Genomic DNA, 57,671 nt, shown 5'->3' on the forward strand with positions numbered 1-57,671 from the left:
TGAAATAAAGCGGGATTATGATTTTCCCGTCTATAGGAAATCGTCCATTCCGCCAGAAGCTGTTCACCCTCAATGGCTCGATAAACAACATCCAGATTAAATAAACGCCGGGCTGATTTTGGAATCACTGCAATACCGATCCCTGCTGTGACAAGACCAATGATCATTTGATATTCCGCCGCTTCCTGCACGATATTTGGAGAAAATCCGTACTTTTCACATAGCAGGACAAAGTGCTGATAAAGGGACGGCCACGATTCCTGTGATAAAGAAATAATCGGTTCATGACGGATATCTTCAATCGTGACAGTCTCTTGTTGAGCCAATCGATGATTTTTTGGAATCGCAAAAATACATTCACTTTGCTTCATCAAACGACTGACTAGTTCTTCATGCGGCGCTGTAGGATGTAAAAAACCGATATCAATCTCACCATTTAACAGTGCCTCTAGCTGCTGCGGAACAGAAAGCTGCTGCAATTCAATACTGACAGAGGGATACAGCTCCCTGAATTCACGTACAACGGGCGGCAGAATATCATACGTCGCCGTTCCAACAAAACCTATGATAATTTTCCCCAGCTCTCCTCTTGCTGTGTGACGGGCATGATCAACGGCTTTATCAAGCTGTTGCAGTACTCCCCGAATCTCATGCAAAAAGACCTTTCCAGCTGCTGTTAGCTCCACCACCCGCTTCGACCGGTGAAATAATGGAAAACCCAATTCTTCCTCAAACTGCTTTATTTGCTGACTAAGTGGAGGCTGTGTCATATTCAACCGTGCGGCTGCTCTGCCAAAATGCAGCTCCTCCGCTACTGTGACAAAATACTGCAAATGTCTCAGTTCCATCCTTTCACTCCTCACACACTTATTCGTGAAACATATTAAAACCACGTTAAACATATATTGGAAAATTTATTTTATGAAATGTATAGTAAATCATATCATGAAAATATATTTTCATAAAAAATTTTACTTGCCGAAAGGAGTGCGGGGTAAATGAAATCTCAAGCACAACCCCTAACAAGACGAGGAGCAGAGTTGATTGTCGATACGCTGATTGCTCAAGGTGTGACCCATGTTTTTGCGATTCCAGGAGCAAAAATTGACGCTGTATTTGATGTATTAAAAGACAGAGGTCCAGAGCTTGTCTTATGCAGACACGAACAAAATGCAGCCTTTATGGCAGCTGCTGTCGGACGTTTAACCGGCAAACCAGGTGTTTGTCTCGTCACATCAGGTCCTGGTGCATCTAATTTAGCAACAGGTCTATTAACAGCCAATACAGAAGGTGATCCCGTTGTCGCAATCGCTGGAAACGTCATTCGTGCAGATCGTCTGAAACGAACACATCAATCACTCGACAATGCGGCATTATTCAAACCAGTCACCAAATATAGTGTTGAAGTACAAGACGTTCATAATATACCAGAAGCATTAACAAATGCTTTTCGCGCGGCACAAAAAGGGCAAGCTGGAGCAGCATTTATCAGCTTTCCTCAAGATGTCGTGACAGAACACACCACACAAACAGCAGTGTCTGCTCACCCTTCTCCAGAATTAGGTCCTGCACCGGATGCTCTCATCAGTTCGGCTATCGCCAAAATTCAAAATGCACACTTACCTATTGCGATTGTGGGAATGAAAGCCAGTCGTCCAGCTGCTGCAAATGCCACAAGAGCATTATTAAAAACACTTGGTATCCCATTTGTTGAAACGTACCAAGGAGCCGGCGTTCTCTCAAGAGAGCTCGAGTCTCAATATGTAGGCAGAATCGGCTTATTCCGTAATCAGCCGGGTGACCTTCTCATTGAACAAGCAGATGTCCTTTTGACCATTGGATTTGATCCAATCGAATATGATCCGAAGCATTGGAATCTTCAGCCGCAGCAGCGCCAGATCATCCATGTTGATGACATGCAGGCAGATATTGACCATTTTTATGAGCCAGCGCTTGAACTTGTAGGCAATATTTCTGAAACCGTCAAACATCTAGCGCATGACAGTGTTCCTCTTTCTCTATGCAAAGAGAACATAGAATTAGTCACTGAATTACAGGAGCTATTAAGCGACATTGAAAAGGCACCAGAAAGAGAAAGTCATCGATCTCACCCGCTGGATGTCATTCATACATTGAGACGTCTGATTCCTGATGACACAAAGGTCACGTGTGATATCGGATCTCACGCGATTTGGATGTCCCGTCACTTCCGCGTCTATGAACCGAACTCATTCTTGGTGAGTAACGGCATGCAAACATTAGGCGTCGCATTACCATGGGCTATTGCGGCTTCTATATTGAATCCAGATGAAAAGATTATTTCGGTTTCGGGTGATGGCGGTTTTCTTTTCTCCGCAATGGAGTTAGAAACAGCTGTCCGCAAGAAGACAAACCTCGTTCACCTTGTTTGGAACGACAGCACATACGACATGGTTGCGTTCCAGCAGGAAATGAAATATGACCGTACATCCTGCGTTGAATTCGGTCAGATCGATTTAGTGAAATATGCGGAAAGCTTTGGAGCGACTGGATTACGAGTCAACTCACCTGAGGAGCTTTCAACCGTCCTTCAAAAGGGTATAAACATAGAAGGACCCGTGATCATTGATATTCCGATTGACTATCAAGATAACCCTGACCTCGCCAGTCAAAAATGGCCAGAAGTCTATCGCAAAAAACACACAGCGAACGTCAGATAAGACTTCGATACATTACATTAAAGGAGTGAGCGGATATGGGTATGATGCACCCAATGAATCAACAGAATGACACAAGACAGCATGACAAACAGCAAGAGGTCTATCAAGTATCGACGATGACTTCCTTGCTTGAAGCCGTATATGATGGAGATTTCTCCCTCGCGCATATTCCTGAACACGGTGATTTCGGCATCGGTACATTTAATCAATTAGATGGGGAGCTGATCGGCTTTGACGGTGCATTCTACCGGCTGCGCTCGGATGGAACAGCGACACCAGTCACCGATCAAGATTATTCACCATTCTGCTCTCTAGCTTTCTTTGAAACAGATATCGTTCATCGAATTGATGCACCAATGACGTCCAAAGAGCTGGAAGAAGAAATTGACCGCATTTTACCAAGTAAAAATATCTTTTATGCAGTCCGCATTGATGGATCATTCAAAAAGGTTCAAACACGTACGGTTGAAAAACAGGAAAAACCTTACGTTCCGATGGTAGAAGCAGTCAAGTCTCAGCCTATTTTCGACTTCGAGGATATTCAAGGTACGATCGCAGGCTTCCGTACACCGCAGTACGCACACGGCATTGCTGTAAGTGGATATCACCTTCATTTTATTGATGAAGATCGAAGTGTTGGCGGACACGTATTTGATTACACCGTTGATCAAGTCACCATCCGCATATCTCAAAAACGTCATATGAATTTACACCTGCCGAATACGCAGGAATTCTTCCAAGCAGACATTGATCGAGCTGACCTTGCACAGCAAATTGCCAGTGCAGAAAGCAGCCCGGATCAATAAATGAAGACACCCCGATGAGCTCGGGGTGTTTTTTTATGCATAAAGATGTTTTTTTGCCCGTAACGTTTTCGTTTCGATATCAAATGAGAACTCAACCATTCTATACGTAATGAAATATGATAGAATATCAACAGAAGAAAGGTGGTTATATGGTGTCAAAAGACTATAGCATTCCGAACTTAACATTAGACGAAAGAGATAAACAAATTTTATCCCTATTACACGAGGATGGGCGCATGTCTTATACAGATCTCGGCAAACAGGTCGGTCTGTCACGTGTTGCCGTACAAGCCCGCATTCAGCAGCTCGTTGAAGCAGGGGTCATTGAACGATTCACTGCTGTAATTAACCCTGCGAAGGTTGGCATTCATGTCTCTGTCTTCTTTAATGTAGAGGTAGAGCCGAAATTTTTAGAAGCGGTTGCCCTTCAGCTTGAACAGGAAACAGCTGTCACGAGTCTTTATCATATGACAGGACCAAGCAAGCTGCATATGCATGGCATTTTTCAAGATGAACAGGAAATGGAGACATTTCTGACAAAAAAACTATACCCGCTAGAAGGTGTCGTCAGTGTGGACTGCCAAATGCTCATTAAACGATACAAAAGCCGTATGGGTATGAAATTGTAGACAGGAGTTGAACCACTTGCAATCATATATCGAACTCATTATCGCTATGGTGCGAACCGGGATTCTCGGTTTTGGCGGAGGCCCTTCCGTGATACCGCTTATTCGCCATGAAGCGGTGGTGAAATATCAATGGGTCAACGATGACGAATTCGGAGAAACACTCGCCATCGCCAATGCATTACCAGGCCCGATCGCAACCAAAATGTCAGCATACCTCGGCTATCGATTAAAGGGCGTATCTGGCGCAATTGTCGCAACAGCTGCACATATTTTACCGACATGTCTCGCTATGGTAGCCCTTGTCACACTTGTCAGCGTCTTAAGCTCCTCACAAATCATTCAAAATATGATTGGTGCTGTGACCCCTGTCATTGCCGTTCTGTTAGGCATCATGGCATATGAGTTTGGACAAAAAACGCTGAAAGGCTTCGGCATGATCTTCGGGATCACTCTATTCCTTCTTGCCTTTGTCGGGCTGCAAGTGCTCTCCATTCATCCAGGAATCATTGTGATGATCTTTTTATTTTATGGCGCTTTCCATTTTAAACTGAAAAATCGCTGGCATCGGCCAAATAAAGAGAAAGGAGTGTCTTCATGATACTGATTCTCTTTTTATTCTGGGCATTCTTTTTATCTAATCTATTAGGATATGGCGGAGGCCCTGCATCCATTCCGCTCAATTATGAAGAAATCGTCAATCATTTTCATTGGATGACGAACGAAGAATTTTCCAATATGCTGGCTTTAGCCAATGCACTGCCGGGGCCAATCGCTACGAAGATTGCAGCATATGTCGGCTATGACGTCATGGGCTGGCCAGGTTTTATCGTGGCATTGCTTGCAACTGTCCTGCCTTCCGCCGCCGGACTCATTTTATTGCTCAAGCTCATTGACCGTTTTCGCCAATCTCCCGTCGTAAAAGGCATGACCTTATCCGTACAGCCTGTCATTGCGATGATGATGCTTTTACTAACATGGGAAATCGGCGGAGATGCAGTGAAAGCCATCGGCTGGACACAATCTCTCGCCATTGCCGCGATCTCCTTTTTCTTGATGACCAAATTCAAGCTGCACCCTGCCTTTCTTATTGTGGCTGCATTTTTATATGGTGGATTCATTCTGCCGCATTCATAAAAACCGATAACATTCACTGTTATCGGTTTTCTTTTACATATAAATTGGAGAAACTGATCTACGCCCAATCGAATGATACTCGATCCCTGCTTCTTCTGCCGCTTCAAGTGTATGACAGTTTCGTCCATCGAAAATAAGCGGCTGCTTCATCCATTTCTTGTAGGACGCGAGCGGAAATGACTGAATATCCGCCCACTCTGTTAATAGACAGACCGCATCGGCATCCTTGATCGCTTCTTCAATCGTTTGAGCAAATAAGACTTGATCCGGCAGTTCACGAGCTGCACGCCGGGCAGCAACAGGATCATATGCCACAAGCTCCGCACCTAATTGATGGAGCTCATGAGCGATCGGAATAGACGGTGCCTCCCTCATATCGTCTGTATTCGGTTTAAAGGACAGACCAAGAAGCGCAATTCGCTTCCCTTCAAGCGCTGCTCCCAGCCGCTCCTGGATATTTCGGATAAAACCTGCCCGCTGCTCATTATTTACTTTGATGACAGCCTTTAACAGCTCAAAATCATGGGACACATGCCCTGCAATTTGAACAAGTGCATTTGTATCCTTTGGAAAACAAGAACCCCCGTAGCCAATACCCGCTCTGAGAAAGGAAGAACCAATCCGCTGATCAAGCCCCATTCCCTGCGCCACCCATTCAACATCAGCTCCTGTTTTTTCACAAATGGAGGCAATCTCATTCATAAAGCTGATTTTTGTCGCAAGAAATGCATTTGATGCATACTTGATCATTTCAGCACTTTTACGGTCTGTTTTCACCAATGGAAGGTGGAAATCAGCATACATCCCCTCTAACTGGTCTAATACGGCTTTTGTTTCAGCTCCAATCACAAGCCGGTCCGCCCTCAATGTATCTGAAATGGCAGAGCCTTCCCGTAAAAATTCTGGGTTAGATGCAATAGCTAATGGCTCCTTCCGTCCTAATTCTTGATGGATGAGCTGATCGATTTGATCACCCGTTCCGACAGGCACCGTACTTTTCACCACAAGAATTGCCCCTGACTTTGCTTTTAAGCCCATCTCTTTAGCAGCCTGAAACACAAATTGTATATCAGCTTGGCCATCTGCCTGCTGCGGGGTGCCGACCGCGATCATTAATACATCTGCCTTCGTGTAGGCTTCTGCTCCATTTATGTGAAAATGAATTCGTCCCTGCTCAAGATTGCGTTTCAATAGCTCTTTTAACCCCGGCTCATACATTGGTGGAGTTCCCTGTTTCAGTTGCATGACCTTTCGGCGGTCAATATCAATACACGCCACATCATGACCTGCCTCCGCTAAACACACACCTGTCACAAGCCCCACATACCCACAGCCTGCAATCGCAATATTCATGACACCATCAGCTCCCCATACACCTTATGCTTGTAATGACATCGTATGCCGGGAGCTTTCATTCCATTCTTAAAAGCATACAAAAACCCCCTGCCATCACTAGCAGGGGGTCACTTTTATGAAACAAGACCATTTCGAATATGAGCAATCAGATTTTCAAGCATTTCTTTTGTTGTGACATCATTTGAATTTTCACCAATATCATGAGCGTACATCAAAATCTTTAAAAATTCCTCTTGATTTAAACCCTTATTATCCATGTCTGTATCCTTTCAATTCCACTAATTTCATTATTATATGCTGTAAGGTTGGTTTATGCAATACTCTATTACATCATTCGACAGCTTTTGAAATTTATGACCATTTTCATGAAAAACTTTTTTATAAATCCCCATTGAGCTATAATAAAAGAATTGGAATCTTTTACTTGGTTAGGAGCGGATCAAATGCTTCAGCACAACATCAACGAAGAAGAAATCAAACAAACAGCCGAACAGATCAAAGAACTTCTTCCTGCAACAGATGAAAACAAACAACTCATCAAAAAAGCATTGATTACTTATAGACAGGACAGCGTATATCGGCTCAAGCAAGAGTCTGATACTGAATGGTCAGCTTATGTACATGATGTCGTGGCAGCAAGAGTCCACCTTCATGTGCTGTTTCCTGTGAGAAGCAGCTGCTCATGTCCAGCAGATGGACTTTGTAAACACATTCTCGCTGTCTTCTTTTCGCTATACGCTCAAGTAGAGAGTGTGACCGGATTTACAGAAAATTGGTCAGAAAAGGATGAATTACAGCGCAGCAAAGAACTGATTCGCCAGCACTTCCAAGTGAAGCGCCCAGACGAACAATCACTCCAAAGCTGGCTGACTTTTTTCCAAGAGGAATTTAACCTCTGGCTGAAACGGACACCGAAGCACCAGCAAACACCGCAGCATTTGTATTACGGCTATTTATCGATCCTAAAAAAACACGCACCTGCTTCACCTGAATTCAAGAGCTTGTATGCGATTCATACGTCAATCGATGTATGGCTTAGGCTTCATGAACTCGTCGACCTCGGCCGCCTTGATGCCGAAAAAGACTTTTATTCCATGAATCCATATGTAGAACAGCTCATGAACACTATTTTCGATTCAGTGGATCATTTGAAGACATACGCCCTTTCCTTTTCCCTCGATCCGTTTCTTGAAAACACACCAACTGCCGTTCGCACACTTCTTCAAATCAATGGACCTTTCCAGCATGAACGAGTAGCGGTCTTTATGGAGATTTGGGGCACCATATTAAATAGAGGGAAATGGGTCAAAAAAGAAACAGAATTACTAAAGAACGCCCAGAAGAAGGAACAAACGGTTGAACGTACCATCGGGCTGATGCACATGGATTATTTACTGAAAGAAGATGAAAGCCTCTTTCAGCAATTACAGCTGCTCAATGCGGATATGCTGCCAAATGTGCTCAATTGGCTGAAGGATCTCACAAACCGAAAAGACTGGAAGCGGCTCAAGCTCTGGTATCAAGAAATCACCTATATATTAGAGGAATATTGCCAGCTCGACCTTTCCTACAGAGAACTGCGGGGGGCTGTCAGTGATTTCTTCTTTTATTTAGATGCATATTTTAAGCAGACGAAGGATCATCATTTATATGAACGCTATCTCCAAATCTGTATGCCCTATGCGTTTACAGAATACAGTCAGCTATTGTATGCACAGCAGCGTTATGCGGAATGGATTGAGATTCACAGCCTTGTTGGTTTCACCATTAGTGAACTGGAGAAGGATCTGATCAAACAGATTGCAAAAGAGGAGCCAGAAGCCCTCATTCCATCGTACCACCGTGAAATCTCACTGCTTCTCGATCAAAAGAATCGAAGTGCTTATCGAGAGTCTGTAAAAATGCTGAAGAAACTGCGCACGCTTTATCATAAAACGAAAAAAAACGCGATTTGGGAAAGGTATGTAAAGCAGCTGCAAGATTCAACAAAACGGCTGCGTGCGTTCCAAGAGGAAATGAAGAAAGGAAAATTGATTGATGACACGCCATAAACAAATTGTCATTCATGCAGAACAAACAGAAGATTTCTCTTTCACCATTTCAGCGCAAGCAGAGGACGGACACCCTGTTCCGCTTAATGAAATGAAGAGGCAGCTTTTCCAATGGCACGAATCTTCTTTCTATGGAACATTCTTAGAAGATGTCAGCTTTATTGGAACACCTGCCTACCTGTTAAGCCCTTGGATGACCGTTGAATTGCTAGGAAAAAATTCATTTAATACGTTTAGTCATGTGACATTAACGGATGAAACGGAGCCCCTGATGAAAACAGCCTCCACTATTTATGAATTTATCGAGGACGAAGATTTCGTTCCCGATTACGAGGCATGGACAAAAGGCGAGCTTCGGTTTAAAGACAAAGAAGGCCTATTAGATGGTTATACGGCTGATTGGTTCTCCTTTGCTGTACAGGATTATATTCAGTATGATGATGCGTTGCAGCACAAATGGGAACGCATGAACGCACAATCGCCTGCGCTCTCAACCTTCCAAGGACATTTTCTAGATGAGCAGGATTTCTTGGAGACGATTGGCTGGATAGATGATGAGACGCCGTTCACTGTCGGCTTGCGGTTAAATGAGCCGGATTTTGACGGAGATGATTGGAAAATCGAATTGTTTTTGCGAGATAAGAAAAACAGTGACCTTCACTTTTTTGAAGGCATCCGTTCATTGAAAAGGTCTTGGCATCCGTATCAAGATAAAATTTCAAGAGAGATGGAACGATTCAGTCAAATTGTCCCTTGGCTTTCTTTCACATCTGGCACCACACTCATGTCAGAAGAAGAGGCGTGGCTCTTCCTATCTGAAGCGAGTGAAACCCTTGTTAATATGGGTATTGAGATTCTGCTCCCATCGTGGTGGCAAATTGTTAAAGACAGCACGATGATGTTAAAAGCAAGGATCTCTTCTACACCGCGAGGCGAATCGCATGTCGGAATGGACGCATTAATGGACTTTAATTGGCGCTTTGCTACAAACGGCATTGAACTGACAGAAGATGAGTTCAACGAGCTTGTCCAAAGCAAACGACGCCTTGTCAACATTCGAGGACAATGGATCAAAATAGACCCGACCTTCATCCAGCAAATGAAAAAGTGGATGGAGCGTGCCGAAAACGAAGGACTTCACATGTCTGATATTTTGTCACGCGAACTGGCAGATCAAGAAGCCTCCTCTGAATCGATTCCAGAGCTATTGGACAGTTCAGCATTTGCCCATATTCAATTTGAACTTTCATCGCAATTAAGAGGGCTTGTCCACCAATTAAATGATACGCACGAGCTGCCTTCCTACGAAATGAGTGAGTCCTTTAAAGGCACACTGCGTCCGTATCAGCAGCACGGCGTGAACTGGCTTTTATTTTTAAGATCGCATGGATTTGGGGCTTGTTTAGCAGATGATATGGGTCTTGGAAAAACGATTCAAATGATCGCATATTTCACGTATTTGAAGGAGCAGGAGCAAAATGTCGCCCCCTCTCTCATCATTGCGCCGACCTCTGTTTTAGGAAACTGGCAGCGAGAGCTCGAAACATTCGCACCACATTTGAAGGTTGCCCTGCATTATGGCCCATCGCGTCCACAGGGAGAGGACTTCACAAAAGCATACGCGTCAACAGATATTGTTCTGACGTCTTATGGACTCTCACATTCTGATCGTGATGAATTAACAGCAGCAAAGTGGAATACCATTTGCTTAGACGAAGCCCAAAACATCAAGAACGCCCATACGAAACAATCGAGAGCAATTAGACAGCTTAAAGGGCAACATCACATTGCCCTCAGCGGGACACCAATGGAAAACCGTTTGACAGAGCTTTGGTCCATATTCGACTTCGTCAACAAAGGATATCTCGGCAGCCTGACCGGCTTCCATAAGAAGTTCGTCCTTCCGATTGAAAAAGACCGTGAAGAAAAAAGAATTGAACAGCTGCAGCAGCTGATCAAACCATTTTTATTAAGACGAACAAAACAAGATGAAGAGGTTGCCCTGAACCTTCCTGAAAAACTCGAAGAAAAAGAATTCATTCCGCTATCCGCTGAGCAGGCGTCTTTATATGAACAGCTCGTGAAGGATACATTTGAACATATGGCATCATTAACAGGGATGCAGCGAAAAGCCATTATTTTAAGTATGCTTGGCAGACTCAAACAGATTTGTGATCACCCTGCTCTCTATTTAAAAGAGAGTGGAACAGATGTGAAACTGCTGAAACGTTCGTTAAAAATGGATAAACTCGCAGAGCTGTTAAAAGCGATACATGAGCAAGGAGAAAGCTGCCTCATCTTTACGCAGTATATTGAAATGGGCAACATGATCAAGCAGCTGGCAGAAAAGATGTTTGGAGAACCGGTCCAATTTTTAAATGGCAGCCTCTCAAAACAGGAGCGGGACAAAATGGTGGACCGCTTCCAAAAGAAAGAATTCAACATTTTAATTCTTTCTTTAAAGGCAGGAGGAACAGGACTCAACCTAACCGCCGCAAACCATGTCATTCACTACGATAGATGGTGGAATCCTGCTGTGGAAAACCAAGCGACAGACCGAGCTTATCGGATTGGACAAAAACGATTTGTTCACGTCCATAAGATGATCACAACTGGCACAATCGAGGAAAAAATCGATCAAATGCTCGAAACAAAACAAACGTTAAATGATCAAATTATCCAAAGCGAAAGCTGGATTACAGAGCTATCGACAAACGAACTAGAAGATTTATTTACCTTAAGTGCCGCCGCTCAATCATCTTAATCACAGCAAAAAGAGGACTTTTCTCAAGTTTCATGAAAAGTCCTCTTTTTTATTTGATATAAACGTAAGCTAAATGTTCAGTTTTTTCAATGCAGATTTCACATTCATATACGTATTTAATTCACGGAAGTCCTCTCTCATTTCTCCCATTTTCATTGCAAGATTCGGTTTAATTCCTGTCACAATGAGTTCAGTACCCGTCATTAAAATCAAATCGTTCAGCTTAAAAATCGCATCTGCCACAAATGAATCCACTTCTAATAATCCGGACAGATCGACAATAAAATAATCATCCTTGGATTGAGAGATATAGGTGGAAACCGTTGAAATAATCTTATCAAATCTTGGCGCTGTTAATGTACCAATGATCGGTAACACAGAGATACCATCTTTCACCGGAACGATTGGGACAGAAATATTCAGCACTTCATCAATTGATTGCTCAAGAAGCTCTTGCTGTTCCTTCTCTTTCGTGACATCCTTTTGCAGACCAACGAAATAAAGACGTTTCCCTTCATTTTCGTCAATCCAAAGAGGAGCAACACTTAACTCGTTCCAAAACATTTGTCCAGATTTTTTATAATTTTTCAGCTGAACAGTGACAGCCTCTTTGTTCTCAATGGCTGTTCTAATTTGTTTGAGAGCGATTTGTTCAGTTTCATCTCCCTGAAGGAAACGACAATTCCTCCCCAATACTTCGGTTTCTTGATAGCCTGTCATATCTAAAAAGCCCTTGTTCACATATATTAAAGGATTATCAGGTAAAGACGGGTCCGTCACCGTCAGGCCAACCTGAGTATAGTCCAAGGCTTCCTTGATTAAATGCAGATTTTCGGACTTATAAGATTCCAGCGCCATTCGTTTACTCTCCTTAGTTTCCTTACAAGCGGGTTATATTCTTAATTAAATTATATGATGTTCCACATCATGTGTAAATAGAAGTGGTTCTGAATTCCTCTTTTGTAGAATGCGCTTCATCCTATGTGATTTATACCGCGACATCTGATTCATCTATTTCAAAAGGTGCCGAATCATATGCGCCACACCATGTTCATCGTTTGATAACGTGACGTGATCAGCGATTTCTTTTATATCCTGCCTCGCATTCCCCATCGCAACCCCAACACCAGCAGCTTGAAGCATCGATTCATCATTTAAACTGTCTCCTACAGCCGCTGCCCTACTTAAAGGAATACCTAGTCTTTCTGCCAGCCTTGTTAATGCCTGCCCTTTAGACGCGTGCTTTGAACCAATTTCAAAGTTATGATCAGCCGAACTAACCAATGTTAAATCTGAATCATCACCAAACATATCCCATCCGGCTTTCAATCTGTCCTGAAAAAAAGAAAAACCTAAGATGTTGTAAAATGAAAGCTTTCGATCCTCACGAAACAATTCTTTATATGTATCAATATAAGAAAAACCTGACTGGCTGTATTGAACTTCTGCCGCTTGCTTTAAGACATTTTGATCCGTTTCTGGATTTGCACTTTTTAAACGGTCCATTTCAATCGCAAGAAGCTCTCTGCCGCGATTTGGTGTGAAAATGGCTTCGTTTGTAAAGACTTCATAATAATAATCACGTTCTTCCAGCCATGACAATATGTTTTTAGCCTTTTCTTCTAGTAAAGTAGCTGAATGGAACACTTGTCCAGTTGGATCATGAATCACAGCTCCATTGGCACTAATCACCCATGTATTCATACCAAGCTGGTCAAAAATAGACCTCACATCAAAATACGCTCTCCCTGTTGAAACGACAACCTCAATTCCATTCGCAGCTGCTTCCTTTAATGCCTGCTCGTTTTCCTGACTTACTTTGTGTTCACTATTCAATAAAGTGCCATCTAAATCCGTTGCGATTAATTGAATGTTTGTCATCGTTCTCTCCTTTTTGTCTTTATTTTCAACCGATATCCCGTTAACAAAATCCATCATCATTATGTAATGAGTATCCACTATTTGCAAGAGCTGATCGGTTAAACAGTGAATAAAAGGGTATCCGGCCACGCATTATGACCGGATACACACAAAGGGGATTCATAAGGGGACACATGACCTATACAAAGAAGCATTGGTTCTATTACGCAGTGTTCATATGCACAAGGCAGCATCTATCAGCTTTAGCTAGAGGGGGGCTGTCAGATGATAGACGTTACCTTTTGATCAGGACTTGCCTCCTTTCCTTTCAGCTACCCCTAGTCTACGGAGAAAGGCCTGATGTGACAAAACTTGAAAATAGCAAAATAGGCCTTCAAATTCTTTATATCCTCATTAATTTCTGTTTTTTACCGCTTGCGTATAAAACATCATCTTGTTTTGTTTGATGAAATACTTATTTTTCATAAATTGATAAAAAATATCTGAATGAATCCAATTACTAGAAGGCATGTGAATATAATCAGACCCGTCCCACGCAAACCAATAAAAACAAAGCCGTCCATCATGAACCGACAGCTGAAACTCAAAGCAGTCCATTTGATCCTCAGTGACATATTGAAACGTGAGTGACTCTCCTTCTTCCATATAGACATCACAAAATGAAAGAATGTCTCCCCACGAATAAACACGTATATCACTCTTTGCCTTCTCCTCGCCAATATGAATATTTCTCAATTGATAGGACTCCATAAAACATCTCCTTTCACTCATGTGCAGCTAGTTCTAAGCAGGCAGCGGTTTCATTTATACAGATGTTGTATGCTATAATAATACTTACGAATATTGAACGCTTGTGAGGTGATAAATATGAAAACCTTTAGGCTGATTGATTTAAAAATTGAACTTGATCCACAGCAAGATAAAATGTCCAGCATTCCCCTTTGTGACGGTTTAATCATCAATAAAGAAGACGGTGAAAATCACTGGATGATCGAGGCACTCATTCCAAAGAAACATAGACAGGTGTTTGAGGTACTCTTTCAGCAGCACACAGAAGTGAAGATTCTTGTAACGATCACTAAAGAAAACAACCGCCCTGTTCACCTATCTGTCCAAGTCAAAAACATCGTTGCCTTAGAAGAAAACATTTCTGTATTACTCGATGGTAAAATGATTACAAATCGTTACAGAACAGAAACTGAAGAAGTATTAAAAGACCTCGTCAAAGAGGGGCTTTCAGGAGAAAAACTACTAGATGCTTTTAAACAAAACACATAAAAAAGAGCGGGATCAGCCGCTCTTAGATTGTTGACAAAGGGCTAAAATGAACTTGATTTTAGCCCTTTGTCTTCTTTTCAGCGTGTTTGAAAACCTTTGAAGTCTAGGAAGGGCGAGCACTGGAACGGAGCGAATTTAACATTCGTGAGTACCGGAGCGCAGACCTGACACCGAATGCAAGGGTTTGTCTACACGCTGAGAGCGGGATCAGCCGCTCTTTTTTATTGCACATCTTTAGACTGGCTTTGATTTTTCAATAGATCTCTAATTTCAGTTAGCAAAACTTCCGTTTGATCCGGCGTTTCCACAACCTCTTCTTCCTCGACCTTTTTCCGTTTTAACTTATTCAAATAACGAATAAAGATAAAAATGGAAAACGAGATAATTAAGAAATCAACCACTGTTTGAATAAAGTTTCCATATAAAATTTGAGCAGCTCCGATTTTAATGGATAAACCGCTAAAATCATGCCCTCCAATAATAATACCGACAAGCGGCATGATTAAATCATTCACAAGAGAAGTGACAATTTTGCCAAATGCTCCCCCAATGATGACACCTACAGCCAAGTCAATGACATTGCCCTTGACGGCAAACTCTCTAAATTCTTTCAGCATCCTTTATCACCTTCATCTTTTTTTGTCTAATATGACGTTTTTTTGTCTAAATTGCAAGTCCTTATCCGTTCTAACTGAACGTTTCTAAATAAAAAAGCGATTCATACTTGATGAACCGCCAGGAAAATCATGATACTTTAGGACCGATAGAAAATGTCAGTTCTGCTTCACATGCAACTTCGCCATCTACTGTCGCTACTGCTTTTCCTTTTGCAACCGGTCCGCGAAGGCGCGTCACTTCAACCTCTAAACGAAGCTGGTCTCCAGGCTTGACCTGTCTTTTAAAGCGGCAGGCGTCAATCCCTGCAAACAAACCAATTTTCCCTTTGTTTTCTTCCTTGCCTAACATAATCACACCAAAAACCTGTGCGAGTGCTTCTACAATAAGCACACCCGGCATGACTGGGTATCCTGGGAAATGGCCATTAAAAAATTCTTCATTTACTGTGACATTTTTAATCCCAACCGCTCTTTTTTCTCCATCAACCTCTAAAATACGGTCGACCAATAAGAATGGATAACGGTGTGGAATAATGTCTTGAATTTGCTGAGCATCAAGCATATCTTGATCTCTCCTTCTTTTCTATATCGATGATCTTCATTTGATTCCTATAGAAGTATATTATGAATGCTGGCATTTTTCAATATTCGCCTTACGTATATGGTAAAAAATAGAATCTACCATTACCAATTGTCATCAAATATAATCCACACTACACTCATTGTTTTTTCACAAATATGGTAATATATATTACATCATTGAATAAACAAGAGGGTAAAAATGAACTTTATAAGCGATAAATCCATAAAAAAACTTCTCCATTCCTGGTATACAATGCTGAAGCATCGACATTTTTCGAAGGCTGAAGAAATCAAAAAAACACTACTAAAATATAAACGTAAATTATCAAAAAAACAGGAGCTCTATTTCCATTATCAGCTGATGCTTTTTCGTCATCAGCTCTGGATGAATCAGACAGAGGACTTAGAAAAACTCAAACACGAACTGCTGCCACACAAAGATGAAATGAACGAAGAACTGCAATATTATTTTTACTTCTTTCTCGGATTATATGAATCTTTAAAAAGTGATCAAAATGATGCGATTCATTATCTCGAAAAGGCAGAGGAACGACTGCCATTACTTAACGATGAACTAGAGGAAGCAGAATTCCATTTCCGTACAAGCGGTGTTTATTATAACAACCGTTACTCGTTGTTATCGATTCGCCATGTTCAAAAAGCCATGGATATTTTTGCAAAGCACGAAGACATCCACAGCATCTATCGGTGTAAAATTGTACTCGCTCTTAACTATAGCGACCAAAAAAAATATGAGGAAGCAGAAGCTATTTTCATCGAGATCATTGATTACGTGAAAAAGATTGATGATCAAGAGCTGCTCGGTATCGTTTATTATGACGCTGGCTTTATTCAATCGAGACAAAACCGTCACAAGGAAGCGCTGGACTACTTTAAAAAGGCGCTTCGTCTCCCAGCATACCGAAAGTCAGCACACTCCTATGTATCGTGCCTATACGAAACTGTGCGTTCCTGTTTTAAAGAAAATTTAACCGATGAAGGGATGAAGTATATTCAAAAAGGGCTGAAAGAAGCCGTTGCTTCCCAGTTTGATATATTAAGAATGAAATTTCAAATCTTATCTCTTCTCTACAGCCAAACGCCAAAGGCAGATGAGCAGATCGCCACGCTCGTCACATGTCTTGAACGAAAAGAAGCCTGGATTGATCTTGAGGATCTGCTTGCTGATGTCTCAGATTTTTATAAAAAAAAGGGCGACTTTGAGCGAGCCGCCTTTTTTATCATGAGAGGCTGATACCAGCCTGCTGATTATCGAATTGTATTAATTAATCCCAGCATCTGATCGCCCATCGTAATAGATCTTGAGTTCAACTGATAGGAACGCTGCGTTGTCATGAGATCTGTTAATTCTTTCGACATGTCCACATTTGACGTTTCCAGTGCACCTTGCTGAAGCTGAATCGCCTCTCGGTTTGCACCATTTAGTGCTGTTAGTGCGCCTTGATAGGTTCCGTCGACTGAGAACAAATTATCTCCTTCAGAGACAAGTGCTGATGAATTATTGACTTGTACAACGCCTAGATTCACTTGCTGATTCGGTTGATTATCTCTTGAAATCGCCGTAAGCCGTCCATTTTTATCGATTGAAATATCACGGAAATTCGCATTTAAGACGATCGCATTCCCATTTTCATCAAGAATTGGATAGCCTTCGCTCGTGACAAGCTGTACTTGGTTACGGTTATTGCCCGGCTGTAAGTAAAGTGAACCATCTCTTGTATAACGGATATTACCGCCGGCGTTGACCTGCAAATACTGCGACGGCGCTCCGAATGCAACATCAAGATCACGTCCAGTTTCTTTAATTGAGCCTTGCAGCGAGTTAATGGACGCATTGACCATTGTCCCCGTACCAAGCCTTAACCCAGCAGGTGTCAGACGACTGTTTGCCACCTGCTCATTTTTTTCATCTACCTGGTTAAACTGCTGTCTGATCAGCTCTGAGAAACGGGTGTTTTTCGCGCGGTACCCTGTTGTCTCACTGTTCGCGATGTTGTTGCTGATGATGTCAAGCTGCTTTTGCACTTCATTCATCGAGACAGCTGCGTTTATCATCGTTCTAAGCATAAGTATCCTCCTTTCTTTTTATTTCTTGATTAGTACACTCTTCCAATTTCATTCACTGCTTTTTCTAAGCTTTTATCATATGCCTGAACCACTTTTTGGTTTGTTTCAAATGCTCGATAGGCTGTTGTCATATCTGTATATGATTTTGTCACATCGACGTTTGACAGCTCCGATACGCCTTGGCTTAACGTATAGGACATTTGACCGTTATTGACTGCACTTGGAAGGGGCTGATTATCAGCTGTACGGTATAAATCATTTCCTTCACGCGCTAGGTTTCTTGTATCCATCGCAACTCGTACATCGATTTGACCAAGATTTTGGCCATTTTCAGTGACAGTACCATCTGCATTCACTTTGAAATTCTCACTCTGAACCGTAATCGGCTGGCCGGTCACGGAAAGAAGAGCACGTCCATTAATGGTCAACTGATTTTGTGCGTTCAATGTAATGGAGCTGCTTTTTGTATAACGAACGCCTTCTGGTGTGTTGACCGCATAAAATAGCGCTGATTTCTGATTGGTCTCCGGATTGATCGGCACATTATTTTCAACTAGTGCTACGTCTGTTGTTTGATCTGTTGTTTTTAAAGTTCCCTGTGTAAATTGAGGGATTAATTCCTGCATATATGTCCCAGTATTGATTCCACCAATCGGCGATTGCAGTGGAACACTAAAGCCTTTGCCTGAGGATGTTTGGAAACGTCCTGATTCCATTCGGCTCAGCAGCATTTCTGGAAATGCACGCATTGCCCCTTCATCTGCTTTATAACCTGGCGTATTCGCATTTGCGATATTATTTGAAAGCATTTCTGTCCGCCGCTCTTGAGCAATCATGGCAGATGTTGCGGTGTATAGTCCTTTTAACACGTGCTCACCTCATTCAAATTCTTTCACATGACCTAAACACAATCTTCTATGAAATATATCGGCTAATTAGCAGGGTTCTTTAATAAAAATCCCCCATTCTTTCTAAAAAGAATGAGGGAAATCATTAGCTGAGTTTACGCTTTGGCAGCTTGTCCATATTATCAAGCATCACGCCAGTACCAACTGCTACACAGTCCATTGGATTTTCAGCAACGAAAACCGGTACTTTCAGCTCTTCTGCAAGCAATTGATCAAGCCCATTTAGAAGAGCTCCGCCACCTGTAATGATGACGCCGCGATCGATAATATCAGCTGATAATTCAGGCGGTGTTCTCTCAAGAACTTGTTTCGCAGCCTGAACAATCGCAGATACAGATTCACGCAATGCTTCTTCTACCTCTTTGCTTGTGACGGTAATCGTTCTTGGTAATCCTGTCACCATGTCTCGTCCACGAATTGAAATCTCTTCGTGACGTGCGTCTGGGAATACCGTTGCAACTTGGATCTTAATATCCTCAGCCGTGCGCTCACCGATCAACAGCTTGTACTCTTTTTTAATGTAGTTTAGAATTTCCAGATCAAATTTGTCTCCAGCCATTTTAATAGAAGAGGCGGTTACAATGTCACCCATTGAGATGACAGCGATATCTGTCGTTCCGCCTCCAATATCTACGACCATGTTTCCACTTGGCTGAAAAATATCCATACCAGCACCAATGGCTGCTACTTTTGGCTCTTCTTCAAGAAATACATGCTTACCACCGCTTTTTTCAGCAGCTTCTTTGATCGCCTTCTGCTCAACAGATGTAATGTTTGTCGGGCAGCAGATGAGCATACGCGGCTTAGAGAATAGCCCTTTCACATTTAATTTGTTAATAAAATGCTTGAGCATCGCTTCAGTTACTTCAAAATCAGCAATTACGCCATCTTTTAATGGACGAATCGCAACAATATTCCCAGGCGTACGTCCAACCATACGTCTAGCCTCTTCTCCAACAGCCAAAACTTTCCCGCTGTTTTTGTCAAGAGCTACCACAGATGGTTCATTTAACACAATTCCTTTTCCTTTGACATGAATCAGTACATTGGCAGTACCAAGATCAATTCCAATATCCCTAGCAAACATCTATATATATCCTCCTTGAAAATCTGTTTCCATAGCAAATACCACATTCTGCCCTAATTATATATTCTATCATAATTTGCAGAAAAAAAGATATTTCTTTACAAAAGTCTTTACAAAATTTGTGGTTAGAAACTACCGATATGAGGAAGATATATATATCATGTTTATGAACAAAGAACTAAGCTTACTGTTTCACAGGCTCGCCTTCTAAAATTTCTTCTTTTTTATACTTTAACTTGGTGGCTTCTCCTCCTCGCAAGTGGCGGATTGATTTATGATAATCCAGTATCTCCTTCACTTCATTAGCCAGATCTGGATTAATTTCTGGCAGCCTTTCTGTTAGATCCTTGTGTACAGTACTTTTAGAGACTCCAAATTCTTTCGCAATAACACGAACGGTTTTCTTTGTCTCCACGATATACTTTCCTATCTTGATTGTTCGCTCTTTGATGTAATCGTGCACACCACTCGACCTCCCTAAAATGGATGTGAGAAGTGTGAAATGAGATCCGTATGAAGATTATCCATTTTCAGCGGCGCTTGTTCGTCGTAATTTCTCATCCAATAGGTAGTAAATGCCAAACACGATCCCTCACCTCAAACACTCTCTTTGTCAGGTTTGTAACAGTGTATTAGCATTGAATAGGGAATATGCTAAAAATGAAGATGGGACAAGGGATTTATCAGAAAAGGCAAAACAAAAAATCATTTCGGGGCGCGAAAATTTTCACTTTACAAGAAAGGATTCAGCACGTAAAATAGAAAAGGTGAATTTATTTACCTAGCTAAATATTTAAAAAAGGTGAGCATATGGATACGTTAAATAGAGAGTGTTTACATCAAATACATCAAGGCGCACGACTGCTGTCTAAAAAGGCGAACGAAGCGCTTGCTGCTTATGACTTGTACATGTCCCAGTGGACTGTGCTTTTTTGTTTGGATACATTCGGCCCGAAAACCCAAAAAGATATCTGGACATATTTGAACGTCGAAGCACCGACGATCACCAGAACCGTCACCCGTTTAGAAGCAAACGGCTGGGTGAAACGTGTACAAGGAAAAGACAAACGTGAGAATCTGATCGTGATGACAGATGATGCAAAAGCCCGATTTGAAGAAATCAAACGCACGATGGAACAATTTGAAGAAGAATGTCTTTCAGATTTTACCTACGAAGAAAAACAACTCCTCCATACACTTTTACACAAATTATCAACTGAATAGGAAGTGACATACATCATGAACGAACGTATTTGGACAAAAGACTTTATTATGATTGTCCTGGTGAATTTATTTACGTTCACCTCTTTTTATGCCCTTTTGACATTACTGCCCATTTACACAATGGATGAACTAAATGGAACAGAATCACAGGGCGGCCTCCTTGTGACGGTCTTCTTATTGTCTGCAATTGTGACAAGACCTTTCTCGGGCGCCATTATTGAGAAATTCGGCAAAAAACAGATGGCGATTTTCTCTTCTACGGCCTTTGCCTTACTCACTTATTTATACATCCCGATTGATCAATTCCAAACGCTTCTTATACTGCGTTTCGTACAAGGGATCTTTTTTAGTATTTTGACGACAGTAGCCAGTGCCATTGCGGCTGATATGATCCCGAAACATAAACGCGGGGAAGGACTCGGATACTTTGTGATGTCCATGAACCTCGCTGTTGTCATCGGTCCATTTATCGCACTGAATCAAGTAGGAAAAATAGGATTTCATTCCTTATTTCTTCTCTTTTCCATTATCGTAACGATCGGAGCCGCTTTTACGATGCTGATTAGACAGCCAGAGCCGGAAAACGGAGGAAGCATCGTCTTCCGATTCACGTTTTCTCACCTGTTTGAAAAAGGCGCATTAAAAACAGCGGCCGTCGGCATCATTATTTCCTTCTGTTATTCGCCGATTATTTCATTTATTTCAGTTTATGCAAATTCACTCCATTTGATGGGTGCAAGCAGTTATTTCTTTATTGTGTTTGCGGCTGCAATGCTTGGATCACGTCCATTTACAGGCAGACTTTTTGACCGAGTTGGAGCTCACGTTGTGATCTATCCTTCGATTGCCCTTTTTGCCATTGGTTTATGGATGCTGACAGCGACACATTCAGCCACAATGCTTCTTCTATCAGGCGCTGTGATTGGGCTTGGCTACGGATCACTCGTGCCATGTTTACAAACACTTGCGATTCAGCACTCACCAGCCCACCGTACAGGATATGCGACGGCCACTTTCTTCACCCTGTATGATACGGGCATTGCTGCTGGCTCATTTGTCTTTGGACTCCTTGTCAGCTTCACAGACTTTTCAAATGTTTACCTCATTGCGGGTATTGTGGTCTTACTGAGTATGGGCGTTTTTTATTGGAGCGAACGAAAACCCCAGGAAGCAAAAGCACAAAAGGTCTCCCTTTCAGAATAAAAGGATACTATTTTAAACTTCACCGGAAACATGCTAAAATATAGGATATTTCAAATAGAGCATACAGGCTTTTTTGAAAAATAGTTGGTATTAAGCGAAAGTATAGGTGATGTTTTGAATTACGAATTGTTTAAAGTCATACACGGGATGGCTCACCATTCTGAGTTTTTAGATCAGGCCATGATTTTCATTACAAAAAAGGCCATACTTGTGTATGCCCTTGTCTTATTGATTTGCTGGTTTTTAGGGAATCATAAATTTAAGAAGCATGTCTTCTTTTCCGGTGTAACAGGCATTGCAGCACTTATCGTCAACTTTGCCATTACATTGTTTCATTATGAAGAGCGGCCGTTTGTGGCGCATAAAGTCGACACACTCATCCCGCACTCAGCAGACGCTTCCTTCCCAAGTGACCATACAACAGGTGCACTGGCTCTTTCATTAGCCATTCGATCCCGTAATAAAAAGCTCGGCAACATCTTGCTCGTCTTTGGATTACTCACAGGATTCTCCCGCATCTGGGTTGGTCACCATTATCCATTTGATGTTTTAGGCAGCTTAGTCGTATCGATTGTGGTTGTCTTTATCATGAATAAATTATGGAAGTTCTTTGACTCACCTATTGATCGTATCGTGACATTTTACGAGACAATTGTGGGGAAAATTTTCAGAAGGAAGACAAAGGATCAGGGCTCAGACCTGTCCAATTCTTAAGCGGTTTTGCGATAACGTGATGAAGATTCTTCTCTCACTTATCGTGCCGCTTTTTTTATTGACTGTCTCCCTCTAACCATACTGGAAAAATAAAGACTGACACCAATGCCAATAAGAGAAATGATGATAAGCGTCCAGCCTAATTGCGCAAAATGAGAACCAGCAATTTCATCCCCAAAGAGCATGCCAAGCACAGCAGATGATAGAATGGAACCAAGGTAGCGGCATGTTTGAAAAAGTCCAGAGGACGTGCCAATCATTTGCTGAGGACTTGCTTTGAGCATCGCAGCTTGAAGCGCAACATTCCCAATTCCATAACTGAGTCCAAGCAGCGCTAGAACCAATCCTTTCCCCCATAATGGCGCAGGAATAAAAAAGAAAGTCATTGCAGACGCTCCAGCCAGCATCAATACTGCACTCGCTAAAACTGGATGGCGTTCATCCCCGCGATCTACCCACTTTCCTGTCAGAGGCGACACAATAATGCTCACCCCTGACATACACAGCATAAAAAGACCCGTCATCTCCACACGCCAGCCTAACTCATCTTGAAAATAACTGGGCAAACCAAAAAAGAGACAATAGAAAAAGATATTTAAGATGATAAATTGCACATACACAAGTGACAGCCGCTGCTCTTCTCTGAACATCCGAATTTGAATAAACGGTTCATCCACCTGATACTCCCACCAAATAAAAGCGCCTGCACTCAGGAGACAAAGAATGCCTTGAACATATTGAATGCCATCACCGAGTGATAATAAAAATGAAAGCAGGAGAACAATGCAGACAGTAAAAAGAAGCATCCCTGGCAAATCGAGTGTTCGCACGGTTTCGCCTATGCTCAGCTTTCTCTTCTTCTGCTCCTTCGGAAACAAAAATAGACCGAGAAAGAAACTGATCAAAATAAACGGCAGATTCACTAAAAAGATAGCCGGCCAGCCGCCAATGGTCATTAGAAATCCGCCAAGCGTCGGCCCAAGTGCCGTCATCGCTGAAGCAAAAATGGATAATACCGCTAACGCAGAAGCCTGTCTTTCTTGAATATGATCCCGAATGAGTCCGACCCCAGAGGGATAAATGGCACTGCTTCCAATCGCCTGTAACAGACGGATCACAATCAGCACCACAAACGTTGGGGCAAACGGCGCACAGATGGCAGAGACTGCGACAAGAACGAGACCGAATAAAAATAAGGTTCTCCGGCTCATGACATGATCCCCAATCCGGCCGCTCACCGGCTGCGTCACTGCACTAGCTAAATAAAAAGAAGAAATAAGCCAAGATACTGTCGTAAACGACAAACCGAATTCATGCTGAATTTGATGCAAGGCCAAAGAAATCATTGATGAATTCAGTGGATTCAACATCGTTCCAAAGGCAATAGCGGTTAAAAAAACTTTTCGATTGTCTTTCCACTTGTGCATACACTACTCCTCTTTCTGGCATGTTCTTTGCCCATCCTCCCGTTATTATGAGATTCAATTCCCTTTTTTACCCTTATCAAATCGAGTTCTCTCTCGGAAAAGCTAGACATACATTTTAAAAAGGGCGGCATTTGGAAAAGCACATATAAAATTGAGAATATGAGGAAGGGATGGTAATATTCATTTCATATTTAAAAGCCTACTTTCTCCTTACAGGGAGAACGGCTGAAAAGGAGGAGAAGCTTATTATTAAAAAAAGACGGTTTTGGGTCCCAGCCCTTTTCTCGGTTGCAGTATTACTTCTGTCTTCGTGTGGTTCAAACGAAACAAATGGGAACGGAGATAAACGTAATTCTACAGCGAAAGGGTCGCCAATTTTGGAGGATGGAAAATTTATTTTTGCAGCATCAGGTGAATTTCATCCGTTTAGTTACATGGATGGAAATCAGATGTCTGGCTTCGATATCGACGTAGGCAATGCGATTAGTGACAAACTAGGCCTCGAGCCTATACAGAAAAAATATAAATTCGCAGGCATTGTCGAAGGTGTGAAAGCAGGTAAATTTGATGCGGCAGTTGCAAGTCATACCATCAATGAGGAACGAAAAAAACACGTCCTTTTTTCTAAGCCCTATTACTACTCTGGTCCGCAAATTTTCACAAGACCTGGAGCAGACATTCAACATGCTGATGACTTAAAAAACAAAGAAATTGCTGTATCAAAAGGATCGTCCTACGCTGATATTGCAAAGGATCATAGCGGGAAAGAACCAAAATATTATGATAGTGATGTCGTCGCCTTAGAAGCACTAGCCAACGGAAAACACGATGCAGTCGTGACAGATTTCGCCACAGGTGCCGAAGCGATGAAGAAAAAATTGAAAATCACAGCGCAGGAAAGACTCGGACAAAGCGAGCAGGCAATTGCTGTATCAAAAGAAAATAAACAGCTCATAGAAGAGATCAACGATGCGATTGATGCATTAAAAAAAGACGGAACATTAAAACAAATTAGCGAAAAGTACTTTGATGAAGACATCACGGTCAAACAAGATTAAAACCACGATTGTGCGCCTTTTTATAGGCGCACTTTCTTCAAATGGAGATGATTGTTTTGCCTACCTTATCACATTTTTTTCAGACACTCATTGATTCTAGAGGCATTTTCTTAGAAGGAATGCTGATCACCTTACAGCTCACGGTGATCAGCATCTTCATCGGTATGTTCATCGGGCTCTTCTTTGCTTTATTGAAAATATCCCGTGTAGCCATTTTCAGTTATATCGCCAATGGTTATATCTTTCTTGTACGAGGAACACCACTTGTTGTTCAAATTTTCATCCTATATTTCGGTCTCACCGAATTGAATATACCCGACTTCTGGGCTGCTTCCATTGCGCTCGCCTTTCATAATGGCGCCTATATCGCAGAAATATTTAGAGGCGCCATCCAATCCATCGATCAGGGGCAAAAAGAGGCAGGACGCTCTCTTGGCATGGGTCGTTTTTTAACCATGAGGCGCATCATTCTCCCACAAGCGATGCGGCGTGCCCTCCCCCCTCTTGGCAACCAGTTCATTATCGGTTTAAAAGATTCATCACTCGCCGCCTTTATTAGTGTGAATGAACTATTTAACGTTGCCACCACGCAAGGCTCCAACAGCTTTGATAATATGACGTATTTACTTGTTGTAGCCGTCTATTACTTAGTTCTTGTCCTGCTGTTAACATTCGCTGTCCAAACCTTTGAGAAGAAATTATCAGCCAGTGACCAATAGGAGGAGTAGCATGACAGAATCAAAGGAAATCATTCGTGTTGAAAAACTCAATAAATACTTTGGAGAGCTTCATGTTTTAAAAGATATCGATCTCACCGTATATGAAAATGATGTGGTCGTCTTAATTGGAGCAAGCGGTTCTGGAAAAAGCACCCTGCTCCGCTGTATGAACTATTTAGAAATAAAAAATGACGGAGATATCATCATCGATGGCAGTCCTGTTCATCCAAAGCGCGATCAATTGAACGGAATGAGACAAAAAATAGGAATGGTGTTTCAGCATTTTAATCTTTTTCCGCACAAAACTGTTCTTGAAAATATCATTGAAGCACCTATTATGGTGAAAAAAACAAAGAAAGCGCAAGCCATCGCCGAAGCCAGCGCCTTGTTAGAAAAAGTCGGACTTGCGGATAAAGCCAACGTATATCCTTCTAAACTATCAGGCGGTCAAAAACAGCGTGTAGCCATCGCCAGATCTCTCGCTATGAAGCCTGATGTCATGTTATTTGACGAACCTACGTCTGCCCTAGATCCAGAGCTTGTAGGCGAGGTACTGCAAACGATGAAAAGCCTCGCAAAAGAAGGCATGACCATGGTCATTGTCACACATGAAATGGGCTTTGCGAAAGAAGTTGCTGATCGTGTCGTCTACATGCACGAGGGCCGCATCGTCGAAGAAGGCGTCCCTTCGGAATTGTTTGATTCTCCTAGGGAGAAACGTACAAAACTGTTTCTCAGCTCCATTTTATAGGTCAAACGCCCTTCATTATTAGTGCTTAACTGACGTTTTTGCTCATTTTTTACGAACTTTTCATCCATTTATATTGAACTTAACCAAAAAACCATGTCAGATAAACTTACATGTATATGTTATATATGACTTTTCTCTCTATAATGAAGAATTAAGAAAACAATAATTCTGAATGATTCGGGGGAATGCAGCATGCAAATGGGTGATACAGTATTTATGTTCTTCTGCACACTACTCGTGTGGTTAATGACACCGGGTTTAGCTTTATTCTACGGAGGACTCGTGAGAAGTAAAAACGTGTTAAGCACGACCATGCACAGCTTAACATCACTAGCGATTGTTTCAATCGTATGGATCGTATTCGGCTATTCCTTGGCATTTTCACCAGGCAACGCGTGGATCGGAGGCTTAGACTGGGTGGGCCTGAAAGGCGTAGGCTTTGCGCCAGGTTCCTATAGTGATACGATTCCACATTCATTGTTCATGATGTTCCAAATGACCTTTGCCGTCTTAACAACAGCCATCATTTCAGGTGCCTTTGCTGAACGGATTCGCTACTCAGCAGTCGTTGTATTTACACTCCTTTGGGTCACATTTGTATACGCTCCAGTCGCACACTGGGTATGGGGCGGCGGTTGGATTGGCGAGATGGGTGCGCTTGACTTCGCAGGCGGAAACGTGGTTCACATCTCATCCGGTGTTGCAGGTCTTGTCGTGGCGATTGTGCTCGGGAAGCGTAAAGACGCAGCAAGCTCTTCTCCGCATAACTTGATCTACACCCTTCTCGGCGGAGCTGTCATCTGGTTTGGCTGGTTTGGTTTTAACGTGGGGAGTGCTCTTACATTAGACAGCGTGGCCATGTTTGCCTTTATTAACACCAATACAGCCGCTGCTGCAGGAATCATCGGCTGGCTGTTAGTAGAGTGGATGATCAACAAAAAACCAACCATGCTCGGCGCGATCTCTGGAGCCATCGCAGGTCTTGTCGCCATTACACCTGCCGCAGGCTTTGTTACACCGTTTGCTTCTATTATTATAGGATTCATTGGCGGGATCGTCTGTTTCTGGGGCGTCTTTTCACTCAAAGCCAAATTTGGCTATGATGACGCACTAGACGCATTCGGCCTTCACGGAATTGGCGGTACTTGGGGAGGAATTGCAACAGGACTTTTCGCCACAACTTCTGTCAATGACGGTGGAGCCAATGGCTTATTTTACGGAGATCCCAGCTTACTTTGGAAGCAAGTGGTCGCGATTGTTGCCACGTACGCTTTTGTTGCCGTTGTGACATACGTGATCATCAAGTTGGTCAATGTCTTCTTCAAAATTCGTGCAACCGAAGAAGAAGAATCCGTGGGTCTTGATTTAACCATGCACGGTGAAAAAGCTTATCAAGATTAAAGAAAAAGGGGTGTCTCTATGAGCAAAATGTATAAAGTGGAGATTGTCACACGTCCAGCTAATTTTGAAACATTAAAGGTGGAGCTTGGAAAGATTGGTGTCACCTCGATTACCTTTTCAAATGTACACGGCTGTGGCTTACAAAAGGGACATACAGAGCTATACCGCGGTGTCAAAAGAGAAAGCAACGTGTACGAACGATTAAAGATCGAAATCGTCCTAAGCAAAGTACCTGTCGAACAGGTGGTTGAAACAGCTCAAAAGGTACTTCGTACAGGCGAACCAGGGGATGGGAAAATTTTTATATATGAGATAGCGAATACAATCAACATTCGGACAGGTGAAGAAGGACCTGCCGCCCTATAGTTCATCCTCCGCCGAGTGGCGGAGGATCTTTTTAAGCAGAAAAAAACCTCTGCATATTTTTATATACACAGAGGACCTTGTAAGACATTAAGATTGTTTTGTTTCTTCTGACTGACTGCTGTCTTTAGAGGAACCAGAAGACTTTTCTTGATCAGAGGATTTCCCCTTCTCATCAGACTTTTCTTCCGATTTTTCTCCAGCTGGCTCTTTGGCTTTATCTTCAGCAGCAGGTTCCTTCGTTTTTTCCTCAGTCTTTGGCTGAGCAGGTTCTTTTGCTTGTTCCGTCACTTCTTGCGCTGCTTTTTCAATCGTAGAAACAGGCTTGTCAATGAAGCTAAGCGGATTAAGCGCTAAACCTTCCATACGAATTTCAAAATGCACATGGTTGCCGCTTTCAGCGCCATATAGGTTTTTACCAGAAGCACCAATGACATCATTCTGCTTCACTTCATCGCCTTCTTTGACACTCACTTGTGACAACGATTGATAGACAGTTGATAATCCATCTTCATGTTCAATTTCAACGACATGACCAAGAACTGGATCTTTTTTCGCTTGAACCACTGTTCCACTAAGAGCAGCTGTGACATCAAACACTTTGCCATCTTTATCTGCAAGATCAATACCTTTGCTCAAGGTATAGGTGTTATTATAGTTTACAAGTGCTGCTTCTTTTTCTTTTTGGTCAGCATCTGCTTCATAGAACTTTTTCACGACAGAAACATTATCAGAATTCTGGACCGGCATTGCGACATTTTCAATTGGCTTTCCAACTTCAACAGCATCATCGCGCTGTTCTTGCCCTGTTTGATTTCCATCAGATAGTTGGTCTTTCACATCTTTTGATACAGCTTGATACCAAAGAACGGCTGTTAACACGACCGCTGCGCTGACCAAGTAAATAGCAGGGAATACCCAGCGCTTACGGAAAAATTGCTGAACTTTTGTGATTTTGGAAGTACGTTTCTTTTCTTCCTCTCTCATTTTTCATCACCTCAGCAACATTCTGAACACTTTTCAAAAAATATATACACACGAAATCATTTTTCTTTTTATTTTGCGCAATCGCATTAATAATATGTATGATAAATGAAAAAAAGATGGGGGACTTAATTGTGAAAACTTTCAACCGCATTGCAACAGAAGATGACCTCAAAGCGATCGTTGATATCTACAATTCAACCATTGCTTCAAGAGAAGTGACCGCTGATACAGAACCAGTTTCTGTTGAGGACCGCCGACAATGGTTTTTGAATCATTCCGAAAAAAGACCTCTCTATGTGAAAACAGATGAGGATGGAATTATCTACGGCTGGCTGAGCTTTGAAACATTTTACGGTAGACCTGCATACAACGGGACCGTTGAAATGAGTATCTATTTAAACCAAGACTATCGTGGAAAAGGCTTAGGCTCACTTTTCTTACAAGAAGCCATTGAGTTAGCACCGTCATTAGGCATTCGAACGTTACTTGCCTTTATTTTCGGGCACAACGAAGCCAGCATTCGACTATTTAAAAAGCACGGCTTTGAGACATGGGGCCACCTGCCACGCATCGCAGAAATGGACGGCAGCAGATACGATTTAGATATCCTAGGAAAAGAATTATAAAACGAGCGTCTCCCTGACAAAGAGACGCTTTTTTATGACGCATGTAACAGCTGTTCAAACTGTTTCGCATTTTGAAGAGATTTTCTTTGCAGAATGATACCATGTTCATCAATGAGAATTGCTTGTGGAACAACCGTTACCCCATACAGCTCCATAATTTGTGAAGAACGCGTATACACAGCCTGGGACGGCAGCAATTCAAGGATCGGCGTATCATCCGCCTGCTCATCTCCATTAATAATAATGAATTGAGTATCATCGCTAGCGATTTGCTGCTGCAGATCTGCCAAAATACTTTTGCACGTCATACAAGTAGAATTCACAAATAACAGCATCACAGCACTCCCACTTTGAAAATATTCCTTCAAAATGACCTTCTCCCCTAAATGGGAATAGCTTCGAAATAACGGTGCAGGATCCCCCACATCTGCTTCCTTTAATTCAATTCCATCAAGGGTTTTAATTTTATTCATAAATTTTCCGATAAAACGGGCGAGCAAAAATATCACAGCCAGCTGAGCAATGACAATGAATAACACAATAATCAATAGAATATCTGTCATTTCACATCGTCTCCTTCTATAAATAATTCAAATTGATTGATCCATTTTCTTTGAAACATTAAGACTTCTTGACCCACCGCTATCATGAAAGAGACAGCCACGGCAATGAGAAAACAAATGATGTTATATTGCCATGGAATGGTTTCTGCATAGGAATGCACATAAAACAATCCGATCACAAGAGCCAGCATCGACACATTGCGAATCACAATTCCCCAGTGAAGGCGTTCATTATCAAGCAGTCCACCACAGCCGCAAGAAATATCACGATATCCTCTCAATAAATTGAAGGTCACTGCTCCAGTATAAATACATAAAAGTGCTGTAAGACCAATCGCAGGTAAAAGAGTCATGTGCCATATGAACAGATAACCAGTACAAACCAATTCAGCAGTTAAAAACAAATAAAACATGGGTGCCGTGAAAGAAGGAGGCAGCAGCTGATAAGCATCCATCTGCTGCATATGTGCCGTCTGTTTTTTCACTTTATCAAACCATGCACCCGCAAAAATGATCCCTAGTAAATAGACACCTATATAATAAAAGACACTCACCTTACGCCATCTCCTTTTGTTGAAATAATTGAGATTGTGCCTCGTAAAGCCTTTTGTACTCTCCGTTCAACACCATCAGTTCATTATGGTTCCCCTCTTCAACGAAAGCACCATCTTTCATTACGATTATACGGTCTGCTAAACGGGCCGCTCCCATTCGATGTGTGATAAACAAGACACCCTGATCCTGCGTGTGATCGAATAGCTTTCGAATGAGTGAAATTTCCGAGAGTGGATCAAGAGCAGAAGTCGGTTCATCTAAAATGATAAAATCACTCTCTCTAAAGAAGGTTCTAGCCATCGCGAGCTTTTGCCATTGTCCGCCAGACAGTTCATGTCCTTCTTCAAAAAACCGTCCAAGCTGTGCATCATACATTTCTTCCATTTGATGAATTCTTTTCTCTATGCCTGCTTGCCGTGCAGCTGAGATCATCCGCTCTTCCTCGTCCATATGATCAATACGGCCAAACCCGATGTTTTCTTTCACAGTGAACTCGTACTTCATAAAATCTTGAAAAAGAACAGCCATTCTCGCATGGTATGACTTTTTATGAATGGTAGAAATAGACTCACCGTTGACTTTTTGCATATTCGGCTGATCTGGATCATATAAACCGGTCAAACATTTGATCAAGGTGGTTTTACCTGATCCGTTATCCCCCACCAATGCAATACGTTCACCTTTATTGATATGAAAATGTATATGTTCAATGGCAGGTGTTTTCATATTCGGATAAGTAAATGAGAGATTTTCAAGTGTAATGGACTGAATAGACTCGATCTTCTGAAGCGATGCCCCTTCTTCTGTCTGCTCATGAATTTCTTCTTCTCTCTTTTGAAAAGCTCTCATTTCATCAACATAAAGACTTGTTTCATATAAACTAGAACATTCTCTTGTTAAGTCCTGAAAACCACTTTGGATGTTTTGCACCGCTTGCAGCACAGCGACAAATGTCCCGGCAGCTAATTTTTTTTGAAAAATAAGAAAGACAATAAAAAGACCGCAGCATACATAGGAAAATGTCATAAGCAACCCGCCCGCCATCTCCCAGCGAACTTGCCGCTTAAGCAGTTTATATTTTTCATCTGCACTTTTTACATAATGACCTTTCCATTTCTGAAGAAGATAATTCCCGATTCCATATAAACGGATTTCCTTCAATGAATCTCGTTGCGCGACAAGATCGGACACATACATTTCTCTGCGGTCATTGGCAGTTAACATGCGGTTTAATTGATAACGCGCTCCTCCAAAGAAAAGCTCAATCCATAAGACAGGCAGGGTAAACACGATCAGAATAACCGCCAAGCCCCAATGGATACCGATCATATAGATAAGAAGTGATACAACAGTAATCAATGCGCTCATGATTGTAAAGATACTTCTAACCATACTCAGAACATGCTGATGACTGTTCATCACACGTTGACTTTCATTGTAAAAAGACGGGTGTTCAAATGTAATAAACGGCAGCCTGATCGCCTTTTGAAGCAATTCACCCTTCAAATGCAGACCAATCAAATTTGTCGCTTTCTGCTGGCTAAGCTGAAGAACGAATTGAAGCCCATATCCTAAAACCACAATGACCATTTGCAGTCCAAATAACCACAAAACCTTTTGAATGTCTCCTGAAGACGTCATGAATAAAATAATTTCATTAATCAAAGTTTGAATAATCCAGACACTAGCCAAAGGCATAAAACCAACGATCACTTGGATCAATAAGGTAAGAAGAAGATAAGATCGACTTCTTTTCCAAGTATAGGAGATTGCATATAGACAATGGTTCACTGTACTCATCAAACGCTCCACCTTACACCATTTAGTATAATTGACATATTTTTGATATTTGTATTATGATAGCTTTGCGTAACTTCACTCTGAGAGGACGATATACGATGAATTCAATCTTACTTTTACAGCTCACTCTTATTCTTTGCAGCCTATTATTAACGATCGGAGTCATCATCTATTTAAAACAACAAATGGAACTGATCATCTTACCGATACAGCATGTTGGACAAAAACTAGTGCATCCGCTGCTTGAAAAACCATCACCTATTCCAGTAAATGATTTACTGCAAACCAACAGTAAGCAGCAGCTGCTTATTTTCACTGATACATCATGTCCGCATTGCATTCCATCACTTGAACAATTCCTAGAAACGAAAAAGCAGCGTAAATTAGACGTTTCATTTAGTATTTTGCTAAAGAATGGGCAAACAGAGGATCAAGAATTATATCGTGATAATAAAACCAACATGCGAATTATCCCAGTGGACGAACAAATGATAGACACATTCCAAATTGAAGAATTTCCGTATTACATCATGGTAGAAGAAGATGAAATCATCTCATATGCAGCACCTTTTCCGGATGGTCTTTATTCAAGGATATCTGCAAAATAAAGATAAATGAGGCATGTGAAGAATATCAAACACATGCCTCATTTTTTTATTGTAGATCTGAGTGAACATCTAGATCTTTTTCCCCTGCAGCAGCTTCACTTGCTTCATCTGAAACCTGTTCCTCAGCTTGTTCAAACTCACTCCGTGCCTCGTTTGAAATGTCTACTTGGTCACCATGATGATTCACAGTAACAGACGAAGAAGACGTCTCTTTTTGAGCCTCTTTCTCTAGTTCCTTTAATTTAGAAACATGAAGTTCCAAATCTTTACCTTGCTGAACTAAAGTAAGTTGTTGAAATAATGCCTTTCTCTCTTCTGGAGAATGGTCACCTTGAACAATTTGAGCCGCTTGGGTTAAAAAAGAATTTGATGATTGACCCGCTTGACGCCTATTTGACGTCTGCATAGCATTTGTTAAGAATGAAATTGAAGATATGCTCATGCGTTCACATCCTATTAAATAAGATACTTAAATTTAACAGCCACATCTAACGCGTTCTTGACTAGTACAAATCTCACCTGTGTCACGATCCACGTAGTAACGGAAAGTTCCAACACCTTGAAGGAAACAAGTCGGTGCTGATTTACATGAAGTGACTAATTTTTGCAAAATACATCTTGCAGCTGCAGGTTGAACATTGGTCATTTTGTTTAAGAAACGATCTAACATATGAATTCCACCTTCCAATTTTTATGGTAATACAACACAATAATAACCAATTACAAGACAACTAACAACATATTTTGATAAATTTACTAATTATTTTTTACTATCAATCTTGTTTATGACATAATTTGTCGATAATTTTAATAGTAAATGTTACTTTTTTCTTATTTGGAAATAATTTATTTATCCATAAATAGTGAAGTGAAGATAGAAACATTTTCATTAATCAACATTCACTCTTCCTAAAGCACTACTTACTCAAGTATGATAAAGAGTGAATACATAAAGGAGTGAACACCAATGCAACAAACTGAGAAAATCATTCAATCTCTTCATTCAATCGTAAAGTGGGGAAAGGTTGGTAGTATCTTTCTCTATATTTCAGGCGGTCTGGCTATTCTTATTGGTTTTTGGCTTGTTCTTCCTGCAGCCCTTGGCGTCTTCCTCATTATGATGGGAATCCATGTACAAAAATCTGTAAAAGCAGCTGAACAATTGATTCAGGCTCCTGATACTTCTTACGAAGAATTATTAGAACAATACGCTAAGATGATGAAAATGCAGACACTGTTTGCCATTTCAAGTATTGCCGCAGTTATTCTTTCATTCATTGCCATTGTTTTGATGCTTATACTAGGCGGGTTAGCCTTCCTCCAAGAAATTCCTTATGATGTCCAGCAGTATGAAGGTGATTACGAACAAGAACTCGGTGACTTTTATTAATGGAGTGGGGTATCAATGGTCGTTCGATACCCCTTTTGTTTTTATCATTTGGCTTGGATTATCCCCCTATGCTTGACATTCAGTCTTGTTCATTTTAAAATACAAATCGTAACTATTACGAATTAAAGGAGGATCCTATTACTTATGCGCGTGAAAATTACGTTAGCCTGTACTGAAACAGGTGACAGAAACTACATCACAACAAAAAATAAAAGAACGAATCCCGACCGATTGGAGTTAAAAAAATATTCTCCTCGATTAAAGAAATATACCCTTCATAGAGAAACAAAATAATTTTTTAGATCATAAATCGTAATGATTACTTTTTAAGTGAGGCGGAAAACAAAATGATCGTTTTCAAAAGGACAAAAACAAATGAATAAGCGTATACCTGTTACAGTATTAAGCGGCTTTTTAGGAGCAGGAAAAACAACGATATTAAATCATGTTCTTCAAAATCGCAAAGGATTAAAAGTGGCTGTGATCGTCAATGACATGAGCGAAATTAATATTGATGCAGAACTAGTCAAACAAGGCGGTGAGCTTTCTCGATCAGATGAGAAACTAGTTGAATTATCTAACGGTTGTATTTGCTGCACTTTGCGAGAAGACTTGTTAATCGAAGTAGAACGCCTTTGTAAGGCAGGTAATATCGATTATATTGTCATTGAATCAACCGGAATTAGTGAACCAATTCCCGTCGCTCAAACGTTTTCTTATATTGATGAAGAAATGGGCATAGATTTGACCCGCTTTTGCCGTCTAGATACGATGGTCACAGTAGTAGATGCAAATCGCTTCTGGACTGATTTCCAGTCAGGAGAGAGTTTATTAGATCGTAAAGAAGCGGTTTCCGATGACGACGAACGAGAAATTTCAGATTTACTCATTGATCAAATTGAATTTTGTGACGTGCTCATTATCAATAAATGTGATCTAGTATCGCCCTCAGAGTTAGATCGACTTGAGCATGTTCTGAACAAACTACAACCAGAAGCATCTATCATCAGAACCTCACAAGGTAAAGTACAGCCAGATGACATTTTGAATACTGGTTTATTCGACTTTGAAAAATCAAGCGCTTCTGCTGGATGGATCAAAGAGATTAACGCAGGACATGCTCAGCATACGCCGGAAACAGAAGAATACCAAATTTCATCCTTTGTTTACGAAAGAAGACTCCCTTTTCATACAGGCAGGCTGAATAATTGGTTAGATCAGATGCCTGAGCAGGTCGTTCGTGCGAAAGGTTTTACTTGGCTTGCCACACATCATGATTTAACCATTTTAATTTCACAAGCTGGGAAATCTGTTGCGATTGAACCAATTGCATACTGGATTGCTGCTTTGCCTGAGCAAGAAAAAACACGGATATTAAATCAGGAACCAGAGCTTCTAGATGAGTGGGATGCAGAGTTTGGTGATCGTCATACAAAACTTGTGTTTATCGGTGTGGATTTGCCTAAAGCAGAAATTATTCGCACTCTTGATCAATGCTTGCTCACACCTGAGGAATTTGATCAAGATTGGACTACATTTGAAGATCCCTTTCAATGGAAAATACAAAATTAGGCCAGGAGGGTTTTAATTGGCAAAGAAATCTAAGATTGCTAAAGAAAAAAAACGACAGCAGCTTGTATTGAAATATGCAGAATTAAGGAAAGAGTTAAAAGAAAAAGGTGACTATGAAGCTTTACGGAAATTACCTAGAGACTCTTCCCCTACCCGCTTAAAAAACCGTTGTGAATTAACCGGCCGTCCAAGAGGTTACTTAAGGAAATTCAAAATGTCTAGGATTGCTTTTCGTGAACTTGCCTATAAGGGTCATATCCCTGGGGTGAAAAAATCGAGCTGGTAAAGAATGATTTGATCTTATCACAGCACTCGGAAAAGTAAAGCGGCACAAAAGGATGAAAAATCTATTTTCAAGTCTTATCTCATGCTTTTTGAAGTTCAAAATAGGCATTTAAAAACCAGCAGAGATTCTGCTGGTTTTTTATACTGAATGAGTTCATAAGATAAAATAACCTTTTCTCAAAAAAGGATTTTCAACAATGATTATGCCATTTTTCCTTCTTTTCAAAAATACCTGATCATGATACTTTGTTGTCATTATCCACCGATATATGACATTTCAACCTTTTTCTGATCTTTTGTCTGCTCTCTCTCAGCTGAATATTGATCATGTCTATTCGACCATAGTTCCTTTAACAAGTTTGCTAACTCTTCATTATCTTTTGTCGTACGAATCATCCGTTTCAGATCAAAACCCGATGATGCAAACAGACATGTAAACAATTCCCCGCGTGCAGATAGCCTTGCTCTGTTACATGTTCCGCAAAAAGCATCTGAAACGGAAGAAATAATGCCTATCTCTCCTGAACCATCTTTGTAAAAAAATCGGTTGGCTACTTCACCTGTATATTGAGGAGGTTCAGGTTTGATAGGATATGTTGAATCAATTAATTCAATTATTTCATTCTTTGTCATGACACGTTCTAGATTCCATTTATTCGTATTACCGACATCCATAAACTCGATAAACCTGAGAACGTGTCCTTCTTTTCTAAAGTAAGCCGCCATTGGTAGGACATCCTGATCATTCACACCTTTTTGAACAACCATATTAATCTTGATAGCAAGTCCAGCCTTTTTTGCCGCCTCAATGCCATCAAACACTTTTTGGATAGAAATGTGCCTTCCGTTCATTTGCTTAAAACGATCGGGATTTAATGAATCTAAACTAATGGTGACTCTATTAAGACCAGCTCTCTTTAACTGATCAGCATATAAAGGTAAAAGCGTTCCATTGGTTGTCATCGCAATGTCTTCAATCCCTGGAATTTTTGCGAGCTTTTCTATTAAGACAGGCAGATCCTTCCGCATTAAAGGTTCCCCGCCCGTGATGCGTATTTTTACCACACCTAGATTCTTTACAAAAAGGGTAGCAAGTCGTTCAATTTCTTCGAAAGTAAGCAGTTCTTCTTTTTTCAAGAAAGGATAATCTGGTCCAAAAATTTCAGCAGGCATACAGTACGTACATCTAAAGTTACAGCGATCAGTTACTGATATTCTTAAATCGCGCAATGGTCGATGTCTTTTATCTAAAATACTGTCCATACTTTGCCTCCTATTCTGTAATACGCTGAGGATGAGTGTAAATATTAAAGGATTTTCCTCTGACGAATCCAACTGTCGTAATATTTAATTCTTCTGCCATTTGAAGCGCTAGCTCAGTAGGTGCTGATTTTGAAATGACGATAGAGACTCCTAGTTTTGCTGCCTTCAATAGAACTTCTGACGATATCCGGCCGCTAAACACAAGAATTTTATCTCTAAGTGGGATTCGCTGGAGTAAACAATATCCATAAATTTTATCTAAAGCATTATGTCTTCCTATATCAGTTCTAGTGATGAATAGCTTCTCTGTGTCACACAGTCCAGCATTATGCACTCCGCCAGTATGTTGAAATAATTGACTTTCTTCTTGCAAACATTTCATGAGATGCATACAGGTTTCAGCAGAAATACTAATTCGATCAATGGCTGTTTTTGCCGTCTTCACATCTTGAAGAAAATAAAAGTGTCTTCCTTTCCCGCAGCATGAACCAATCACTCGTTTTGTAAAATCTGATGAATCAAATCCACTTGAGTGAACTAAATCAACATAGGCAAAACCCATACTTTCATCTATTGTAAACCTTTTAATCTCATTTTCAAATCGAATGACCCCTTCTGAAGCCAAAAAGCCGATAACCAATTCTTTCAGGTGCTCTGGTGAACAAACAAGTGTCACAAATTCTTCTCCATTCACCATCACAGTTAAAGGAAATTCTTCTACAATTTCATCAGATTTGCATGTAAACTGGCCTTCACGGTATTGGTGTATGACTCGTTTCTTTTTAACAGAAGGATTCATTGTATGATCTTCCTTTCAATGCAAATTTAGTTATATGATCCAATCAAATTGTGATATTATTTTAAAAAGTCATGAAAATGTAACATATTTCTATCTTATCAAACTTCTTGATTGCTTTATATGGGGGGAACAAAATGAACAAATCGAAAAATCGCTGGCTCATTGCAACAAGTGCTGTAGGAATTCATTTATCTATTGGGTCCGTTTATGCTTGGAGTGTTTTTACGAATCCTTTACATGAAGCCTTTCAGTGGTCATTAACAGAAATCAGTCTCACCTTCAGTATTGCTATTTTATTTTTAGGTTTATCTGCTGCTTTCATGGGACATTTCGTTGAAAGGTACGGTCCAAAGGCATCAGGGCTCTTCTCAGCTATTTTCTTCGGCATCGGAATGACTGGATCAGGATTCGCTGTCCACATGTCCTCACTGCCTCTCCTCTATTTATTTTATGGTGTACTCGCTGGAATAGGTTTAGGTGTAGGCTATATTGCACCTGTATCAACTCTAGTCAAATGGTTCCCGGATCGAAGAGGGCTTGCAACCGGATTAGCCATTATGGGGTTTGGATTTGCTTCTCTTATTTGTAGCCCAATTATTCAATTTCTCATTGAAAAAGTGAATATCGCAAATACTTTTTATATTCTTGGAATCTCCTATTTTATCATCATGGTGATCTCATCTCTTTATTTATCACCACCAACACCTGATGACGTCAAGCAATTTGACGCATTCAAAACAAAGCAAAGAAAAATTCCTCAAGATTTATCACAGCTTACAGCAAATGAAGCGATCAAGACAAGACGTTTTTATTATTTGTGGCTTATGCTTTTTATTAATATCACTTGCGGAATTGCTATTATTTCAGTAGCGTCACCTCTTGCTCAAGAAAGTGTTGGGTTCACTGCAGGTGCTGCCGCTACTCTTGTGGGCATTTTAGGTGCCTTTAATGGGTTAGGACGAATTGGCTGGGCATCGTTCTCAGATTATATAGGAAGACCGAATACGTACACGATTTTTTTCAGTATCCAGCTCATTGCTTTTCCTTTACTCCCCTATTTAAAAGAACCGCTTATCTTTTCAATCGTCATGGCGATCATTTATACATGCTATGGAGGAGGATTTGCTTCAATTCCAGCCTATATTGGGGATTTGTTTGGTACAAAGCAGCTTGGTGCCATACACGGTTATATTCTGACGGCTTGGGCCGCTGCGGGTTTAGCAGGACCCCTATTTTCATCCTTCATCCGAGATATAACAGGTAATTACACACAGAGTCTTATGGTGTTCTCTGGCTTATTTTTCATCGCTTTTATCATATCACTTCTTATTCGGAAGGATATTCAGCAGCTGAGAGAAACAAGCCCACCTGCTGCTTCCTCTGTCTCAGCCCGACCTTAATTTGAATTTGACAGAATCACAATCTAAAGGTAATTTTTAGATATGAAAACGCTTTACAAAGTAATAGGAGGGTGATGATCTCATGGGGAAAACTAAACATAAGGGGCCTGTTAAACTCAATAAAAAACCCTCACCAAAGCTATGGGCCTCTTTTGCACCAATGGGGCTTGGCAAAGTGAAACCGAAACACATTCGAGATACGATGAAAGTAGCATGGGAGAACAAAGATAACCTTCCCTACGCGTACCGTATTTTAACGCAGGGCGTTTGTGACGGCTGTGCCCTTGGCGTCTCAGGACTGTATGATCAAACGCTCGCAGGACCCCATATATGCACTACAAGACTAAATGTACTTCGTCTTAACACAATGCCAGCTATTGATCCAAAATGGTTTGAAGATATTCATCAGCTAAAGCAAATGGACAGTACCTCTCTTCGCAAGCTTGGGCGAATTCCTTATCCATTGCTCCGAAAAAAAGGTGACAATGCCTTTACACGTATTTCTTGGGATAATGCACTAGATCAAATCGCAGCTAAAATTCAATCAATTGATAAACGGCAGCTTGCTTTCTATTTAACCGCCAGAGGAATTACAAATGAAGTTTATTATACCGCTGCAAAGGCAGCTCGATTTATAGGGACCAATCATATTGATAATGCTTCTCGCATTTGCCATTCACCAAGTAAAACCGCTCTTAAACGGTCCCTTGGCATCGGTGCTTCCAGCTGTAATTACAGTGATTGGATTGGAACGGATGTATTAATTTTTTGGGGATCTGTCGCAGCAAACAATCAGCCTGTTTCCACTAAATACATGTACGCTGCTAAAAAGAAAGGGACAAAAATTATTGTCATCAATCCGTATAAAGAGCCTGCCATGGAAAAGTACTGGGTTCCTTCTATTCCAGAGAGTGCTTTATTCGGGACAAAAATTGCGGATGATTTTTACCAAGTCAATATAGGCGGAGATATTGCATTTATGAATGGCGTCATCAAGCATTGGTTTGACATGGAGCAGCATGCTCCTCATTCAGCTCTTGATCACGAATTTATTCAAAACCATACAACAGGCATACAGGATTTAAAACAGCACGTCGCACAGTTGAAGTGGGAGGACCTAGAAGCATCATCAGGTTTATCAAAAGAAAGAATGAAGGATTTTGCAACACTGCTTGCCAATGCTAATTCAGGTGTTTTTATTTGGAGTATGGGCCTTACTCAGCACCGCTTTGCAACTGATAATATATCACAGGTTGCCAACCTTGCCATGCTGCGAGGATTCATTGGCAGAAAACATTGTGGTGTCATGCCAATTCGGGGGCATAGCGGCGTCCAAGGTTCCGGTGAAATGGGCGCTGATCCATTTGTTTTGCCGGGAAGTGATTTTGATGAAGAGAATATTGAAAGAATCGAACATATATGGGGATTTGACATTCCTAAATGGCATGGTGACACCATTGGGCAATCCTTTGAGAAGATGGCTCTCCCAAAAGATCATCCACAAAAACTCAAAATGCTGTTTACGAGTGGTGGAAACTTTTTAGAAACGATGCCAAACCCAGAAGCGATTGAAAAAGCATTATCTGAACTTGAACTCCGTGTCCACCAAGATATCATTTTGAATACCTCTACGCTGGTAGACGCTGAAGAGGCGGTAATTGTGCTGCCTGCTATGACAAGATATGAACAACCAGGCGGCGGCACATCAACCAGTACAGAACGCATGGTATATTTCAGTCCAGAAATTGAAGGACCTCGTATTGAGGAAGCCAGAGCAGAATGGGACATTTATGTTGATCTTGCGAAAAGGGTCCGCCCAGAAGATGCCGAGCTGATTCATTTTGAAACAGCTGAAGACATTCGTCGTGAGATAGCGATGGCCAATCGAAACTATGATGGCATCCAGCATTTACGGCATAAGGGAGACGTGTTTCAATGGGGAGGCGCTTGGCTTTGTGAAGATGGCGTATGTCCAACGCCAGACGGAAAGGGGCATCTGCTTCCTGCTCAGCTGCCTCAATATCGAAAAACCGAAGGACATTTCAATATCACGACAAGAAGAGGAAAGCAATTCAACTCCATGATCTACAGTGAAAAGGATGCCTTTAATGGTGGAAAACGTCATTCTATCCTAATGAATGAAGAAGATGCAAAAGAGCTTTATGTCCAAGAAGGTGATCCAGTTGTTCTCTTTAATCAATATGGATCCTATCAAGGAGTGGCTCAATTCGGAGAGTTAAGACGTGGCAATATCGCAGTTTATTGGCCGGAAGGGAACGTTTTAATTCCTAAAGGTGTGTATGAGAGTTACTCACAGATTCCCGAGTATAATACGGCTGCCATATTAGAAAAAGCCGAAACTTTCCATGCAAGAAAGGATCAGCATTACGTGGAGAAACGAATTGATGAATTAGAAACGACTTTGAATTAATTGTCAACTTAAAAACAGCTGGGGTTGTTTCCCCAGCTGCCATTCACTCTCTACTGACCAAAAGCGCTCGCTTCTTGTTGAAGAATGCGGTTCAATTCTTCGGCATTTGCAGCCGGTTGATACTGTCCTCCACCCGCTTTTGCAACAGATTTTAAACTTTTTACTTCTTTTTCATTTACGTCGAAGCCAATGATATTGACAATTGTATCTATTCCTTCTTCATGTAATTCCTTTGCTGCTTGTGAAGGGCTTCCACCACAAGTTTCTTCACCATCACTGACAACATAAACAATATTTTTCCCTTCAGCCTGGTGATCTTCAAAATCTTGTTTCGTATCAGTTAATGCTTTTGCAAGTGGTGTCCAGCCAGTTGGCTTATACACATTTAGTGCCTGCTGAAATGTTGATGGCTCATATGATCCAAATCCGTAAACGGCTTCAGAACTTGAACAAGAAACGGCTTTCCCTGCATTTTTATTGGTCCCTTCATGACCAAACACACGAAGTAGAACTTGTGTATCTTCTGATAAAATGCTCGCAAAGCTTTGAATAGATCGTTTGGCGATATCGATTTTCTTTTCACCTTCAACTGATTGTGCCATGCTGCCGCTTAAATCGAGTAATATCACCACATGAGCAGGCGGCTCTTGTTTTGTTACAGCATGAGCTGGTGAAGAAAGAAGCAGGACAAGACTAGCCAAAATGGTTAATATGATATTTCTTTTCATCAATAAAAACCTCCATTTTTTACTTTTGTACAGAAAAAGAGAAACGAAAGCATGAATCAATCGTTTCCCTTTTGTTCAGCAAGTTATTCGTGTAGTTTTAATGATTCTGCTGATAAGATAGAACCCATCTCTTTACCAGTGCTTGCTTGGTAGTAATGGCCTTTACCAGCTTTGGCTACTTGCTTCAATTGACCTTCATAGCCATCGTTAAAGTCTAACCCGATCACATTTACAACAGTTGATCCTTTTGAGTTATGCAATTCTTTTGCTACTTTTACTGGATCTCCGCCACAAGTTTCTTCACCATCAGTGATTAAGTACACAATATGCTTTGTTCCTTCAGTAAGCTGCTCATCCGCTTGCTTTGCATTTTCAAGTGCACGTGCAATCGGTGTCCAGCCATTTGGCCCAAGTCCGTTTAAAGAGTTTTCAAAGCTGTCTTTTTCATAAGGCTGTACGCCGTAAACGCCTCTAATGACTTCACATGATTGAGCTTTACCTGAATTTTTGTTGTTTCCTTCAGAACCAAACAAGCTCATACGAATTTTAGCGTCTTTTGGAAGTGATTGAGCAAATTTAAATACCTCTTGTTTGGCGAGATCAAATTTGCGCTCTCCCTCAACTTTTCTTGCCATGCTTCCACTTGCATCAAGCAAGATTGTGACTCTTACATCTTTATTATGTTTTTTGACTGTAGATGCTTCTGCAAATACTGGTGAAGAGATTGACATAGATAATGTCAATACAGCTAAGGTTACGAGTGAGAATACTTTTTTCAACATAATTTTCCTTCCTCCTTATGTATTTAATTGAAACATCTTAATCGTAAAATATTCTGTCTTGGAATGGTATAGGACTCGGTCCCTTTTTCTCTTTCATCAAAATCACTAAAATTCTGTCAGATGTCTAGATATTTTCACCTAACAGACCCTTTATCCTCTCGATTTCTCCTCCTTTTGAGGGGCTTTGTATCGGCCATCAGTTCTTATCGGGACATAAATGTTTAAGTTTTCCTTCGGTGCGTCTTAAGTCGCAATTTGTCACATTCTGTTCAAACCTCTTTGACCACACAAAAAAAATGCCCCATTTCTGAGGCACCTTTGCTTTATTTTTTAGCCATATACGTGTTGAGAAAACGATCGGCTGATTCGATTTGAATTCCTTTATAATAATGTTTCACGATGGCATCTACTTTTTTTCCAGCCTGCGCCATATAATGCGCACCATATTGACTCATGCCTACACCATGACCATATCCTTTTGTTGTAATGACAATCTGCTGGCCCTGGCGTTCCCATGTGAAGTCCGCTGAATGAAGGCCTAGTGATTCTCGAATGTCTCGGCCTGACAGTGTTTTACCGTTGATCACGGCTTTCGCTACTTGGTTTCCTGGTGTCCGTTCTACTATCTGTCCGACCTGGGCCTGCTGAGTGAGCGTCACACCTAATTTTTGCTGAAATTCACTTACCGAGATGGTTTTCTTGTTTTGAAATTTTGGCGATTTTTCGTCCCATTTACTTGAGACACTTTTCAAATAAGGGATTTCGTTTTTCCAATAGGCTTCAGCATTTTCCGTTTTTCCATTACTTGTTGAAAAGAATGAAGCATCAATTGGTTTCTCGTCATAAGTCAGCACTTTTCCTTGTGTGCTGGCGACAGCTTCCGTGACCTTTTTTAATTTCCAATTGTACGCTTTCCCCCAAATTTTCTTGAGTTCTTGTTTGTTTTTGTACACCTGGAACATTTGGGTATCATCTACGAGCGAGCCCTTAGGTGATTTGACGGTCTTATCACTGATCATTTGTCTGACGATATACGTTCTTGCTGCGAGCGCTTGTGCCTTGAGTGCTTCCATTTCAAAATCAGCTGGCATTTCAGATGCTACGACACCGATCACATACTCTTCTAAGGGGATGTTTTCTACCTGCTGATGAGCAGAGCGATAGACGGGGATAGCGACGGGTGATTGCTTCAATTTGACTGAACCCTTCACTTCTTTTTTAACTGATGGTTCCGCTGCTACGTGCTGGCTGGCCGCCGGCTTCCCTTGGAATGTCGGCAACACAAGTAATGTTGGAATCATTAAAATGATGATGCATATTCCTGCGATTGTCCATATCATTGGTTTCATATTTGGCTGCCCCCATTTGTCATTGAATCTCTTTTATCCTATGGGCAGGGACAAGCTAATATGACAGCTTCTTTCATTTAGTGGACAAGTCTTTTATGAAGGTATGAGGCTGTTCTTCAAATGGATTTTACTGTTCGTCTGTATGAATAAAATTTAAGATGGTTGGATACACTAATGATAAGCTTTGTGAAATGAGGCATTCTATGAATCTAAAAAAATCAGCATGCCCAATGGACACACTGATTTCTTTATGATTACGCGTTCAGATCTGATACAACTTGTTCTTGTGTCACATCTGCTGATTCATCGTTTACTCTTTCAATATCTGCACCGATTGCTGCAAGCTTTTGGTGGAAGTTCACATAACCACGGTCAATATGCTTCAACTCTGTGACACGTGTATGACCTTCTGCCACTAATCCAGCAAGTACAAGTGCTGCTCCTGCTCTTAAATCAGTCGCTGCCACTTCAGCACCTTGAAGTTGAACCGGCCCATTGATAATGACAGAGCGACCCTCAATTTTAATATCGCCATTCATGCGGCGGAATTCTTCAGCATGCATAAAGCGGTTTTCAAACACCGTTTCTGTGATCATGCTTGTTCCGTTCGCACGAAGCAATAGCGCCATCATCTGAGATTGCATATCCGTTGGGAACCCAGGATGCGGCATTGTTTTTAGATCGATTGGCTTGAGCTCAGATGGTCCAATGACTCTTAAACCTTCTTCTTCTTCAATGATCTGAATACCCATTTCTTCCATTTTTGCAACAAGTGATGTCATGTGCTCTGGCACTGCGCCTTTTACAAGAACATTTCCTTCTGTAATGGCTGCTGCCACCATGAAAGTACCTGCTTCAATTCTGTCAGGGATGATGTTGTGTTTTGCACCGTGAAGTGTTTCCACACCTTCGATTTTGATTGTACCAGTACCAGCACCGCGAACCTTACCGCCCATGGCATTGATGTAGTTTGCTAAATCAACAATTTCAGGTTCTTTTGCTACGTTTTCTAAAATTGTTGTTCCTTCCGCTAATGCTGCTGCCATGATGATGTTTTCAGTTGCCCCTACACTTGGGAAATCCAAATAGATTTTTGCACCTTTTAAACGGCCTTTTACTTCAGCCTCGATGAAACCATTACCTACTTGAATTTTAGCTCCCATTGCTTCAAAGCCTTTTAAATGCTGATCAATTGGTCTTGAACCAATTGCACAGCCTCCAGGTAATGCAACTCTTGCATGACCTGTTCTTGCTAAAAGTGGTCCCATGACAAGCACGGATGCTCTCATTTTACGGACATACTCAAACGGAGCCTCAGTTTCTAGTGCATGAGATGCATCAACTGATACTTCGTTATTTTCAAAATGTACTTCTGCTCCTAAATGACGTAACACTTCATTGATTGTATATACATCGGAGAGCGTAGGTACATCACAAATTACGCTTTTTTCTGTACTTGCTAACAAAGATGCAGCGATAACTGGTAAAACGGCATTTTTTGCGCCTTCTACTTTAACTGTGCCGTTTAACTTTTGACCGCCGCGGACGATGATTTTTTCCAAGGTCTTCCCCTCCGCGTCCCAAATTCTCTATATTAATATTCAGTCGTTACGATTGGTGTGCCAACCGTAATCGTATGATTTTCGTTCATTTCCGAACTTCTGATGGCAATTTGAACATTCATTTTATCATTTGAAGTCATAATGAACTGTTCCCACTTATCTGTGTAAGCGGAAAGCGACACAAAATTAGACTCAACGAGATACTCAACTGGTTTTGCTTGAAATTCATTTGCTAACGTTTCAGCTTTTTTTTGCAAAACAACATCCATCATACCATTTACATGACCATCGAGACAAGTAAAAATTACAATTTTCTCTTGTAATATGCTTTTTGCATGACGTACGAACTGATCATATGTATGCTCCCAGGTATTCAGTGGGCGAGCACCTTTTTGCTCATATAATAAATACGACTTTTGATTTGATTTTGTGTCGGTCTTTACGAGTAAAATTTTCGATTCTGTATCATTTTTTTCATCTTTGTAAATTCCTGTGACTTTGGTGACATGTTGTTCTTTTTTTTCGGTCCACTCATACTGTCGTAGTTCGTCTTTCAAACGTTTCACTTTTTTTGAAAATTGTTCGGATGAAATATCTACATTTGTTTTGGCATGAAGGGTCCATCCATCGACTTCAATTTGCTGATTTTTCAAACCTTCTGCTATTTGAGTGAGCGGAGAAGATTCTTCCGCACGAACACCTTGAATCATTAGAACAAAAAAAAGAATAAACGCAAATAATGGCCAACCTTTCAAATACTTTCTCACCTGTCATTCCCCCTTGCTACAAGTGTTGCCGCAAGGAGGTCAATGCATACGTGGAAAAGTCAACAAAAGGCGAGCCTTTTGACCCTTCATTTTATGTTCCCGCAGAAGGCCGTGACCAAACCTTTTATGTTAGAACATATAAGGAATTTGTCTGGAGAAATTTAAGTAATCAAGGAAGAAATTGCTGACCGCAGATGCGATGGCAATAGTAATGAGCATCATCAGCAGCCTTGCTTGAACGATTTTCCCTTTTTTAATGAGTGGATCAATATTTACAGCAAGCAGTGCCCACCATGTAACCGCGATAAAAAATAGGTGAATCACAATGCCCACGATTGCTTGTTGTCCTACGTCTTCCATACAGTTGAATCCTCCTTTTATTTATTTCTGTAAAGGAAAACTCCCTTTCATTATATCCTCGAAAATCGGAAAGATGAATCATTTGGAAAAAAGAGCTACATTTAGTGTGAATCCCCTCTTATCCTGATGCCAAGGAGATGATATACTGCGTGTGGAAGGAGCTGAACACATTGAAAGATTCTTTTCCTGACTTTGTTGATTTGTACGGAGAATTGGTTCCCTCATTTGATCATGAATGGGAGGCCATTGCTTTCTACTTTGATTATAGACAGACACAGCTAGAAGAATTAGCACAATTGTGTCATTTTCATAACATTTCTTTGGATTACTCTGAGGAAAGCCTGTATCAGTTAGAATCACTATACTTTGATGCATTGACCAAGCAGCTTTTCGCTGAGTGGAAAATGCCAATAGATGCATTAGAAGCGATGATGAGTGTGTATTTAGGAGAGGTTGTCATCCGTCATCATTCAGATGCTGACTGGGTAGTGCGGCCTTATATGGACTCTTCGCACCAATATACGCTTGGCTTACGCAGAAACAATAAAACATGGCATAGTAGTACGCAATTTTGCGAGCAGTTATATCTAGAAAAGCAAGCATCTCATCCTTATGTGTCGATGTATCAATCTCTCATGTCATCCTAAAAAAAATCCTTCTTATCACTGTGATAAGAAGGATTTTCTGTTTTATTTCCCTGCTACATTTAAACGGTTTAACGCCCGTTTTAATGCGAGTTCCGCCCGGCGTACATCACTTTCATTCGGGTGGTTCAAATGCTCTTCAGCACGCTGTTTCGCTGATTTAGCGCGATCAACATCAACTTTGTCTGATGTTTCAGCGGCCTGAGCAAGAATCGTTACTTGTTCAGGGCGGACTTCAACAAATCCGCCACTTACTGCAACCAATTCAGTTGATCCACTATGTTTTAAGCGAACTGCACCGATTTTTAGCGGAGCAACCATTGGAACGTGGCCAGCTAAAATACCAAGCTCACCGCTTTCTGCTCTTACACTGACCATTTCCACATCCGCTTGATACACTGGGCCGTCGGGAGTAACGATATTGACTTGAACGGTCTTCATGCTTTTACCCTCCTAAGGACCAGATTAGGCCTCTACACCCATCTCTTTGGCTTTTTCAACCACTTCTTCAATGCGTCCAACTAAGCGGAATGCATCTTCTGGAAGGTGATCGTATTTACCAGATAAGATTTCCTTGAAGCCTTTAACAGTTTCTTTCAATGGCACATAAGAACCCTTTTGGCCAGTGAACTGCTCTGCTACGTGGAAGTTTTGAGATAGGAAGAATTGAACACGACGCGCTCTGTGTACCACAAGCTTATCGTCCTCAGATAATTCATCCATACCTAAAATGGCAATAATATCTTGCAGCTCTTTATAACGCTGCAATGTTTGCTGCACTTCACGCGCAATCGCATAATGCTCTTCGCCAACGATCTCAGGTGCAAGTGCACGAGATGTTGAAGCAAGAGGATCAACCGCTGGGTAAATACCCATTTCAGTCAGTTTACGCTCAAGGTTTGTCGTTGCATCAAGGTGAGCGAACGTAGTTGCTGGAGCTGGATCCGTATAGTCATCCGCAGGTACATAGATCGCTTGAATCGATGTAACAGATCCTACGTTTGTAGACGTGATACGCTCTTGCAGCTGACCCATTTCTGTTGCAAGTGTCGGCTGATAACCTACCGCTGAAGGCATACGTCCAAGAAGGGCTGATACTTCAGAACCTGCTTGTGTAAAACGATAGATGTTATCGATGAAGAATAATACGTCTTGACCTTGTTCATCACGGAAATGCTCTGCCATTGTCAAACCAGTTAAGGCAACACGCATACGTGCACCCGGCGGCTCGTTCATTTGGCCGAAGACCATGGCTGTTTTTTCGATAACGCCAGAATCTTTCATTTCGTAGTAAAGGTCGTTTCCTTCACGTGTACGCTCTCCAACACCAGCGAATACAGAAATACCGCCGTGTTCTTGTGCAATGTTGTTGATCAATTCTTGAATCAGAACGGTTTTACCTACACCGGCTCCACCGAATAGACCGATCTTTCCACCTTTGATGTAAGGAGCAAGCAGGTCAACAACTTTGATACCTGTTTCAAGAATTTCAACTTCTGTAGAAAGTTGATCAAAAGAAGGCGCTTGTCTGTGGATTGGATCTCTTTGAGCTTCCACACCAAGTGGCTCATCTAAGTCAATGTTATCTCCCAGTACGTTGAATACACGTCCAAGTGTTACGTTACCAACTGGTACTGAAATTGGTTTTCCAAGGTCTACAGCTTCCATACCGCGCTTCACACCATCTGTTGATGCCATCGCGATGGTTCTCACTGTATCATCACCTAAATGTAGTGCTACTTCTAAAGTTAAGTCGATATCAACTTCACTTTCGCTTTCCGCTTTATGCGAAACTTTGATCGCATTATAAATCTCAGGCAAGTGACCGTCTTCAAAACGAACGTCTACGACTGGTCCCATGATCTGACTGATGCGTCCTGTTTTCATTGCATTCCCTCCTGACAATTATTTCTATTCTAAGGCAGCTGCTCCGCCGACAATTTCTGTAATCTCTTGTGTAATCGCTGCTTGACGAGCACGGTTGTAAGAGAGTGTCAGGCTGTCGATCAATTCTTTTGCGTTGTCTGTTGCACTCTTCATTGCTGTCATTCTTGCAGCATGTTCACTTGCTTTGCTGTCAAGAAGCGCACCGAAAATCAAACTCTCTGCATATTGAGGAAGGAGAACTTCAAGAATTTCTTCTTCAGAAGGCTCAAACTCATAAGATGCGGAACGTTTATTTGGTGTCGCTGCGGCCGAAAGGTCCGTTAGCGGCAATAATTTCTTCTCTGTTACTTCTTGTGAAATCGCACTGACAAAGTGGTTGTAGAACATGTAAAGTTCGTCAAACGCTTCATCAGAGAACATTTGAACTGTACTGCTTGCTAATTCTTTAATATCAGCAAACGCTACTTCGTCTCCAAGCCCTGTTACTTCAGAAATAACTGGAATACCACGCTTTTTGAAGAAGTCGCGTCCGATTTTACCAATGACAATCACCGCATATTCATCTGCGGATTGATGACGAGATTGAATGGTTTGGTAAGCGGCACGCAAAATCGAGCTGTTAAAAGGTCCTGCAAGCCCTCGATCAGATGTAATGACGAGATACCCTGTTTTCTTGACAGGTCTTGAAAGAAGCATTGGGTGCTTAGCACTTGTTCCAGTTGCGATTGCAGCAACCACTTCCTGGATTTTCTCCATGTATGGAACAAAAGACTTCGCATTGTTTTCAGCACGATTCAGTTTCGCAGCTGATACCATTTGCATCGCTTTTGTGATCTGACTCGATTTTTTCGTTGACGTGATCCTTGACTTTATATCGCGTAATGAGGCCAAAGATTTCACCACCTTTTTTCAGGAATCCGTGTTCATTTACGTGAAAAGAGAGAAAAAGAGAATCTTTTTCTCTCGGAAAGATTACTAATTAGTTGCTTGGTGCAAACGTACGTTTAAAGCCTTCGATTGCTGTCTTCCACTCTTCATCAGCAGGCATATTTCCTGTTTGAGAGATTGTGTCAAACAAGCCTTTATGGTTTTCTTCAATGTACATGAATAACTCAGCTTCAAAACGTTTAACATCAGCAATGGCAACATCGTCTAAGTATCCTCTTGTTAGTGCGTAAAGAATCGCTACTTGTTTTTCAACTTTAAGCGGTTTGTTCAAGTCTTGTTTTAAGACTTCAACAGTTCTTGCACCACGGTTTAATTTCGCTTGAGTCGCTTGGTCTAGATCAGATCCAAACTGAGCGAAAGCTTCAAGCTCACGATAAGAAGCAAGATCCAGACGAAGTGTACCTGCTACCTTTTTCATCGCTTTGATTTGTGCAGAACCACCTACACGAGATACAGACAATCCTGCGTTTACCGCTGGACGTACGCCTGAGAAGAAGAGGTCAGATTGTAAGAAGATCTGTCCATCTGTGATGGAAATAACGTTTGTTGGGATATATGCAGAGATATCACCAGCTTGCGTTTCTACGAAAGGCAATGCTGTGATAGAACCGCCACCCTTTTCATCACTAAGCTTCGCTGCACGCTCTAATAAACGAGAGTGAAGATAGAAAACATCACCAGGGAATGCTTCACGACCTGGAGGACGACGAAGCAATAATGAAAGCTCACGGTAAGCTGCCGCTTGTTTAGAAAGGTCATCATACACAACAAGCACATGCTTGCCGTTATACATGAATTCCTCACCCATCGTTACACCTGCATAAGGAGCAAGGTAAAGAAGTGGAGCTGGCTGTGATGCAGAAGCTGTGACAACGATTGTGTAGTCAAGCGCACCATGCTTACGAAGTGTTTCAACAACACCACGAACCGTTGATTCTTTTTGTCCGATCGCTACATAGATACAGATCATGTCTTGATCTTTTTGGTTTAGAATTGTATCGATTGCAACAGATGTTTTACCTGTTTGACGGTCACCAATGATCAATTCACGCTGTCCGCGGCCGATTGGAATCAAGGCATCAATTGCTTTAATTCCTGTTTGAAGCGGCTCATGTACAGATTTACGATCCATAACGCCAGGTGCTTCACTTTCGATTGGACGTGTTTTGCTTGTTAAGATTGGACCTAGTCCATCAACAGGCTGACCAAGCGGGTTCACAATACGTCCGATTAACTCTTCACCTACTGGAACCTCCATGATACGACCTGTACGTTTTACGTCGTCACCTTCGCGGATATCTTTGTAAGGTCCTAAAATAACGATACCTACGTTAGACTCCTCAAGGTTTTGAGCCATACCCATTACACCGTTAGAGAACTCAACCAGCTCTCCTGCCATAATGTTGTCAAGGCCATGTACACGCGCGATACCGTCCCCTACTTGAATGACTGTACCGACATCTTTTACTTCAATTTCTGATTGATAGTTTTGGATTTGCTGCTTTATCAGCGCGCTAATCTCTTCAGCTTTGATACTCACTAAGGTTTCACCCCTTCTAACGATTTTCGCCTGCAAGCTGACGTTCAATGCGGGAAAGCTTTCCGCTGACACTGCCGTCATAAATGCGGTTTCCGATACGGATTTTCACTCCGCCTATTAGATCCTTGTCAATCACATTTTCAACACGCAGTGATGTGACTCCGGCTTTTTTGGCAAATACTTCAGATAAAGATTGAATTTCAGCACCGCTCAGCGGTTTCACTGAATACACGACCGCATCGTCTATTTGTTTCGTGCGGTTTGCAAGTTTCACAAACTCAGACGTCATTTCAGAGAAAATATTTGTGCGTCCGCGGTCAATCAGTAAATACATTGTGTGCAACACATAAGTAGAAACACCTTTGAAAGCTTCAGCAATCAACTGTTTCTTTTTGTCTGCCGTAATCTTTGGATGAACAAGGAAGTCATTGAGTTCTTGATCAGCCTTTAGAACTTTTTTGATCTCATTCAGCTCTTTTTCAGTTTCGTCTACTGCCGAAGAAGCAAGAACGATGTCAAAAAGAGCAGAAGCGTAACGCTTAGAGACAATAGTTACGCTCATCGGCTTTCGCCTGCCTCTTTAAGGTACTCTTGAATCAATTTCTCTTGTGCCTGCTCATCAAGTTCTTTTTCAATCACTTTAGATGCAATCAGCACAGATAGTGATGCAACCTGCTCACGCAGTGCAGCCACAGCTTGTTCTTTTTCTTTCACGATTTCAGTTCTAGCAGACTCTTTCAAGCGCTCTGATTCTTGACGTGCTGCTTGAATGATCTCTTCTTTTTGTTTCTCACCAATCTTTTTCGCATTTTCGATGAGTGTATGTGATTCTTCGCGTGCTTCTTTCAATAAGACACGTTGTTCTTCAAGAAGCTTTTCAGCTTGAACGTGCTTTTCTTCAGCACTTGAAATTTCATTTCCTATATAATCTTCACGCTGCTTCATAATACCTAATAAAGGTTTAAGCGCAAATTTCTTTAAAAGTGCAAGCAAAATGAGCATAGCGATAAGCTGGAATAACATATCACCGGCGTTGAAGCTTAAGCCCCCTGCTCCTAAAACCACTGGTAACTGAGACATTTAGTACGGCAACTCCCTTCTTTAAATAATATGTTAAGAAACAAAACATAAAGGAATGGCGAAGTTTCGAACTAATCTGATCTTCGCCATTAAAATTCATATTAGAACGCTTCTCACATATTAACCAAAGAATGCCAAGAATGCGATAACGACAGCGATAATTGGAAGTGCCTCAACTAAAGCGACCCCGATGAACATAAGTGTTCTTAGTTCTCTACCAGCTTCTGGCTGACGAGCGATTCCTTCAACTGTTTTAGATACGATTAGACCGTTACCAATACCTGCTCCTAGTGCTCCTAAACCGATTGCAATTGCTGCTGCTATTAAATTCATTAAAAAGCTCCTCCTTTAAAATAACGTCCTTTTTGGACTCTCAATTTTTTTAGTGTTCGTCGCTGACTTTATGGGAAATGTACACCATTGTCAGCATGGTGAAGATAAATGCCTGGATTGTTCCGACAAACAAACTGAATGCCTGCCATACAATCATTGGCACGATAGCACCTAATGTACCAACGATACCAAGCGCAATGTTTTGCGAGTAGAAATTGGTCGCAAGTCCTGCAAGTAAACCAAGAAGAATCTCTCCAGCGAAAATATTTCCGTAAAGACGCAAACCAAGTGTTAGCGTGTTTGCAAATTCTTCAATAAGTTTCAATGGTACTAAAAGCGGAATTGGTCTAAAGTAGTCTTTCGTATATTCCTTGACTCCTTTTGCCTTGACACCGTAGAAGTGTGTAAGTCCCATGACCATAATTGCTAGTGTCATTGTGATTGCAGGATCAGCAGTTGGTGATTTCCACCACAAGTTGTGATCGACCGTAATCGAGAATGGCAGTCCAAGCATGTTTGAAACAAATATGTACATGAGTAATGTAACGCCAAGCGCTAGAAATGGGGCTCCTGTTTTCATGTCCATCGAACTACCTATGATATTTCGAACAAAATCAACGATCCATTCCATGAAGTTCTGCGCCTTAGTCGGACGAATAGACAGAACACGAGTAGTCAGCACCGCTATGAGAAGAACGATGATACTAGCAATCGTAATCATGAGAACATTGGATAAGTTGAACGTTAACCCTAAAAATTCTGTAGTTTTTGAACTGTGACCCAAAGAGTATTCACCTCTCTTCCATAGTAGAACGTTTAAGTTGAATGAAGGAATCTATCATAATGACAGGATATATTGTCATTAATCCTATAACAACACCTGCCAGATGAACTTCATTAGGGTAACGCCAAGCAATCGCTACTGCGAGAATCGCGTTGGCCCACCTGGCTGTACTTCCCATTGAACGAATGGATTTTCCTTTTTTAACCGCTCGATCAAAAGCGTGCATTCTCCGTATAAGTAGGAATAAATTAAAGAAAGCAAAAATTGTGCCGATAATGAAACCAAGAAACAGTGGTTTAAAACCAGGCATGGCATAGCCAAACACAAAAATTGCCAATAGATAGAACATGTATTTACTCTGTCTGCGGAAAATCGCGTTTGGATCGTTCATTCATCTGACTCCCGATGAAAAGTATTGTAAAAAAGGTGATAAATGGTGATGAAAACTGCGTAGAAGACGCTTATGATAAGCCGTCCTATTCGAAAAAAATCAATCACCCATCGGTCTAATTACACAATCAGACTTGAAATCTTTAGATCTATGGGATGCTGCTTCATTCGTTGATACAAACCCTGATTATTAAAGGGTTCACAATGAGGATTAGTAGAGTGCTATAGGCTATGAAAACCTTACCATAATACCCTCGTTTAGCATACAATAGCGTCTATGATGTGTCAATCGGTTGAAAGTTAAAAAACTTTTCTATAGTGATAGAGCACACAAAATGTTCACAATTTCATCAAACTTTAGGAGAGATGTGACATTCATTGAAAAAAACAGCCAATGTTCAGTATACAATGATTTTTCTAAGAACGGTATCAACCGTTTGTCATATATTTCAAAAAGCCCACATGCACGTTTTGCATGTGGGCTTTTATTAAGACTTTCTTATTTCGTTCCATACATACGGTCACCAGCATCACCAAGACCTGGGATGATGTAACCTTTTTCGTTTAGTTTCTCATCTAATGCTGCAATGTAGATATCAACATCTGGATGATGCTTTTGCATTTCTTCTACACCTTCAGGGGCAGCAATCAGACACATGAAACGAATGTTTTTCGCACCGCGTTTTTTCAAGCTGTTTAACGCTTCGACTGCTGAGCCGCCAGTTGCAAGCATTGGATCTACTACGATAAATTCACGCTCTTCCACATCAGATGGAAGCTTCACATAATATTCAACAGGCTTTAATGTTTTCGGATCGCGGTATAAACCAACATGTCCCACTTTAGCAGCTGGAATGAGTTTCAAAATCCCGTCTACCATTCCAAGACCTGCTCTTAAAATTGGCACAACACCGAGTTTTTTACCTGAGATCACGTTTGATTTCGCTACTTGTACAGGTGTTTCTACATCTACCTCTTCAAGCGGTAAATCTCTTGTGATTTCAAATGCCATTAATGTTGCGACTTCATCCACTAGCTCTCTAAATTCTTTAGTTCCTGTATGAACGTCACGAATATATGTAAGTTTGTGCTGAATAAGCGGGTGATCAAATACATAAACCTTTGCCATAGCTTGCTACAACTCCTTTTCTGTCATCTTCCGGTGAACTTTGCACACTTCCTACAATTCTACATAAAAAGACATCATCTTTCAATATGATTCGCAAATCCTACAAAAAAAACCCACATGCCAAAAATAGGCAAATGGGTCTGTTTTTTAATAATCTAATTCGTTATATAGAGGGAAACGGGCCGTAAGATCAGATACACGCTTTTTCGCCTCTTCTAATTTCGCTTCATCTTCATGATGTTTTAGCGCAAGTGCAATAATGGAACCGACTTCTTTCATCGCTTCTTGATCGAAACCGCGGCTTGTTACTGCTGCTGTCCCTACACGTACACCACTTGTGACAAATGGTTTTTCTGGATCATAAGGAAT

64 protein-coding genes (2 of these 64 running past the window's edge) are annotated in these 57,671 nt (G+C 41.2%); 26 read left to right on the plus strand and 38 right to left on the minus strand.

Features of this window, described 5'->3' with window-relative positions:
- Positions 1-848, minus strand: the 5' portion of a protein-coding gene (gene alsR / locus QSJ46_RS02620; protein ID WP_039181993.1) for an acetoin biosynthesis transcriptional regulator AlsR. 40 nt of this gene lie to the left of the window's left edge; the window shows 848 of its 888 coding nt (coding positions 1-848); it begins with the start codon at positions 846-848; its stop codon lies off the left edge, out of view.
- Between the two features lie 150 nt (positions 849-998).
- Between alsR and alsS the strand changes: the two genes are divergently transcribed.
- The 5 genes from alsS to chrA all read left to right on the plus strand — a co-directional run bounded on the left by alsS (position 999) and on the right by chrA (position 5,268).
- Entirely contained in the window at positions 999-2,699 is a 1,701-nt protein-coding gene (gene alsS / locus QSJ46_RS02625; RefSeq protein ID WP_106025536.1) for an acetolactate synthase AlsS, read from the plus strand.
- Between the two features lie 35 nt (positions 2,700-2,734).
- Entirely contained in the window at positions 2,735-3,505 is a 771-nt protein-coding gene (gene budA / locus QSJ46_RS02630; RefSeq protein WP_064497937.1) for an acetolactate decarboxylase, read from the plus strand.
- Between the two features lie 152 nt (positions 3,506-3,657).
- Positions 3,658-4,134, plus strand: coding sequence for a chromate efflux transcriptional regulator ChrS (gene chrS / locus QSJ46_RS02635; RefSeq protein WP_144467996.1), 477 nt, complete (start codon positions 3,658-3,660; stop codon positions 4,132-4,134).
- A 16-nt stretch (positions 4,135-4,150) separates the two neighbouring features.
- Positions 4,151-4,732, plus strand: a complete 582-nt coding sequence (gene chrB / locus QSJ46_RS02640) for a chromate efflux transporter ChrB (RefSeq protein WP_107162958.1) — start codon at positions 4,151-4,153, stop codon at positions 4,730-4,732.
- Entirely contained in the window at positions 4,729-5,268 is a 540-nt protein-coding gene (gene chrA, locus QSJ46_RS02645) for a chromate efflux transporter ChrA (protein ID WP_483298723.1), read from the plus strand. The genes chrB and chrA overlap by 4 nt, the downstream gene beginning before the upstream one ends.
- 33 nt (positions 5,269-5,301) lie before the next feature.
- On the opposite strand, the gene QSJ46_RS02650 is transcribed toward chrA, so the two are convergent.
- Both QSJ46_RS02650 and QSJ46_RS02655 read right to left on the minus strand, forming a co-directional pair.
- Positions 5,302-6,621: a UDP-glucose dehydrogenase family protein gene (locus QSJ46_RS02650; RefSeq protein WP_285604244.1), complete on the minus strand. Its 1,320-nt coding sequence runs from the start codon at positions 6,619-6,621 to the stop codon at positions 5,302-5,304.
- A 116-nt stretch (positions 6,622-6,737) separates the two neighbouring features.
- Positions 6,738-6,881, minus strand: coding sequence for a YwzD family small protein (locus tag QSJ46_RS02655; protein WP_003214884.1), 144 nt, complete (start codon positions 6,879-6,881; stop codon positions 6,738-6,740).
- A 186-nt stretch (positions 6,882-7,067) separates the two neighbouring features.
- Here QSJ46_RS02655 and QSJ46_RS02660 point away from each other — a divergent pair, with 186 nt between their 5' ends.
- Together QSJ46_RS02660 and QSJ46_RS02665 are read left to right on the plus strand one after the other, a co-directional pair.
- The gene (locus QSJ46_RS02660) at positions 7,068-8,675 is read left to right on the plus strand and encodes an SWIM zinc finger family protein (protein ID WP_285604245.1); all 1,608 of its coding nucleotides are present in this window, start codon (positions 7,068-7,070) and stop codon (positions 8,673-8,675) included.
- Positions 8,662-11,439, plus strand: a complete 2,778-nt coding sequence (locus tag QSJ46_RS02665; protein WP_285604246.1) for a DEAD/DEAH box helicase — start codon at positions 8,662-8,664, stop codon at positions 11,437-11,439. The genes QSJ46_RS02660 and QSJ46_RS02665 overlap by 14 nt, the downstream gene beginning before the upstream one ends.
- A gap of 69 nt (positions 11,440-11,508) precedes the next feature.
- Here the strand turns inward: QSJ46_RS02665 and ytvA are convergent, their stop codons facing one another.
- From ytvA to QSJ46_RS02680, 3 genes are all read right to left on the minus strand, one after another.
- Complete coding sequence (ytvA, locus tag QSJ46_RS02670) at positions 11,509-12,297, minus strand: YtvA family blue-light photoreceptor (protein ID WP_041087908.1); 789 nt, start codon at positions 12,295-12,297, stop codon at positions 11,509-11,511.
- A gap of 153 nt (positions 12,298-12,450) precedes the next feature.
- Positions 12,451-13,311: a Cof-type HAD-IIB family hydrolase gene (locus tag QSJ46_RS02675; protein WP_285604381.1), complete on the minus strand. Its 861-nt coding sequence runs from the start codon at positions 13,309-13,311 to the stop codon at positions 12,451-12,453.
- 402 nt (positions 13,312-13,713) lie between these two features.
- Positions 13,714-14,070 carry a hypothetical protein gene (locus QSJ46_RS02680; protein WP_041087904.1) on the minus strand — a complete coding sequence of 119 codons (357 nt, stop codon included), beginning with the start codon at positions 14,068-14,070 and terminating at the stop codon, positions 13,714-13,716.
- A gap of 117 nt (positions 14,071-14,187) precedes the next feature.
- Between QSJ46_RS02680 and QSJ46_RS02685 the strand changes: the two genes are divergently transcribed.
- On the plus strand, positions 14,188-14,598 hold the full coding sequence (locus QSJ46_RS02685) for a YwpF-like family protein (RefSeq protein WP_047202524.1): 411 nt from the start codon (positions 14,188-14,190) through the stop codon (positions 14,596-14,598).
- A 221-nt stretch (positions 14,599-14,819) separates the two neighbouring features.
- Here the strand turns inward: QSJ46_RS02685 and mscL are convergent, their stop codons facing one another.
- Both mscL and fabZ read right to left on the minus strand, forming a co-directional pair.
- Positions 14,820-15,215: a large conductance mechanosensitive channel protein MscL gene (gene mscL, locus QSJ46_RS02690; RefSeq protein WP_024423693.1), complete on the minus strand. Its 396-nt coding sequence runs from the start codon at positions 15,213-15,215 to the stop codon at positions 14,820-14,822.
- A gap of 127 nt (positions 15,216-15,342) precedes the next feature.
- Positions 15,343-15,777: a 3-hydroxyacyl-ACP dehydratase FabZ gene (fabZ, locus tag QSJ46_RS02695; protein ID WP_047202525.1), complete on the minus strand. Its 435-nt coding sequence runs from the start codon at positions 15,775-15,777 to the stop codon at positions 15,343-15,345.
- 219 nt (positions 15,778-15,996) lie between these two features.
- Here fabZ and QSJ46_RS02700 point away from each other — a divergent pair, with 219 nt between their 5' ends.
- The gene (locus QSJ46_RS02700; protein ID WP_047202526.1) at positions 15,997-17,052 is read left to right on the plus strand and encodes a tetratricopeptide repeat protein; all 1,056 of its coding nucleotides are present in this window, start codon (positions 15,997-15,999) and stop codon (positions 17,050-17,052) included.
- A gap of 14 nt (positions 17,053-17,066) precedes the next feature.
- Here the strand turns inward: QSJ46_RS02700 and QSJ46_RS02705 are convergent, their stop codons facing one another.
- From QSJ46_RS02705 to spoIIID, 4 genes are all read right to left on the minus strand, one after another.
- The gene (locus tag QSJ46_RS02705; RefSeq protein WP_047202527.1) at positions 17,067-17,885 is read right to left on the minus strand and encodes a flagellar hook-basal body protein; all 819 of its coding nucleotides are present in this window, start codon (positions 17,883-17,885) and stop codon (positions 17,067-17,069) included.
- 29 nt (positions 17,886-17,914) lie between these two features.
- Entirely contained in the window at positions 17,915-18,754 is an 840-nt protein-coding gene (locus QSJ46_RS02710) for a flagellar hook-basal body protein (RefSeq protein WP_039182029.1), read from the minus strand.
- Positions 18,755-18,878: 124 nt separating this feature from the next.
- On the minus strand, positions 18,879-19,880 hold the full coding sequence (gene mbl / locus QSJ46_RS02715; RefSeq protein ID WP_007497573.1) for a cell shape-determining protein Mbl: 1,002 nt from the start codon (positions 19,878-19,880) through the stop codon (positions 18,879-18,881).
- Positions 19,881-20,064: 184 nt separating this feature from the next.
- The gene (gene spoIIID / locus QSJ46_RS02720) at positions 20,065-20,343 is read right to left on the minus strand and encodes a sporulation transcriptional regulator SpoIIID (RefSeq protein ID WP_008343327.1); all 279 of its coding nucleotides are present in this window, start codon (positions 20,341-20,343) and stop codon (positions 20,065-20,067) included.
- 347 nt (positions 20,344-20,690) lie between these two features.
- Between spoIIID and QSJ46_RS02725 the strand changes: the two genes are divergently transcribed.
- The 3 genes from QSJ46_RS02725 to QSJ46_RS02735 all read left to right on the plus strand — a co-directional run bounded on the left by QSJ46_RS02725 (position 20,691) and on the right by QSJ46_RS02735 (position 23,021).
- Complete coding sequence (locus QSJ46_RS02725; protein ID WP_024423697.1) at positions 20,691-21,104, plus strand: MarR family winged helix-turn-helix transcriptional regulator; 414 nt, start codon at positions 20,691-20,693, stop codon at positions 21,102-21,104.
- Positions 21,105-21,119: 15 nt separating this feature from the next.
- On the plus strand, positions 21,120-22,307 hold the full coding sequence (locus tag QSJ46_RS02730) for an MFS transporter (protein WP_039182032.1): 1,188 nt from the start codon (positions 21,120-21,122) through the stop codon (positions 22,305-22,307).
- Between the two features lie 114 nt (positions 22,308-22,421).
- Positions 22,422-23,021, plus strand: coding sequence for an undecaprenyl-diphosphatase (locus QSJ46_RS02735; RefSeq protein ID WP_024423699.1), 600 nt, complete (start codon positions 22,422-22,424; stop codon positions 23,019-23,021).
- A 38-nt stretch (positions 23,022-23,059) separates the two neighbouring features.
- Here QSJ46_RS02735 and QSJ46_RS02740 read toward each other — a convergent pair whose 3' ends face one another.
- Positions 23,060-24,448: an MFS transporter gene (locus QSJ46_RS02740; RefSeq protein WP_285604247.1), complete on the minus strand. Its 1,389-nt coding sequence runs from the start codon at positions 24,446-24,448 to the stop codon at positions 23,060-23,062.
- Positions 24,449-24,618: 170 nt separating this feature from the next.
- Between QSJ46_RS02740 and QSJ46_RS02745 the strand changes: the two genes are divergently transcribed.
- From QSJ46_RS02745 to QSJ46_RS02765, 5 genes are all read left to right on the plus strand, one after another.
- Positions 24,619-25,506, plus strand: coding sequence for a transporter substrate-binding domain-containing protein (locus QSJ46_RS02745; RefSeq protein ID WP_224929679.1), 888 nt, complete (start codon positions 24,619-24,621; stop codon positions 25,504-25,506).
- A 41-nt stretch (positions 25,507-25,547) separates the two neighbouring features.
- Positions 25,548-26,225 carry an amino acid ABC transporter permease gene (locus QSJ46_RS02750; RefSeq protein WP_285604248.1) on the plus strand — a complete coding sequence of 226 codons (678 nt, stop codon included), beginning with the start codon at positions 25,548-25,550 and terminating at the stop codon, positions 26,223-26,225.
- A gap of 10 nt (positions 26,226-26,235) precedes the next feature.
- A complete protein-coding gene (locus QSJ46_RS02755) occupies positions 26,236-26,976 on the plus strand; it encodes an amino acid ABC transporter ATP-binding protein (RefSeq protein ID WP_212039620.1) in 741 nt (246 codons plus the stop codon).
- A 192-nt stretch (positions 26,977-27,168) separates the two neighbouring features.
- Entirely contained in the window at positions 27,169-28,377 is a 1,209-nt protein-coding gene (locus QSJ46_RS02760; RefSeq protein WP_285604249.1) for an ammonium transporter, read from the plus strand.
- Between the two features lie 18 nt (positions 28,378-28,395).
- Positions 28,396-28,743 (plus strand): P-II family nitrogen regulator, encoded by a 348-nt coding sequence (locus tag QSJ46_RS02765; protein WP_039182051.1) that lies wholly within the window; start codon positions 28,396-28,398, stop codon positions 28,741-28,743.
- A gap of 87 nt (positions 28,744-28,830) precedes the next feature.
- On the opposite strand, the gene spoIIQ is transcribed toward QSJ46_RS02765, so the two are convergent.
- Positions 28,831-29,727 carry a stage II sporulation protein SpoIIQ gene (spoIIQ, locus tag QSJ46_RS02770; RefSeq protein ID WP_047202533.1) on the minus strand — a complete coding sequence of 299 codons (897 nt, stop codon included), beginning with the start codon at positions 29,725-29,727 and terminating at the stop codon, positions 28,831-28,833.
- Between the two features lie 116 nt (positions 29,728-29,843).
- Here spoIIQ and QSJ46_RS02775 point away from each other — a divergent pair, with 116 nt between their 5' ends.
- Positions 29,844-30,353, plus strand: a complete 510-nt coding sequence (locus QSJ46_RS02775) for a GNAT family N-acetyltransferase (RefSeq protein ID WP_047202534.1) — start codon at positions 29,844-29,846, stop codon at positions 30,351-30,353.
- A 32-nt stretch (positions 30,354-30,385) separates the two neighbouring features.
- Here the strand turns inward: QSJ46_RS02775 and QSJ46_RS02780 are convergent, their stop codons facing one another.
- Genes QSJ46_RS02780 through QSJ46_RS02790 form a run of 3 tightly spaced genes read right to left on the minus strand, consistent with a single transcriptional unit; the run spans position 30,386 to position 33,271 of the window.
- Positions 30,386-30,916, minus strand: coding sequence for a TlpA family protein disulfide reductase (locus tag QSJ46_RS02780; RefSeq protein WP_047202535.1), 531 nt, complete (start codon positions 30,914-30,916; stop codon positions 30,386-30,388).
- Entirely contained in the window at positions 30,913-31,470 is a 558-nt protein-coding gene (locus QSJ46_RS02785) for a MauE/DoxX family redox-associated membrane protein (protein ID WP_285604250.1), read from the minus strand. Before QSJ46_RS02785 ends, QSJ46_RS02780 begins: the two co-directional genes overlap by 4 nt.
- 1 nt (position 31,471) lies before the next feature.
- Positions 31,472-33,271, minus strand: a complete 1,800-nt coding sequence (locus tag QSJ46_RS02790; RefSeq protein ID WP_285604251.1) for an ABC transporter ATP-binding protein — start codon at positions 33,269-33,271, stop codon at positions 31,472-31,474.
- A 98-nt stretch (positions 33,272-33,369) separates the two neighbouring features.
- Here QSJ46_RS02790 and QSJ46_RS02795 point away from each other — a divergent pair, with 98 nt between their 5' ends.
- Positions 33,370-33,879: a thioredoxin domain-containing protein gene (locus tag QSJ46_RS02795; RefSeq protein ID WP_107162947.1), complete on the plus strand. Its 510-nt coding sequence runs from the start codon at positions 33,370-33,372 to the stop codon at positions 33,877-33,879.
- 46 nt (positions 33,880-33,925) lie between these two features.
- Here QSJ46_RS02795 and QSJ46_RS02800 read toward each other — a convergent pair whose 3' ends face one another.
- Positions 33,926-34,321: a hypothetical protein gene (locus tag QSJ46_RS02800; protein WP_285604252.1), complete on the minus strand. Its 396-nt coding sequence runs from the start codon at positions 34,319-34,321 to the stop codon at positions 33,926-33,928.
- A gap of 33 nt (positions 34,322-34,354) precedes the next feature.
- Complete coding sequence (locus QSJ46_RS02805) at positions 34,355-34,549, minus strand: hypothetical protein (RefSeq protein WP_073978875.1); 195 nt, start codon at positions 34,547-34,549, stop codon at positions 34,355-34,357.
- Positions 34,550-34,846: 297 nt separating this feature from the next.
- Here QSJ46_RS02805 and QSJ46_RS02810 point away from each other — a divergent pair, with 297 nt between their 5' ends.
- The 4 genes from QSJ46_RS02810 to rpsN all read left to right on the plus strand — a co-directional run bounded on the left by QSJ46_RS02810 (position 34,847) and on the right by rpsN (position 37,127).
- Positions 34,847-35,269: a DUF5362 family protein gene (locus tag QSJ46_RS02810; protein WP_039182073.1), complete on the plus strand. Its 423-nt coding sequence runs from the start codon at positions 34,847-34,849 to the stop codon at positions 35,267-35,269.
- Between the two features lie 144 nt (positions 35,270-35,413).
- Complete coding sequence (rpmG, locus tag QSJ46_RS02815) at positions 35,414-35,563, plus strand: 50S ribosomal protein L33 (protein ID WP_003214771.1); 150 nt, start codon at positions 35,414-35,416, stop codon at positions 35,561-35,563.
- Between the two features lie 81 nt (positions 35,564-35,644).
- Positions 35,645-36,841, plus strand: a complete 1,197-nt coding sequence (locus tag QSJ46_RS02820; RefSeq protein ID WP_047202541.1) for a GTP-binding protein — start codon at positions 35,645-35,647, stop codon at positions 36,839-36,841.
- A gap of 16 nt (positions 36,842-36,857) precedes the next feature.
- On the plus strand, positions 36,858-37,127 hold the full coding sequence (gene rpsN / locus QSJ46_RS02825; RefSeq protein WP_025093900.1) for a 30S ribosomal protein S14: 270 nt from the start codon (positions 36,858-36,860) through the stop codon (positions 37,125-37,127).
- Positions 37,128-37,381: 254 nt separating this feature from the next.
- Here rpsN and moaA read toward each other — a convergent pair whose 3' ends face one another.
- Both moaA and fdhD read right to left on the minus strand, forming a co-directional pair.
- The gene (moaA, locus tag QSJ46_RS02830; RefSeq protein ID WP_285604253.1) at positions 37,382-38,389 is read right to left on the minus strand and encodes a GTP 3',8-cyclase MoaA; all 1,008 of its coding nucleotides are present in this window, start codon (positions 38,387-38,389) and stop codon (positions 37,382-37,384) included.
- A gap of 10 nt (positions 38,390-38,399) precedes the next feature.
- Positions 38,400-39,188 carry a formate dehydrogenase accessory sulfurtransferase FdhD gene (fdhD, locus tag QSJ46_RS02835; protein ID WP_047202543.1) on the minus strand — a complete coding sequence of 263 codons (789 nt, stop codon included), beginning with the start codon at positions 39,186-39,188 and terminating at the stop codon, positions 38,400-38,402.
- Positions 39,189-39,322: 134 nt separating this feature from the next.
- On the opposite strand from fdhD, the gene QSJ46_RS02840 reads away from it, so the two are divergent.
- Positions 39,323-40,588 (plus strand): L-lactate MFS transporter, encoded by a 1,266-nt coding sequence (locus QSJ46_RS02840; protein WP_047202544.1) that lies wholly within the window; start codon positions 39,323-39,325, stop codon positions 40,586-40,588.
- A gap of 82 nt (positions 40,589-40,670) precedes the next feature.
- Entirely contained in the window at positions 40,671-43,019 is a 2,349-nt protein-coding gene (locus tag QSJ46_RS02845; protein WP_047202545.1) for an FdhF/YdeP family oxidoreductase, read from the plus strand.
- 50 nt (positions 43,020-43,069) lie between these two features.
- Here QSJ46_RS02845 and QSJ46_RS02850 read toward each other — a convergent pair whose 3' ends face one another.
- The 6 genes from QSJ46_RS02850 to QSJ46_RS02875 form a co-directional block, all read right to left on the minus strand.
- Positions 43,070-43,747 carry a VWA domain-containing protein gene (locus QSJ46_RS02850; RefSeq protein ID WP_285604254.1) on the minus strand — a complete coding sequence of 226 codons (678 nt, stop codon included), beginning with the start codon at positions 43,745-43,747 and terminating at the stop codon, positions 43,070-43,072.
- Positions 43,748-43,830: 83 nt separating this feature from the next.
- Positions 43,831-44,529 carry a VWA domain-containing protein gene (locus QSJ46_RS02855; RefSeq protein ID WP_039182096.1) on the minus strand — a complete coding sequence of 233 codons (699 nt, stop codon included), beginning with the start codon at positions 44,527-44,529 and terminating at the stop codon, positions 43,831-43,833.
- 323 nt (positions 44,530-44,852) lie between these two features.
- Positions 44,853-45,878 carry a stage II sporulation protein D gene (gene spoIID, locus QSJ46_RS02860; protein ID WP_041087858.1) on the minus strand — a complete coding sequence of 342 codons (1,026 nt, stop codon included), beginning with the start codon at positions 45,876-45,878 and terminating at the stop codon, positions 44,853-44,855.
- A gap of 254 nt (positions 45,879-46,132) precedes the next feature.
- The gene (gene murA / locus QSJ46_RS02865) at positions 46,133-47,440 is read right to left on the minus strand and encodes a UDP-N-acetylglucosamine 1-carboxyvinyltransferase (protein ID WP_024423722.1); all 1,308 of its coding nucleotides are present in this window, start codon (positions 47,438-47,440) and stop codon (positions 46,133-46,135) included.
- A 32-nt stretch (positions 47,441-47,472) separates the two neighbouring features.
- Positions 47,473-48,207, minus strand: coding sequence for a YwmB family TATA-box binding protein (locus tag QSJ46_RS02870; protein WP_047202548.1), 735 nt, complete (start codon positions 48,205-48,207; stop codon positions 47,473-47,475).
- Positions 48,208-48,336: 129 nt separating this feature from the next.
- Positions 48,337-48,567, minus strand: a complete 231-nt coding sequence (locus tag QSJ46_RS02875) for a DUF1146 family protein (RefSeq protein WP_024423724.1) — start codon at positions 48,565-48,567, stop codon at positions 48,337-48,339.
- A gap of 170 nt (positions 48,568-48,737) precedes the next feature.
- On the opposite strand from QSJ46_RS02875, the gene QSJ46_RS02880 reads away from it, so the two are divergent.
- Positions 48,738-49,214, plus strand: coding sequence for a hypothetical protein (locus tag QSJ46_RS02880; protein ID WP_107163163.1), 477 nt, complete (start codon positions 48,738-48,740; stop codon positions 49,212-49,214).
- Between the two features lie 42 nt (positions 49,215-49,256).
- Here the strand turns inward: QSJ46_RS02880 and QSJ46_RS02885 are convergent, their stop codons facing one another.
- The 11 genes from QSJ46_RS02885 to glyA form a co-directional block, all read right to left on the minus strand.
- Positions 49,257-49,652, minus strand: a complete 396-nt coding sequence (locus QSJ46_RS02885; protein WP_003214592.1) for a F0F1 ATP synthase subunit epsilon — start codon at positions 49,650-49,652, stop codon at positions 49,257-49,259.
- 24 nt (positions 49,653-49,676) lie between these two features.
- Positions 49,677-51,098 (minus strand): F0F1 ATP synthase subunit beta, encoded by a 1,422-nt coding sequence (gene atpD, locus QSJ46_RS02890; RefSeq protein WP_008354929.1) that lies wholly within the window; start codon positions 51,096-51,098, stop codon positions 49,677-49,679.
- A 24-nt stretch (positions 51,099-51,122) separates the two neighbouring features.
- Positions 51,123-51,989, minus strand: a complete 867-nt coding sequence (locus QSJ46_RS02895; protein ID WP_024423727.1) for a F0F1 ATP synthase subunit gamma — start codon at positions 51,987-51,989, stop codon at positions 51,123-51,125.
- 88 nt (positions 51,990-52,077) lie between these two features.
- Positions 52,078-53,586 carry a F0F1 ATP synthase subunit alpha gene (gene atpA, locus QSJ46_RS02900; protein WP_039182105.1) on the minus strand — a complete coding sequence of 503 codons (1,509 nt, stop codon included), beginning with the start codon at positions 53,584-53,586 and terminating at the stop codon, positions 52,078-52,080.
- A gap of 16 nt (positions 53,587-53,602) precedes the next feature.
- Entirely contained in the window at positions 53,603-54,148 is a 546-nt protein-coding gene (locus tag QSJ46_RS02905) for a F0F1 ATP synthase subunit delta (RefSeq protein ID WP_024426340.1), read from the minus strand.
- A complete protein-coding gene (gene atpF / locus QSJ46_RS02910; protein WP_034281220.1) occupies positions 54,145-54,666 on the minus strand; it encodes a F0F1 ATP synthase subunit B in 522 nt (173 codons plus the stop codon). Before atpF ends, QSJ46_RS02905 begins: the two co-directional genes overlap by 4 nt.
- A gap of 120 nt (positions 54,667-54,786) precedes the next feature.
- Complete coding sequence (gene atpE, locus QSJ46_RS02915) at positions 54,787-54,999, minus strand: F0F1 ATP synthase subunit C (RefSeq protein WP_003214968.1); 213 nt, start codon at positions 54,997-54,999, stop codon at positions 54,787-54,789.
- A gap of 49 nt (positions 55,000-55,048) precedes the next feature.
- Positions 55,049-55,783, minus strand: a complete 735-nt coding sequence (gene atpB, locus QSJ46_RS02920; RefSeq protein ID WP_039182108.1) for a F0F1 ATP synthase subunit A — start codon at positions 55,781-55,783, stop codon at positions 55,049-55,051.
- 7 nt (positions 55,784-55,790) lie between these two features.
- On the minus strand, positions 55,791-56,174 hold the full coding sequence (locus QSJ46_RS02925) for an ATP synthase subunit I (protein ID WP_024423731.1): 384 nt from the start codon (positions 56,172-56,174) through the stop codon (positions 55,791-55,793).
- A gap of 498 nt (positions 56,175-56,672) precedes the next feature.
- Positions 56,673-57,302 (minus strand): uracil phosphoribosyltransferase, encoded by a 630-nt coding sequence (gene upp / locus QSJ46_RS02930; protein ID WP_003214553.1) that lies wholly within the window; start codon positions 57,300-57,302, stop codon positions 56,673-56,675.
- Positions 57,303-57,449: 147 nt separating this feature from the next.
- A protein-coding gene (gene glyA / locus QSJ46_RS02935) for a serine hydroxymethyltransferase (RefSeq protein WP_034281450.1) crosses the window boundary here: on the minus strand, positions 57,450-57,671 show its 3' portion. It continues 1,026 nt past the right edge of the window; only the last 222 of its 1,248 coding nucleotides appear in the window; its start codon lies beyond the right edge, outside the window — the gene reads right to left on this strand; it ends in the stop codon at positions 57,450-57,452.

The organism is Bacillus sp. YKCMOAS1 (genome assembly GCF_030268125.1).
GTDB lineage: Bacteria > Bacillota > Bacilli > Bacillales > Bacillaceae > Bacillus > Bacillus safensis.

Coding starts and splice junctions, on each gene's coding strand:
- alsS (WP_106025536.1), top strand. CDS start 999: ATGAAATCTCAAGCACAACCCCTAACAAGACGAGGAGCAGAGTTGATT.
- budA (WP_064497937.1), top strand. CDS start 2,735: ATGGGTATGATGCACCCAATGAATCAACAGAATGACACAAGACAGCAT.
- chrA (WP_483298723.1), top strand. CDS start 4,729: ATGATACTGATTCTCTTTTTATTCTGGGCATTCTTTTTATCTAATCTA.
- QSJ46_RS02650 (WP_285604244.1), bottom strand. CDS start 6,621: ATGAATATTGCGATTGCAGGCTGTGGGTATGTGGGGCTTGTGACAGGT.
- QSJ46_RS02655 (WP_003214884.1), bottom strand. CDS start 6,881: ATGGATAATAAGGGTTTAAATCAAGAGGAATTTTTAAAGATTTTGATG.
- QSJ46_RS02660 (WP_285604245.1), top strand. CDS start 7,068: ATGCTTCAGCACAACATCAACGAAGAAGAAATCAAACAAACAGCCGAA.
- QSJ46_RS02665 (WP_285604246.1), top strand. CDS start 8,662: ATGACACGCCATAAACAAATTGTCATTCATGCAGAACAAACAGAAGAT.
- ytvA (WP_041087908.1), bottom strand. CDS start 12,297: ATGGCGCTGGAATCTTATAAGTCCGAAAATCTGCATTTAATCAAGGAA.
- QSJ46_RS02680 (WP_041087904.1), bottom strand. CDS start 14,070: ATGGAGTCCTATCAATTGAGAAATATTCATATTGGCGAGGAGAAGGCA.
- QSJ46_RS02685 (WP_047202524.1), top strand. CDS start 14,188: ATGAAAACCTTTAGGCTGATTGATTTAAAAATTGAACTTGATCCACAG.
- mscL (WP_024423693.1), bottom strand. CDS start 15,215: ATGCTGAAAGAATTTAGAGAGTTTGCCGTCAAGGGCAATGTCATTGAC.
- fabZ (WP_047202525.1), bottom strand. CDS start 15,777: ATGCTTGATGCTCAGCAAATTCAAGACATTATTCCACACCGTTATCCA.
- QSJ46_RS02700 (WP_047202526.1), top strand. CDS start 15,997: ATGAACTTTATAAGCGATAAATCCATAAAAAAACTTCTCCATTCCTGG.
- QSJ46_RS02705 (WP_047202527.1), bottom strand. CDS start 17,885: ATGCTTAGAACGATGATAAACGCAGCTGTCTCGATGAATGAAGTGCAA.
- mbl (WP_007497573.1), bottom strand. CDS start 19,880: ATGTTTGCTAGGGATATTGGAATTGATCTTGGTACTGCCAATGTACTG.
- QSJ46_RS02725 (WP_024423697.1), top strand. CDS start 20,691: ATGGATACGTTAAATAGAGAGTGTTTACATCAAATACATCAAGGCGCA.
- QSJ46_RS02730 (WP_039182032.1), top strand. CDS start 21,120: ATGAACGAACGTATTTGGACAAAAGACTTTATTATGATTGTCCTGGTG.
- QSJ46_RS02740 (WP_285604247.1), bottom strand. CDS start 24,448: ATGCACAAGTGGAAAGACAATCGAAAAGTTTTTTTAACCGCTATTGCC.
- QSJ46_RS02745 (WP_224929679.1), top strand. CDS start 24,619: ATGGTAATATTCATTTCATATTTAAAAGCCTACTTTCTCCTTACAGGG.
- QSJ46_RS02750 (WP_285604248.1), top strand. CDS start 25,548: ATGGAGATGATTGTTTTGCCTACCTTATCACATTTTTTTCAGACACTC.
- QSJ46_RS02755 (WP_212039620.1), top strand. CDS start 26,236: ATGACAGAATCAAAGGAAATCATTCGTGTTGAAAAACTCAATAAATAC.
- QSJ46_RS02760 (WP_285604249.1), top strand. CDS start 27,169: ATGCAAATGGGTGATACAGTATTTATGTTCTTCTGCACACTACTCGTG.
- QSJ46_RS02765 (WP_039182051.1), top strand. CDS start 28,396: ATGAGCAAAATGTATAAAGTGGAGATTGTCACACGTCCAGCTAATTTT.
- spoIIQ (WP_047202533.1), bottom strand. CDS start 29,727: ATGAGAGAGGAAGAAAAGAAACGTACTTCCAAAATCACAAAAGTTCAG.
- QSJ46_RS02775 (WP_047202534.1), top strand. CDS start 29,844: ATGGGGGACTTAATTGTGAAAACTTTCAACCGCATTGCAACAGAAGAT.
- QSJ46_RS02780 (WP_047202535.1), bottom strand. CDS start 30,916: ATGACAGATATTCTATTGATTATTGTGTTATTCATTGTCATTGCTCAG.
- QSJ46_RS02790 (WP_285604251.1), bottom strand. CDS start 33,271: ATGAGTACAGTGAACCATTGTCTATATGCAATCTCCTATACTTGGAAA.
- QSJ46_RS02795 (WP_107162947.1), top strand. CDS start 33,370: ATGAATTCAATCTTACTTTTACAGCTCACTCTTATTCTTTGCAGCCTA.
- QSJ46_RS02800 (WP_285604252.1), bottom strand. CDS start 34,321: ATGAGCATATCTTCAATTTCATTCTTAACAAATGCTATGCAGACGTCA.
- QSJ46_RS02805 (WP_073978875.1), bottom strand. CDS start 34,549: ATGTTAGATCGTTTCTTAAACAAAATGACCAATGTTCAACCTGCAGCT.
- QSJ46_RS02810 (WP_039182073.1), top strand. CDS start 34,847: ATGCAACAAACTGAGAAAATCATTCAATCTCTTCATTCAATCGTAAAG.
- rpmG (WP_003214771.1), top strand. CDS start 35,414: ATGCGCGTGAAAATTACGTTAGCCTGTACTGAAACAGGTGACAGAAAC.
- QSJ46_RS02820 (WP_047202541.1), top strand. CDS start 35,645: ATGAATAAGCGTATACCTGTTACAGTATTAAGCGGCTTTTTAGGAGCA.
- moaA (WP_285604253.1), bottom strand. CDS start 38,389: ATGGACAGTATTTTAGATAAAAGACATCGACCATTGCGCGATTTAAGA.
- fdhD (WP_047202543.1), bottom strand. CDS start 39,188: ATGAATCCTTCTGTTAAAAAGAAACGAGTCATACACCAATACCGTGAA.
- QSJ46_RS02840 (WP_047202544.1), top strand. CDS start 39,323: ATGAACAAATCGAAAAATCGCTGGCTCATTGCAACAAGTGCTGTAGGA.
- QSJ46_RS02845 (WP_047202545.1), top strand. CDS start 40,671: ATGGGGAAAACTAAACATAAGGGGCCTGTTAAACTCAATAAAAAACCC.
- QSJ46_RS02850 (WP_285604254.1), bottom strand. CDS start 43,747: ATGAAAAGAAATATCATATTAACCATTTTGGCTAGTCTTGTCCTGCTT.
- QSJ46_RS02855 (WP_039182096.1), bottom strand. CDS start 44,529: ATGTTGAAAAAAGTATTCTCACTCGTAACCTTAGCTGTATTGACATTA.
- spoIID (WP_041087858.1), bottom strand. CDS start 45,878: ATGAAACCAATGATATGGACAATCGCAGGAATATGCATCATCATTTTA.
- QSJ46_RS02875 (WP_024423724.1), bottom strand. CDS start 48,567: ATGGAAGACGTAGGACAACAAGCAATCGTGGGCATTGTGATTCACCTA.
- QSJ46_RS02885 (WP_003214592.1), bottom strand. CDS start 49,652: ATGAAGACCGTTCAAGTCAATATCGTTACTCCCGACGGCCCAGTGTAT.
- atpD (WP_008354929.1), bottom strand. CDS start 51,098: ATGAAAACAGGACGCATCAGTCAGATCATGGGACCAGTCGTAGACGTT.
- QSJ46_RS02905 (WP_024426340.1), bottom strand. CDS start 54,148: ATGAGCGTAACTATTGTCTCTAAGCGTTACGCTTCTGCTCTTTTTGAC.
- atpF (WP_034281220.1), bottom strand. CDS start 54,666: ATGTCTCAGTTACCAGTGGTTTTAGGAGCAGGGGGCTTAAGCTTCAAC.
- atpE (WP_003214968.1), bottom strand. CDS start 54,999: ATGAATTTAATAGCAGCAGCAATTGCAATCGGTTTAGGAGCACTAGGA.
- QSJ46_RS02925 (WP_024423731.1), bottom strand. CDS start 56,174: ATGAACGATCCAAACGCGATTTTCCGCAGACAGAGTAAATACATGTTC.
- upp (WP_003214553.1), bottom strand. CDS start 57,302: ATGGCAAAGGTTTATGTATTTGATCACCCGCTTATTCAGCACAAACTT.